Annotated in this window: 47 protein-coding genes, 1 tRNA gene and 1 pseudogene (1 of these 49 running past the window's edge); 21 read left to right on the top strand and 28 right to left on the bottom strand. The window is 66.7% G+C overall.

All coding sequences use genetic code 11. From position 1 onward, the window contains the following. From HOP52_RS08470 to HOP52_RS08445, 6 genes are all read right to left on the bottom strand, one after another. Positions 1–1047, bottom strand: partial view of a type I restriction endonuclease subunit R gene (locus HOP52_RS08470; protein WP_238976938.1) — the 5' end (the start) only. The gene continues 2169 nt to the left of window position 1, outside the view; 1047 of the gene's 3216 nt are visible here — the first part of the coding sequence; it begins with the start codon at positions 1045–1047; its stop codon lies beyond the left edge, outside the window. A gap of 309 nt (positions 1048–1356) precedes the next feature. Next, entirely contained in the window at positions 1357–2013 is a 657-nt protein-coding gene (locus tag HOP52_RS08465) for an SOS response-associated peptidase (RefSeq protein WP_238976937.1), read from the bottom strand. A 19-nt stretch (positions 2014–2032) separates the two neighbouring features. Further along, positions 2033–2386, bottom strand: a complete 354-nt coding sequence (locus HOP52_RS08460; RefSeq protein ID WP_238976936.1) for a hypothetical protein — start codon at positions 2384–2386, stop codon at positions 2033–2035. A gap of 251 nt (positions 2387–2637) precedes the next feature. Further along, complete coding sequence (locus HOP52_RS08455; RefSeq protein ID WP_238976935.1) at positions 2638–3987, bottom strand: restriction endonuclease subunit S; 1350 nt, start codon at positions 3985–3987, stop codon at positions 2638–2640. A 194-nt stretch (positions 3988–4181) separates the two neighbouring features. Next, positions 4182–5861 carry an ATP-binding protein gene (locus HOP52_RS08450; protein WP_238976934.1) on the bottom strand — a complete coding sequence of 560 codons (1680 nt, stop codon included), beginning with the start codon at positions 5859–5861 and terminating at the stop codon, positions 4182–4184. After that, positions 5858–7849: a type I restriction-modification system subunit M gene (locus HOP52_RS08445; protein ID WP_238976933.1), complete on the bottom strand. Its 1992-nt coding sequence runs from the start codon at positions 7847–7849 to the stop codon at positions 5858–5860. The genes HOP52_RS08450 and HOP52_RS08445 overlap by 4 nt, the downstream gene beginning before the upstream one ends. A gap of 380 nt (positions 7850–8229) precedes the next feature. Between HOP52_RS08445 and HOP52_RS08440 the strand changes: the two genes are divergently transcribed. Beyond that, positions 8230–9369 carry a lipocalin-like domain-containing protein gene (locus tag HOP52_RS08440; RefSeq protein ID WP_238976932.1) on the top strand — a complete coding sequence of 380 codons (1140 nt, stop codon included), beginning with the start codon at positions 8230–8232 and terminating at the stop codon, positions 9367–9369. 16 nt (positions 9370–9385) lie between these two features. Beyond that, positions 9386–10819: a c-type cytochrome gene (locus HOP52_RS08435; protein WP_238976931.1), complete on the top strand. Its 1434-nt coding sequence runs from the start codon at positions 9386–9388 to the stop codon at positions 10817–10819. A gap of 221 nt (positions 10820–11040) precedes the next feature. Here the strand turns inward: HOP52_RS08435 and HOP52_RS19790 are convergent. The 4 genes and pseudogenes from HOP52_RS19790 to HOP52_RS08415 form a co-directional block, all read right to left on the bottom strand. Then, a pseudogene (locus tag HOP52_RS19790) lies at positions 11041–11349 on the bottom strand (type I restriction-modification system subunit M N-terminal domain-containing protein); the annotation flags it as partial. Between the two features lie 115 nt (positions 11350–11464). Beyond that, positions 11465–11656 carry a hypothetical protein gene (locus HOP52_RS08425; protein WP_238976930.1) on the bottom strand — a complete coding sequence of 64 codons (192 nt, stop codon included), beginning with the start codon at positions 11654–11656 and terminating at the stop codon, positions 11465–11467. After that, complete coding sequence (locus tag HOP52_RS08420; protein WP_238976929.1) at positions 11653–12243, bottom strand: ATPase; 591 nt, start codon at positions 12241–12243, stop codon at positions 11653–11655. Before HOP52_RS08420 ends, HOP52_RS08425 begins: the two co-directional genes overlap by 4 nt. 111 nt (positions 12244–12354) lie before the next feature. Then, positions 12355–12431: transfer RNA gene (locus HOP52_RS08415), tRNA-Ile, on the bottom strand. Positions 12432–12479: 48 nt separating this feature from the next. Here HOP52_RS08415 and HOP52_RS08410 point away from each other — a divergent pair. From HOP52_RS08410 to fhuB, 12 genes are all read left to right on the top strand, one after another. Then, positions 12480–12974: an SH3 domain-containing protein gene (locus tag HOP52_RS08410; protein ID WP_238976928.1), complete on the top strand. Its 495-nt coding sequence runs from the start codon at positions 12480–12482 to the stop codon at positions 12972–12974. A gap of 308 nt (positions 12975–13282) precedes the next feature. Further along, complete coding sequence (locus HOP52_RS08405) at positions 13283–14836, top strand: pyridoxal phosphate-dependent decarboxylase family protein (protein ID WP_238976927.1); 1554 nt, start codon at positions 13283–13285, stop codon at positions 14834–14836. Between the two features lie 18 nt (positions 14837–14854). Continuing rightward, positions 14855–16183, top strand: coding sequence for a lysine N(6)-hydroxylase/L-ornithine N(5)-oxygenase family protein (locus HOP52_RS08400; protein ID WP_238976926.1), 1329 nt, complete (start codon positions 14855–14857; stop codon positions 16181–16183). Further along, on the top strand, positions 16180–17352 hold the full coding sequence (locus HOP52_RS08395) for an MFS transporter (protein WP_238976925.1): 1173 nt from the start codon (positions 16180–16182) through the stop codon (positions 17350–17352). Before HOP52_RS08400 ends, HOP52_RS08395 begins: the two co-directional genes overlap by 4 nt. Positions 17353–17355: 3 nt before the next feature. Then, entirely contained in the window at positions 17356–19818 is a 2463-nt protein-coding gene (locus HOP52_RS08385) for a GNAT family N-acetyltransferase (protein ID WP_275298111.1), read from the top strand. A 108-nt stretch (positions 19819–19926) separates the two neighbouring features. Continuing rightward, positions 19927–20445: an RNA polymerase sigma factor gene (locus HOP52_RS08380; RefSeq protein WP_238976924.1), complete on the top strand. Its 519-nt coding sequence runs from the start codon at positions 19927–19929 to the stop codon at positions 20443–20445. Positions 20446–20504: 59 nt separating this feature from the next. Beyond that, a complete protein-coding gene (gene fhuF / locus HOP52_RS08375) occupies positions 20505–21233 on the top strand; it encodes a siderophore-iron reductase FhuF (RefSeq protein ID WP_238976923.1) in 729 nt (242 codons plus the stop codon). A 155-nt stretch (positions 21234–21388) separates the two neighbouring features. Beyond that, complete coding sequence (locus HOP52_RS08370) at positions 21389–22192, top strand: helix-turn-helix transcriptional regulator (protein ID WP_238976922.1); 804 nt, start codon at positions 21389–21391, stop codon at positions 22190–22192. A gap of 105 nt (positions 22193–22297) precedes the next feature. Beyond that, complete coding sequence (locus HOP52_RS08365; protein WP_238976921.1) at positions 22298–24373, top strand: TonB-dependent siderophore receptor; 2076 nt, start codon at positions 22298–22300, stop codon at positions 24371–24373. Between the two features lie 21 nt (positions 24374–24394). Further along, positions 24395–25165 (top strand): ABC transporter ATP-binding protein, encoded by a 771-nt coding sequence (locus HOP52_RS08360; RefSeq protein WP_238976920.1) that lies wholly within the window; start codon positions 24395–24397, stop codon positions 25163–25165. A 53-nt stretch (positions 25166–25218) separates the two neighbouring features. Then, a complete protein-coding gene (locus HOP52_RS08355; protein ID WP_238976919.1) occupies positions 25219–26136 on the top strand; it encodes an ABC transporter substrate-binding protein in 918 nt (305 codons plus the stop codon). After that, positions 26126–28102, top strand: a complete 1977-nt coding sequence (fhuB, locus tag HOP52_RS08350) for a Fe(3+)-hydroxamate ABC transporter permease FhuB (RefSeq protein ID WP_238976918.1) — start codon at positions 26126–26128, stop codon at positions 28100–28102. The genes HOP52_RS08355 and fhuB overlap by 11 nt, the downstream gene beginning before the upstream one ends. Positions 28103–28168: 66 nt before the next feature. Here fhuB and HOP52_RS08345 read toward each other — a convergent pair whose 3' ends face one another. From HOP52_RS08345 to HOP52_RS08320, 6 genes are all read right to left on the bottom strand, one after another. Then, positions 28169–28393 carry a hypothetical protein gene (locus HOP52_RS08345; RefSeq protein WP_238976917.1) on the bottom strand — a complete coding sequence of 75 codons (225 nt, stop codon included), beginning with the start codon at positions 28391–28393 and terminating at the stop codon, positions 28169–28171. Then, positions 28386–30206 (bottom strand): ABC transporter ATP-binding protein, encoded by a 1821-nt coding sequence (locus HOP52_RS08340; RefSeq protein WP_238976916.1) that lies wholly within the window; start codon positions 30204–30206, stop codon positions 28386–28388. The genes HOP52_RS08345 and HOP52_RS08340 overlap by 8 nt, the downstream gene beginning before the upstream one ends. 88 nt (positions 30207–30294) lie before the next feature. Continuing rightward, positions 30295–31107: an ABC transporter ATP-binding protein gene (locus HOP52_RS08335; protein WP_238976915.1), complete on the bottom strand. Its 813-nt coding sequence runs from the start codon at positions 31105–31107 to the stop codon at positions 30295–30297. Further along, entirely contained in the window at positions 31104–32222 is a 1119-nt protein-coding gene (locus HOP52_RS08330) for a FecCD family ABC transporter permease (RefSeq protein ID WP_238976914.1), read from the bottom strand. The genes HOP52_RS08335 and HOP52_RS08330 overlap by 4 nt, the downstream gene beginning before the upstream one ends. Positions 32223–32234: 12 nt before the next feature. Then, entirely contained in the window at positions 32235–33263 is a 1029-nt protein-coding gene (locus tag HOP52_RS08325) for a FecCD family ABC transporter permease (RefSeq protein ID WP_238976913.1), read from the bottom strand. Beyond that, positions 33263–34228 carry an ABC transporter substrate-binding protein gene (locus HOP52_RS08320; protein ID WP_238976912.1) on the bottom strand — a complete coding sequence of 322 codons (966 nt, stop codon included), beginning with the start codon at positions 34226–34228 and terminating at the stop codon, positions 33263–33265. The genes HOP52_RS08325 and HOP52_RS08320 overlap by 1 nt, the downstream gene beginning before the upstream one ends. 180 nt (positions 34229–34408) lie before the next feature. Between HOP52_RS08320 and HOP52_RS08315 the strand changes: the two genes are divergently transcribed. Both HOP52_RS08315 and HOP52_RS08310 read left to right on the top strand, forming a co-directional pair. Then, the gene (locus HOP52_RS08315) at positions 34409–35284 is read left to right on the top strand and encodes an AEC family transporter (protein ID WP_238976911.1); all 876 of its coding nucleotides are present in this window, start codon (positions 34409–34411) and stop codon (positions 35282–35284) included. 223 nt (positions 35285–35507) lie between these two features. Then, a complete protein-coding gene (locus HOP52_RS08310; RefSeq protein ID WP_238976910.1) occupies positions 35508–36659 on the top strand; it encodes a PQQ-dependent sugar dehydrogenase in 1152 nt (383 codons plus the stop codon). Positions 36660–36825: 166 nt separating this feature from the next. Here HOP52_RS08310 and HOP52_RS08305 read toward each other — a convergent pair whose 3' ends face one another. Continuing rightward, positions 36826–37104 carry a hypothetical protein gene (locus HOP52_RS08305; RefSeq protein ID WP_238976909.1) on the bottom strand — a complete coding sequence of 93 codons (279 nt, stop codon included), beginning with the start codon at positions 37102–37104 and terminating at the stop codon, positions 36826–36828. Between the two features lie 528 nt (positions 37105–37632). Between HOP52_RS08305 and HOP52_RS08300 the strand changes: the two genes are divergently transcribed. Next, positions 37633–38058, top strand: a complete 426-nt coding sequence (locus tag HOP52_RS08300; RefSeq protein WP_238976908.1) for a universal stress protein — start codon at positions 37633–37635, stop codon at positions 38056–38058. A 53-nt stretch (positions 38059–38111) separates the two neighbouring features. Then, positions 38112–39767 carry a BCCT family transporter gene (locus HOP52_RS08295; RefSeq protein WP_238976907.1) on the top strand — a complete coding sequence of 552 codons (1656 nt, stop codon included), beginning with the start codon at positions 38112–38114 and terminating at the stop codon, positions 39765–39767. 95 nt (positions 39768–39862) lie between these two features. On the opposite strand, the gene HOP52_RS08290 is transcribed toward HOP52_RS08295, so the two are convergent. After that, positions 39863–41770 carry a putative bifunctional diguanylate cyclase/phosphodiesterase gene (locus HOP52_RS08290; RefSeq protein ID WP_238976906.1) on the bottom strand — a complete coding sequence of 636 codons (1908 nt, stop codon included), beginning with the start codon at positions 41768–41770 and terminating at the stop codon, positions 39863–39865. A 282-nt stretch (positions 41771–42052) separates the two neighbouring features. Here HOP52_RS08290 and HOP52_RS08285 point away from each other — a divergent pair, with 282 nt between their 5' ends. Then, positions 42053–43837 (top strand): putative bifunctional diguanylate cyclase/phosphodiesterase, encoded by a 1785-nt coding sequence (locus HOP52_RS08285; RefSeq protein WP_238976905.1) that lies wholly within the window; start codon positions 42053–42055, stop codon positions 43835–43837. Between the two features lie 35 nt (positions 43838–43872). Here HOP52_RS08285 and HOP52_RS08280 read toward each other — a convergent pair whose 3' ends face one another. The 4 genes from HOP52_RS08280 to HOP52_RS08265 form a co-directional block, all read right to left on the bottom strand. Beyond that, positions 43873–45966, bottom strand: a complete 2094-nt coding sequence (locus tag HOP52_RS08280; RefSeq protein WP_238976904.1) for a sensor domain-containing diguanylate cyclase — start codon at positions 45964–45966, stop codon at positions 43873–43875. 181 nt (positions 45967–46147) lie between these two features. Then, on the bottom strand, positions 46148–46873 hold the full coding sequence (locus HOP52_RS08275; protein ID WP_238976903.1) for a 3'-5' exonuclease: 726 nt from the start codon (positions 46871–46873) through the stop codon (positions 46148–46150). Between the two features lie 4 nt (positions 46874–46877). After that, positions 46878–48791 (bottom strand): DUF294 nucleotidyltransferase-like domain-containing protein, encoded by a 1914-nt coding sequence (locus tag HOP52_RS08270; RefSeq protein ID WP_238976902.1) that lies wholly within the window; start codon positions 48789–48791, stop codon positions 46878–46880. A gap of 140 nt (positions 48792–48931) precedes the next feature. After that, positions 48932–49318 (bottom strand): DUF4168 domain-containing protein, encoded by a 387-nt coding sequence (locus HOP52_RS08265; RefSeq protein ID WP_238976901.1) that lies wholly within the window; start codon positions 49316–49318, stop codon positions 48932–48934. A gap of 188 nt (positions 49319–49506) precedes the next feature. Between HOP52_RS08265 and HOP52_RS08260 the strand changes: the two genes are divergently transcribed. Continuing rightward, positions 49507–50442: a DMT family transporter gene (locus tag HOP52_RS08260; protein ID WP_238976900.1), complete on the top strand. Its 936-nt coding sequence runs from the start codon at positions 49507–49509 to the stop codon at positions 50440–50442. On the opposite strand, the gene mtgA is transcribed toward HOP52_RS08260, so the two are convergent. From mtgA to HOP52_RS08245, 3 genes are read right to left on the bottom strand one after another with little or no spacing between them, the layout of a single operon-like run. Beyond that, positions 50415–51128, bottom strand: coding sequence for a monofunctional biosynthetic peptidoglycan transglycosylase (gene mtgA, locus HOP52_RS08255; RefSeq protein WP_238976899.1), 714 nt, complete (start codon positions 51126–51128; stop codon positions 50415–50417). The genes HOP52_RS08260 and mtgA overlap by 28 nt on opposite strands. Before the next feature lie 24 nt (positions 51129–51152). Further along, on the bottom strand, positions 51153–52007 hold the full coding sequence (fghA, locus tag HOP52_RS08250) for an S-formylglutathione hydrolase (RefSeq protein ID WP_238976898.1): 855 nt from the start codon (positions 52005–52007) through the stop codon (positions 51153–51155). A 37-nt stretch (positions 52008–52044) separates the two neighbouring features. Next, on the bottom strand, positions 52045–53154 hold the full coding sequence (locus HOP52_RS08245) for an S-(hydroxymethyl)glutathione dehydrogenase/class III alcohol dehydrogenase (RefSeq protein ID WP_238976897.1): 1110 nt from the start codon (positions 53152–53154) through the stop codon (positions 52045–52047). Between the two features lie 129 nt (positions 53155–53283). On the opposite strand from HOP52_RS08245, the gene HOP52_RS08240 reads away from it, so the two are divergent. Further along, complete coding sequence (locus HOP52_RS08240) at positions 53284–54183, top strand: LysR family transcriptional regulator (RefSeq protein ID WP_238976896.1); 900 nt, start codon at positions 53284–53286, stop codon at positions 54181–54183. A 60-nt stretch (positions 54184–54243) separates the two neighbouring features. Here the strand turns inward: HOP52_RS08240 and HOP52_RS08235 are convergent, their stop codons facing one another. The 3 genes from HOP52_RS08235 to HOP52_RS08225 all read right to left on the bottom strand — a co-directional run bounded on the left by HOP52_RS08235 (position 54244) and on the right by HOP52_RS08225 (position 57401). Next, on the bottom strand, positions 54244–55227 hold the full coding sequence (locus HOP52_RS08235) for a branched-chain amino acid ABC transporter permease (protein WP_238976895.1): 984 nt from the start codon (positions 55225–55227) through the stop codon (positions 54244–54246). Between the two features lie 4 nt (positions 55228–55231). Continuing rightward, positions 55232–56119: a branched-chain amino acid ABC transporter permease gene (locus HOP52_RS08230; RefSeq protein ID WP_238976894.1), complete on the bottom strand. Its 888-nt coding sequence runs from the start codon at positions 56117–56119 to the stop codon at positions 55232–55234. Positions 56120–56180: 61 nt separating this feature from the next. Then, positions 56181–57401, bottom strand: a complete 1221-nt coding sequence (locus HOP52_RS08225; RefSeq protein ID WP_238976893.1) for an ABC transporter substrate-binding protein — start codon at positions 57399–57401, stop codon at positions 56181–56183. Positions 57402–57497 lie beyond the last annotated feature (96 nt).

Here is a 57497-nt window from a genome sequence, read left to right as displayed (position 1 = left end):
GGTGCCGTCTTGGGCGTAGAGATTGGCCAGCTGGTGGGCACACCAGGCGATGGAGTTGGACTTGCCGGAGCCGGCGCTGTGCTGCACTAGGTAGCGGTGCCCCGGCCCCTCGGCCAGGGTGGCCTGCACCAGGCGATTGACCACCTCCCACTGATGATAGCGCGGGAAGATCAGCGTCTCTTTCGTGGAGCGCCGGCCATGGAAGTCCTCCACGGTCTTTTTCTCCAGGTGCAGGAAGCGGCCGAGCACCTTCAGCCAGGCGTCCGGGGCGAACACCTGCTCCCACAGGTAGGCAGTGGCGTAGCTCTGCTCGTCCGGCGCGGGCGGGTTGCCGGCACCGCCCTCCTCCGTGCCGCGGTTGAAGGGCAGGAAGACAGTGTCCCTGCCGCCCAGCCGGGTGGTCATCGCCACCTCGGCCTGGCTCACCGCGAAGTGCACCAGGGCGCCACGCTTGAAGGTCAGCAGCGGCTCCGGCTTGCGGGTGACGGGATCCTTGATCGGGCGGTCCTGGCGATACTGGCGCTTGGCGTTCTCCACCGTCTGCTTGAACTGGCTCTTGAGCTCCAGGGTGGCAGTCGGTATGCCGTTGACGAACAGCACCAGGTCGAGGCGGGGATTGTAGTTCTGGCCAGCGCTCTGGCCCTTCTCCCGTGCGTGGGGCGAGTAGGAGACCTCCGGCACCACCCGCAGGCGGTTGGCGCGGTAGCGAGCCAGGGAATCGGGGTTCATGCCGTGGTCGGGCTGGAAGCTGCAGAGGTCGAACTTCACCCCCGGCACCTTGAAGCCGTGGCGCAGCACCTCCAGGGTGCCGGCCCGCTCCAGCTCTCGGACCACCTTCTGCACGAAGACGGACTCCGAGGCCTGGGGGTTGGCCTTGCAGAACTTCTCCCAGCGCTCGGGCCAGGCCTCCTTCACGTAGCCCAGCAGATCCTCGGTGTAGAGCGCCGAGGCGCGGTCATAGCCACTGGCCTGGCCGGCCTTCCAGCCCCCGACTACCATGGCGTCGATGATGTCCTGCTGGAACCGAGCTTCCCTGCTGTCCGCCATGATCTCCCCCTGCCGAATCCGTCTTTATTTTCCTTAGCCTACGACGTCCGCGCCTAGCACACAAAAAGTAACCCCCCAAGGTGCGCTTCCATGAGAGGCGTGGGGGGTGTTGTTGGCAGGATGTGAACTTGGCCGCTGCTGCCAACTTTACATAGGCTCGGTTGCTAATGCGAGGTGATAGCCCCTGCACCGATAGGCAGTCCCTCAGCTGGTTTACGTTTTGCTCTGAAAGCGGCCTTTACGGGCGATTCCAGGCACATTTCTAAACCGCAGCTCGCCATCAGGCACCAGAACAACACTGGTGATGTTTCAGCTCTCCGCCTCGATCAGCGCCGGATCGTCTTCCACCGGGCGATTGACCCGGGTGCTCACCGGCCAGTGGGTCAGCTGATCGTGTGGGAGGTGATGGACCAGATGGCGGATCGTCTCGCGTTCCATCAGCTCGGGATCGAGCCAGGGCTCCAGGCTCTGCTGATCCAGTATCAGCGGCATTCGCGGGTGGATCGCCTTGGCGACGCCGCGGGCGGGCTCGGTGAGGATCGCGCAGCCGGGCTTGCCGTCGGGGCGTTCGATCCAGATCCCGGCAAACCATAGCGGCTCGCCGTCGCGGCGCGTCAGGTAGTGGGGCTGCTTGCGGCCCTCCACGGCTAGCCACTCGTACCAGCCGTTTGCCGGCACCAGGCAGCGGTGACGGGCAAAGGCGCCGCGGAAATAGGGCGAGATGGCGACCTTCTCGACGGTTGCGTTGATGGGCTGCGGTGCCCTGTCATCGGCCCAGTGGGGCCGGTAGCCCCACCACAGCGCATCCAGACTCAGCTGGCCGCTGTCATCATGCCGGCGCACCGCCGAAATCCAGGTGCCCGGCGCGACGTTGTAGCGCGGCGTCAGCTCGCCCTCGGCCAGCGGCAGCTTGAGGGAGGCAGCCAGGCTGGGGAAGTCGCTGTAGAACGCGAAACGGCCGCACATGGACTATCCAACAAATCTATTATTTATAAACTCCAATCACGAGAACAACAGCCACTAGAACAGCAAAAACCACAAAACCAAAGAAAATTTTATCCCGATTCTTTTTTGCTTTGTAAAGCTTGCAATATTTATCCACCAAAGCTTTTCGCTCACCCACGCAGCATTTATCTAAAACAACTTTTTCATTAGCAAGCATCGACTTCATATCGTCCATAATCCTTCCATCGCTATCAATGCTTTTTGGCAAAAGATGAGAAATAATAACCTGCATACGACTCTCATATTGACTTACACTGGCGACAACAAGAGATAGAGAAAACGCAATTGCAGATAAGACAAACGCGCCGAATGAAATCATATACTCATGGCTCATATCAGAGAAATCTCCATGTCATCCTCAAAACATTAATCGTACCAAAAAGATAAACCTTATCTCTCAGAATGCAAATGACGAAGAACCAGATTGTCATATTCAGAGATAAACCCTATACCACATCAATAGCAATCTCTAGTCTTGACTAAAACTTTTCTTCCTGGCTCATGGTCGATGAGAAGGCCGTTGGGCGTGCCATCCACCAGAAAGAGCCGAATGCTACGTCCTTGGGTCATGGGTGCTCCTCACCTTCAGCTGTAGGAGGCCCGCTCTTCGGCGGCCATCAACACCTCGGATTGCTCAGGCTGTTGATCGGCCCGCCAGCCACGCACGTCGATCTTCCCGGTAACGGCGGCGGAAATCAGGGCGGAGCGGTGTTCCTGCATTAAAGTAATATTGATGGACGCCTCTTCAAGCAGCTGCGTGAGCTTGTCTAGCTCTCGACGTGCTTCTTGAACAATTTCAGATTGCTTATCAACCTTGGGCAGCGCAATCCGGAAGGAGGATATCTGCTCGGGGCTAATATGGGGAACACTAACCCCCGTCATGTCAGCCTCAATACTGTCCTTGAACTCTTGGCTTGAGAGAGCCAGCTCTAAGAAGTCTTGATCAAGGCCATTTCTCGCTCTAACCCTAGCGACGCGCTGTAACAGCAGTGCCGGAAGGTCACTATTTTTTATTCTTGCTACACGCGCACCGCTACTGATCCATGGTCGATCCATCCCGATGACTAAATCACCTTCCTTGAGCCAGTATTCATCAAGCCCTCGGATCTTTTCATCATAAGGCCAATAAACCACATCGTCCCAACGAGTAGAGCCGACACTGACATTGACTCCGCGTAGAAGCCGGACTCCAGTATCATGGTCGAAGCCACTGCTGGGAAACGCATACCCGGGGAGCAGGTCTATGTAGTACCCCAGCTTTCCTGCCGGACCATCACCAAAGCTTTTGACGGCATGGGAGATCACCGCCTGGCGCTTCTCATTGAGCAGTTCGATCAGGCGCTTCTGCTCCTCCACCAAGGCGTCGATGCGAGCGGTTTCATGGTCGAGAAAGGCGGCAATTATCTGCTGCTCTTGGGCTGGAGGGAAAGGAAACCGCAACTGGCGGAACTTCTCCGCCGGAAGATGAGCTATTGTGGCTTTTGACTCATCCTGGTCGTAGTAACCACTGATCTTCGCTGCAAATAAAACAGCCAATAAGTATTCTGATTTCTGAGAGCCCCTGGTCCAAGGGCGAAGCCGGTGCAATGCTTTCTGGAATCCAACCTTCCGATCAGAACCGGCCCATAACGCTGCTCGTCCTACGTCTCCGCCCTCGCAAACCAGTATGTCACCGTGCCTGACGGTATATCGTTCTAATTCGCCTTCAGAGATATCCATTACCGGCAGGCTGTCAGTGTTGATCCGGCCCCACTGGACATCTTGGTTGCGTAAATATGGTACTAACGCATCACCTGTGATTCTCTTTGCATCAAGCATCTTTCCCAGATCGACCTTATACTGGAATCCAAGCTTGCAAACTCTCCAATGCGCCGGCACTTCCCCCAGCCAATCAATGCCAGAGTCCTTGTACTCGGGATATTTCGGAAAGCTCATCGCGTCATCCCTTCCCTTGTATTCGCCACTGCCTCTCTCCAGGAGGGCCCGGCCAGCCAACCGCCAGGCACAAAAAACCCGCCAGAATAGGATCGCGCTTGGCGCAGTGTGCTTGGCTCACCTGGCGCATAGGAGACCCAACCAAACCAAGCACAACCATCTGATAAATAAAGAAAATTCTTCATTTTAGCTCATCACCTTGGCTCATCCTCATCGGATTGACCAGGATGCGAGCCAAGTGATGGAAGTCGATAACGTGTCCCACTGCGCACCCCCTCTGAAACCAGCCTGCCCTCATCGACCAGTTGCGTGATGCTGCGCTTGATGCGCGAGCGAGGAATCTCTGGCCCCACCCGCTCATGGATCTGCCCGATCCGTGATCCTGGATAGTGACCGACATCCTCTTCTATCAGTGCCAGCAAACGATATGGTTCGATACGTTTCAGAGAGGTGCCGCTGACAAAGTCGAGGGCTTGCAGCAGCTCGGGAGTAATAAAGTAACGTGTGGCCTGAGTGCGCCCTCTGGTCTGCACGACCCCCCAGTCGAGAGGTCGCCTTAGCCAAGGCTGCAGGGCTTCCGCAGAGGACAGCTCCAAGGCTCCGATCAACTCCCTCGCTGTCATGGCCTCATGCTGGGCCAGCAAGCCCAAGGCGATACGTTCGCGTTGAGTAAGCTGATAGGTCTGATCCGCCTTGGCGATGAAGTCGATAACCTCGGGTTTCAGGATGCGTCGGTAGATCGTCACCTGAACTCGATCATGACGCTCCATCAGCTCAGGGGCAGGCCGGCCCTGGGATAGCAAGACTTCATAGATCTTATCGAAGCCGCTGCCCTCCCTCTCCATCAGTTTGAGATCGTGAAACAATCGAGCAAGGTGCTCATTGCGACGCACCGTGGTGTGCAGCACGTTCTGCGGCGTCACCCCCAGCGGCAAAGGGCCGGGATTTACCACTTCCAATTTGTCAGGGTATAGATTCAGGAAGATATCGCCACGCTGAGTATAGGGGCGATGCACTAGGGCATTGACCAATAGCTCACGGATCACGATCTCATCGAAGGCCGGCACATGCTGGCGGTATAGCCCATCCGGCAGCTCATAGCGTTCGCGAAAATCCGGTACATCAAGCCAGACCGCTTCTACCAGCTCCATCGGGTTCAGCGTATGGTCGTCCCAGGCCAGCTTGTTCACCTTTTGACCATGTTCATCACGCTTGATGAACTGAATGACCGGCGCGGTGGGCAACTGAGCACGGTGATATTGCTTTCCCAAGCACAGAATACCCAAATGCGTCAGAAATTCGCCATGGGAAAGCTGATAGTGATCCAGCAGCTCCCTATCGGTCTTTTCCTTGACCGAGGGTTTCACACGATCAGAGTCACGCAGCGCCCTGACCAGTCTTCCACACTTGGTCGGATCCACCTCTGAGCGAGCTACCCGCAGAGTGGTCTGAACCTCCCAAGGCAGCGCGGAACGCTCAGTTGCAAGCCGCATCACATCGTCACCGGTGACGGGTTTGCTCTGGTCAGCAATACGAAGGAAATAGCGCCCGTCGGTAGTGGAAGCAACCGATTGTGAGCGCGGAATAGCCAGACTAATGTATTGCCCACCGCCGTCGGCGATGATGACAGTAGGAAGTAGCGTGACATTGACGGTGCGCTCCGAGATCTTGCGCCGAAGCGTATCGGGCAAGGTGGGAGGAACGACTTGGCCCACAGGCGGTTCACTCTCACTGTCTTCGATGCCAATAAGCAGCGTACCGCCTGTCGCATTGGCGAAAGCAACACAGTCCTTGGCCAGCTCATCCCAGTTGGCCGATTTGCCACTAACGGCTCGCAAAGACTTCTTGTCAAGCAACTGGCCTTCTTCACTCATGCCGACAGCTCCTCGATCATCCGCTTGATCCGGTCGGTGCAGGCCTTGAGGTCGGCGTCGATCTCCTCCAGCGGGCGCGGCGGGGTGAACTGGTAGAAGTGCCGGTTGAAGGGGATCTCGAAGCCGACGATACCGATGCGGCCGTCCAGCGGGTCGCGCTTCTCTTCATCGATCCAGGCGTCGGGGACGTGGGGCTTCACCTCGCGCTCGAAGTAGTCGTATACCGACTCATTCAGCGGCACGTTCTCGTTGTCGCGCAGGCCGGTGTCGGGCTCGGGGTTGCCCTTCTTGTCGAGGCAGATGTCGGCCGCCGGGTCGCGCTCGGAGAGGGCGCTCAAGATCGCCTTCTGCACCGGGGCGCCGATCTTCAACCGCTCTTGTTTCAGTTCTGCCTTGAGTGCGGCCTTCAGCGCCTTGGTGAAGGCGTCGCGGTTGTTGTAGAGCTGCTCCGGGTCCAGGATGGCGCAGGCGGCCTTGATCGCCTCGCGCTCGGCCTCATCGAGCTTCTGCAGGGGCTTCTCATCATCGAGCCGGGCCAGGCGCTCGGGGCTCGCCTGGAAGTTGAGGCGCAGCGGGCGCTCCACAGTGATGCGTCGATAGCCGAAGGCTTCCGCCGGGAACAGCTTGCTCTCCTCGCTCTCCTGGCAGGCGCCGTAGAAGCGCACGATCTCCTCGATGTCGCGGTCGGCGACGAACTGGCGCTTGCTGCCGAGCGACTTGCGCATCTTACTGGCCCGGCCGGTGGCGTTGATCAGCTGCACCTGGCCGCGGCGCTCGGCGGGCTTGAGGTTCGAGAGAATCCACACATAGGTGGCGATGCCGGTGTTGTAGAAGAGGTCCGTGGGCAGGCCGACGATGGCCTCCACCAGGTCGTGCTGCAGCAGGTAGCGGCGAATCTCCGATTCGCCGCTGCCGGCGCCGCCGGTGAAGAGCGGCGAGCCGTTGAGGATGATGCCGATGCGCGAGCCGCCCTCCTGGCGCGGGCGCATCTTGCTCACCAGATGCATCAAAAACAGCAGCGAGCCGTCGGAGACCCGCGGCAGGCCGGGGCCAAAGCGGCCCTCATAGCCCTTGTGCTTGTGCTCGTCGGTGATCGGCTTCTGCACCTTCTTCCACTCCACGCCGAACGGCGGATTGGAGAGCATGAAGTCGAAGCGCTCGCCGGGGAGCTGGTCGTCGGAGAGGGTGTTGCCGAGCTTGATCCGCTCCACCGCCTGCCCCTTGATCAGCATATCGGCCTTGCAGATGGCGTAGGACTCGGGGTTGAGCTCCTGGCCGTGCAGCGAGACGGTCACGTCCTGGCTGACCTGCTGGATGTACTCCTCACTCTCGGAGAGGAAACCGCCGGTGCCCGCCGTGGGGTCGTAGACGGTGACGATGCCATGGGGGCGCAGCTTCTCCTCCTGGCCGGTGAGCACTAGGGAGGTGGTCAGGTGGACGATGTCGCGGGGGGTGAAGTGCTCCCCCGCCGTCTCGTTGGAGCTCTCGGCGAACTTGCGAATCAGCTCCTCGAACACCAGGCCCATGCCGAAGTTGGTCAGACGCTGCGGACTCAGGTCCATGGCGGCGAAGCGCTGCACCACCTGGTAGAGCAGGTCATTGGCGCCGAGTTGCTGGACGAAGCTCTCGAACTCGAAGTGCTCGAAGATCTCCCGGGCGTCCTGGCTGAACGACTGCACGTAGCTCATCAGGTCGTCGCCGGTCTGGGTGTCGGAGAGGGTGCCGAGCGTCAGCGGCGAGGCATTGAAAAAGGGCTGAGCCGCGGCGCGCAGCAGCAGCTTCTCGCGCACCGCCTCGGGCTTGGCCTGGTGTTCCCCGGCGGCGCGCAGCACGTCGGCCTTGGTGGGCTCCAGCACGCACTCCAGACGCCGCAGCAGGGTGAAGGGCAGGATAATGCGGCCGTACTGGGACTGTTTGAAATCGCCGCGCAGCAGGTCCGCCACGGACCAGATGAAGGCCGCCAGCTGAGAGTGACTCTCCGTGTTCACGATGCTTCCCCGCATTCTTGGTGCTGATGGTGTGGATGAGGGCCATCATACACAGCGAGGGAGTAGCCACGAAGACGCTTACGCTCGAGAGTCTCGGCCACGGTGGCACGCAGGCTATCCAGCATTTCCTGGGTATCGGGGGTGAGCTGGGTCATGGTCGTGGCTTCGCCGTGGTATTCATTGGTGGGCCCAACTGGACTCGAACCATCGACCAAGGGATTATGAGTTTGCACGCAACGCGGTAAACCCAATACATTCAAGGATAGGCAAGCGCCAGGTGCGAAAGGCAAAAATATCTACGTGACAGCACCTTAGCGAAATGCAGGGGAAGGCCGACACCGGATCTGGCGAGGTCTCGGAAGACGAAGGAGTGAACGAAGATGGTGACACGTCGCAGCTGGGGCGTTGTCGCAGTGGTGACAGCGATTTTCGCAGCTGCCGTATCCTACTTTCTCGCTGCACCGAGGAGCTCCGAGCCGCCCCCCTCTGCGCCATCGCAGGGATCCGACTGGATCTCGGCTGCAGCGGACATCGCGGTGGATGGATTCGACCGGCTGGCGGATGCGTGGGAACTGGCGCTTCCGGCGGATCATGGGGTGCATTCCGAAGCCCGCACGGAGCTATGGCAAGTGTCGGCGCACCTTGCAGATGACGATGGCCAACCCGTCGGCGTCCAGTTCATGCTGTTTCGCATCGGTCTCGCCGGTCCCGATGCGCCGCCGCCGACCTCGTCCTGGGAGGCGCGTGAGCTCTATCGCGGCCACGTCGTGCTGGTCGAGGCGGCTGACGCGGCCATCGTCGCCCAGGAGCGATTCGGTCGCGGCATGGCGGGCCTTGCAGGATATGACGCGAACCGCGGGGAGCTTCGCCTCGACAGCTGGTCGCTCGACTTTCCGGCTCAGGAAAATTCGGGCCAGTGGACCCTGAACACGGGTCCGGGCGATATCCGGGTCGAGCTGGAGCTGACGCCCGAAAAGGCCCCCCTTCGGGTCGACAGCGACGCGCTACCCTTCCGCGGCTACGCTTTCAGCCGACTGCGCGCCGAAGGCACCGTCGGGACGCAGGAGGACCAGCGGTCGGTTTCCGGTACCGTATGGTTCGAGCATCTGTGGGGCGAGCTGCCGATCCCCGGCGGCACGCCCGTGGCATCGGACCGGCTGCAAGTGCAGCTCGACGACGGGTCGGAGCTTTCGGTCGTCCGGTCGCGCCGCCTCGACGGGGCGGGCACACCGACGGTGGAGGCGCTCCTGATCGATGCGGATGGCAGCGTCGCCGCCTTCGACGACGACGCAGCGCAACTGGAACTGACGCGCCGCTGGCAGGGAGCCGAGGCCGCCTGGCCTGTGGACTGGGAGCTGCGGCTGGGAGACCTGCAACTCGCCATCACGCCGGTCATGGATGCGCAGGAGCATGCCTTCATGGTCAGGGTCTGGTCGGGTCTGGTACAGGCGGAAGGACAACATGGCGATCGGCCGGTCTCCGGGCTGGGGACCTTGCAGCTGACGGGATACGGGAATTGATGACGGGGAGAGCGCCATGAAGCAGCGGATCCTGATAGGTGGCACCGTCGTCACCCTGGCTGTCGTGGGGTTGGCGATTGCCTGGCTGGGCGGATTTCTGCCTTCCTCACCCGGTGCCGATCCGGAGCGGCACCGCTCGCCCACCGGGGAGGTTCCGGCGACCGAGCAGCGTCCGGGCGATCCGGCGGCGGGTTACCATGCGCTGGTCAACGAAGCCTATGTCAGCTGCGGCATGCCGCACGAGGCCTGGCGCCGTCTGGCGCCCGAAACCGATCCGGCCGACCTGCTGCCCGGTCGTGAAGGCCGTAATGCCGAGCTGCCCTATTTCCTCACCGCCCACGTCAATGCCGACGGCGTCGAGATCGTCTCGAACAACTGCCTGGTCTGCCATGCGGCACGGATCGAGGATGAGGTGGTGGTCGGGCTGGGCGATGCACTCGCCGATTTCACCGGGGACCCGCGCAACCTGGTCAACCAGGTGGGTCGCTACGTGCGTGGCCCGGCACAAACCGCCGCCTGGCAGCACTGGGCCGACCGGATCGAGGGCATCGCGCCCTATATCCGGACCGACACCATCGGCATGAATCCGGCCACCAACCTCAGCTGGGCGCTGATGGCGCATCGCGACCCGCGCACGATGGCCTGGTCCGACACCCCGCTGCTGGAACCGCCGCCCGAGACGCCGGTGCCGCTTCGCACCCCGCCCTGGTGGTGGATGGGCAAGAAGAACGCCATGTTCTACACCACCATCGGCCGGGGCGACCATTCGCGCTACATGCTGTTCGCATCACTCCTCTGCGCCGACAGGGTGGAGGAGTTGCGCGAGATCGACGCCTATGCCCCGGACATACGCGCCTATCTCGAAAGCCTCGCGCCTCCCGCCTTTCCGGGCGAAATTGACGAGGCGCTCGCCGCCGAGGGGCGGCCCCTATTCGAGGCGAATTGCGCGAGCTGCCACGGCACCTATGGCGAAGCCCCCCGCTATCCCAATCGGGTCATCCCGCTCGACCAGATCGGGACCGATCCGCTCTATGCCGCGACCATGACCGACGGCAGCCTCGACCGTTTCTACGAATGGGTGGAGCGCTCGCCGCATGGCGGCACCGTGCGGGCGGCGCCGGCGGCGGGATACATCGCCCCGCCCCTGGACGGGATCTGGGCGGTGGCGCCCTATCTGCACAACGGCTCGGTGCCGAGCCTCGCGGCGCTGCTCGACAGCCGGCTGCGCCCCCGCTACTGGCGCCATGCCGAGACGCGGGAGTATGACGCGGAGGCGATGGGCTGGCGCCACGAGGTGCTGGAGGCCGGCAAGGATGCCGCCGCCCCGGCCGAGCGGGTCCATATCTACGACACAACGCTGCCTGGCTACGACAACGGCGGCCATTACTTCGGTGACGCCCTGAGCGAGCAGGAGCGTCGCGCAGTGCTCGAATATCTCAAATCGTTGTGACGGCGCGCGATGATTCCGGCGCGTCATGTCTCGAAGGAGCCTACCCCTACGCTGGCCTGCGGATTTCACGACGGAACCAGCCCGTATGTCTCAGCAACAGCAGTCCGGTAGGCAGCCTGCCGCAACGGCAGGTTAGGAAATGCTGGTGGGCCCAGCTGGACTCGAACCAGCGACCAAGGGATTATGAGGCCAGCCAGACTCACCAATACAACGTGTATTCAATAGCTGACGGGACGCCCCTCGATCCGTACGGCGGACAAGGCTTCCAGGTTATCCAGGGACAACAAGCCACGGTCCGCTACCAGCACGACACGCCGCACATTGAAGCGCTTTGTTACGGTCTCGATAGTCAGCAGCAGCGTCTCGCGCACCGCCTCGGCCTTGGTCGGTTCCAACACGCACTCCAGGCGCCTCAGCAAGGTAAAGGGCAGGATAATGCGGCCATACTGGGACTGTTTGAAATCGCCGCGCAGCAGGTCCGCCACGGACCAGATGAAGGCCGCCAGCTGAGTGTGACTCTCCGTGTTCACGATGCTTCCCCGCGTTCTTGGTGCTGATGGTGTGGATGAGGGCCATCAAACACAACGGAGAGTAGGTCACGAAGTCGCCGAGGGCGCCTGCAAGGTCATCCGGCGCCACAAGGCCTCAATTCGGTTTCTGATCGTCCGACGGCTGTTGATAAGGCTGCTCGGGGGCGTCCTCGCCAACCAGTACCGGCTTGCCGTCCTGCCAGATGACTGCATAGTGGCCAAGTCGACGCTTGCGCTCGAGGGTCTCGGCCACAGCGGCACGCAGGCTATCCAGCATTTCCTGGGTATCGGGGGAGAGCTGGGTCATGGTCGTGACTCCTTGGAAAGCGTCTCAAACAACGAGTCATTGAGAATCTGTCGTTCTGGTCCGTGCTGCTCGAATACGGGTTCCGGCGTGCCACCGTCATTCATGAAGCAGCGAGCATGGCTGACCAATGGCGCATAAAGCGTCAGCAGATTATGAAGGCTACGAGGAAATCGGCGCTGTATGTCTTTGAGCGGAATATTGTGACCGCCATGAGAGACCCGTTCAGCAACGCGTAATCGCGACATTTCCACTGTTGGCAAGGCCAGATAAACAAGCTCGACTTTCCAGCTTGCAGACAGGAGGCGCTTGACCAGCGTGGAGTAGCCCCGCCCGGCCAGAGTCGTTTCAAAGGCAAAGTCTTCCTGGTCGGAAATCGCTTCTTCAATTTCTCGCAGGAAGATACGGCTAGCCGCCAAGAGCTCTCTCTCTGGAGCAAGTGGCGAGAGGCCTGCAGCAATCAGGTCAGCATTGATGAAACGAGAGCAGCTAGCTACTTGGGGCAGATAGTTCAGCGCAAAGGTGGTCTTGCCAGCTCCGTTCGGACCGGCAACGATCCAGCAAGTTGCTACATGTTCTTTACGGGTCATCACCAAGTCCTTCCGACACATGCACATGGAAGGTGTCTTACCCGATGTGCACCACACACAAATCTAGGCCATGGTGGGCAGAAATGCAGCTGCCTGTCGGTTGCTGCGCTTTGGTGGGCCCAGCTGGACTCGAACCAGCGACCAAGGGATTATGAGTCCCCTGCTCTAACCAACTGAGCTATAGGCCCTTTCAGAGGAAGGTACGCCAAGGCGCCGGGGTATGATAGCGAATGGTGATGAAGGAGGCCATAGCCGAGGGCCCTTCCCTGCTGCACCTTTGCGACGGGGCACTTCCTCCCGTGGCCGTGGTCTTCCTTGGGCCCGCCCCTTCTGGAGATCCGCCACTGCACCTGAATCAGAGCGACGTGATCGAGGGCCTGGGGCCGCTGCCGCCCTGGTGGCTCTCGGGCTTCACCGAGCGCCCCATGGCCACCCTGACCACCCGCTTCCCGCCGGAGCGCCTGGAGGCGATGGCCGTGGGCGAGTCGCTGGTGGAGGTGCTGATGCTCTCGGTGCAGACCGGCAACGCCACCCGCAGCGAGCCCCTGGCGGTGCGCTTCACTCGAGAGTCACCGGAGCGGGTGCGGGTCACCAACGCCGAGCGCGTGGCGCTGGACGGCCGCGAGCTGATGGCCGACCCCACCCTGCGCTCGGTGATGCTGCTGCTCGGCTACGAGCGGATCGGCGACGAGGTGCCAGTCAGCCTGGATGCCTTGCTGGCGAGGCGCTGAGTCGGGGCATGATCAGGTCGCAGTGATGCCGAGGATCGTGAAGGGCGTCTCGCAGGCGTGACGCTCGTGGCGTTCGTCGAGGCTCCCTCCTTTATTTAATCACCTGCTGAAAAAAACTCGCCTCTCGGGTTCAGAACCGCCGCCCGCCTTCGTTATCCCTTGTGCCACACTCATTAAACAATAAAGATTCGCATTATCATTAACTCCTGCCATGTGCCACCCGGGTCGTACGCCCGGCGGCGCACGGTCTCCCCCGAGATGCCGCGGCCATCCCCGCGACGGCAGCGGCGAACACACAAGGTGACACCATGAGATCACGGCTCGAGGAAAAGGAAAGAGGCACCGCCCTGGGCACCCGGCCCGCCCCCCTGGCAACCGACCAGCTGTTCAATGCCCGTCATGCCGAGGCCTACTGGCAGCAAGCGACCCGCTGCGTCGATCTTGTACGATGCAAGGTGGCCGAGGTAGACCGCCCCTTCACCGGCGCATGCCCTGAGGAGCTCAAGGGACTCTTCGCAACCATTGACCTGAACAGGCCCCTCGGCGAGCTGCGTCTCGCCTTGGAGGAGCTGGAGCGGGTCTACCTGGACGACGCCGTTTACTTCCACCATCCGCGCTACGTGGCCCACCTCAACTGCCCCATCGTGTTGCCCGGCATCCTCGCCGAGGCGATCCTCTCGCCGATCAACTCCTCGCTCGACACCTTCGACCAAAGCGCCGGTGGCACCTTCATCGAACAGTCGCTGATCGACTGGACCGCCGATCGCATCGGCCTGGGCCAGGACGCCGACGGTGTCTTCACGAGCGGCGGCACCCAGTCGAACCTGATGGCGCTGATGATCGCCCGGGACCACCACGGCGCCTCCCTCTCGGACCACGGCGGCAACAAGCATGCAGGCCTGCCCGCGGACTACCGCCGGCTGCGCATCCTCGGCTCGGCGGTGAGCCACTTCAGCCTGCAGAAGTCGGCGGCGATCCTGGGCCTGGGCTACCAGGCGGTGATGCCGGTGGCCTGCGATGCTCACTACCGCATGGATCCCGCTGCCCTCAAGGCGCGCCTGGAAGAGTGCCTGGCAATGGACCTGATCCCCATCGCCGTGGTGGCCACCGCGGGCACCACCGACTTCGGCAGCATCGACCCTCTTGAGGAGATCGCCGCGCTGTGCCGCGAGCACGGGATCTGGCTGCACGTGGACGCCGCCTACGGTGGGGGCCTGCTCTGCTCGCGACGCTACCGTCACCGCCTGGCCGGCATCGAGCACGCCGACTCGGTGACCATCGACTACCACAAGACCTTCTTCCAGCCGGTGAGCTGCAGCGCCTTCTTGGTGCGCCGGCGCAGCGACCTGCGCCACGTCACCCATCACGCCGACTACCTCAACCCACTGTGCCAGGCCGAGGCCGGCACTCCGGACCAGGTCAACAAGAGCCTGCAGACCACCAAGCGCTTCGATGCCCTCAAACTGTGGCTGACCCTGCGCATCATGGGCGCCGAGGCGCTGGGCGAGATGTTCGAGCGAGTCATCGACCTGGCCGGCGAGGCCCACGCCGAACTGGCTCGCCACCCGGAAATCGAGCTGCTGCTCGCCCCGCCCATGAGCACCCTGGTGTTCCGCTACCGCCCGGCGGGCCTGGGCGATACCGAACTCGACGCGCTCAACGCCTACGTGCGCGCGGCGCTGTCCCGCCACGGCGAGGCGGTGATCGCCGCTACCCGGGTCGGCGGACGTCGCTACCTCAAGTTCACCCTGCTCAATCCGGACACCCGACTCGAGGACCTCACCGCCATCGTGGAGCGCATCGTCCAACACGGCCGCGACTGGTGTGCGGCCCAGGCCCCGGCAAGTGCCGCTGCTTCCTGACCCCAGCGAGAGCTCACTATGCAACAGACAGTGCACGATTTTATCGCCATCGGCCTCGGCCCCTTCAACCTGGGCCTGGCCTGCCTGACCGATCCCATCGCGGAGCTCGACGGCCTCTTCCTCGAGCGCCGCGACGGCTTCGACTGGCACCCCGGCATGCTGCTGGAGGACGCCACCCTGCAGACCCCCTTCCTGTCGGACCTGGTCACCATGGCCGACCCGACCAGCCGCTTCAGCGTGCTCAACTACCTGAAGCAGCAGGGCCGGCTATACAACTTCTACATCCGCGAGAACGTCTTCCTGCTGCGCAGGGAATACAACCGCTACTGCCAATGGGCGGCGGCGCAGCTCGACAGTATCCACTTCGGCACCGAAGTGACCCGGGTCGACTTTGATGAGGCCACCGGCGTCTACCGGGTGAGCTGCCGAGACATCCATGGCGGCGAGGCAAGGGTCCACCTGGCCCGGCACCTGGTGCTCGGCACCGGTACCACGCCCTATCTGCCGGAGGGCTGCCGCAACGTAAACCCGCGCCCGCTGCACTCCAGCGAGTACCTTGAGCACAAGGCCGAGCTGCAGCGCCAGGAGGCCATCACCCTGATCGGCAGCGGCCAGAGTGCCGCCGAGATCTACCATGATCTGCTCGCCGATATCGACCGCTTCGGCTACCGGCTCGACTGGATTACCCGATCGCCGCGCTTTTTCCCGCTGGAGTACGGCAAGCTGACCCTGGAGATGACCTCGCCGGACTACATCGACTATTTCCACGCCCTGCCCGAGGCCACCCGCAACGCACTGATGCAGCGCCAGAAGAGCCTCTACAAGGGCATCAACCTGGAGCTGATCGACGCCATCTACGACCTGCGTTACGCCAAGGAACTTGGCGGTGAGGTCCGCTCGGAGCTGCTCACCAACACTCGTCTTGAGACCTGCCGCCATGACGCCGAGTGCGGCGAGTACGAGCTGACCCTGTGGCACGCCGAGCAGCAGCGCCACTTCCGCCATCGTACCCCGGCGCTGATCATGGCCACCGGCTACCGCTATCACATGCCGGACTTCCTGGCGCCCATCACCTCGCGTATCGCCTTCGACGACGCCGGCCGCTACGCCGTGGGCCGCTTCTACGACATCGACGGCGGTCGCGGCGAGATCTTCGTCCAGAATGCCGAGCTGCACACCCACAGCCTGGTGGCGCCGGATCTGGGCATGGGGCCCTACCGCAACGCCTGCATCATCCGTGCCTTGACCGGAAGGGAGATCTACCCCATCGAGGAGCGCATCGCCTACCAGCGCTTCGGCGCCCCCAGCGAGGCTGTCTTCGAACCGCTGGACGCGGAGCCTGCATGAACCCGACCCCCTGGCTGGTGGCCGTGACCGCCGTGGCGGTGATCAGCGATGCCATGCTGCTGCCCTTCTACCCGCAGTTCTTCGCCGCGCGCTTCGGCGTGGAGGCCCCGTCGCACACCGGCGCCTACCTGGCCATGAGCTGCCTGGTGGTGCTGCTGGCGCTGCCCGCCTGGGCACGCCTGGCGCGCCGGGTCGGTACCCTGCGCCTGCTGATCGGCACCCAACTGGTGGCCGGCGCCCTGAGCCTGTCCTGCGCGGTAATCACCTCGCTTCCCTGGTTCTGGGGCCTGTCGCTGGCCATGCTGGTGGCCAAGGCCAGCTACCTGCTGGTCTATCCCTACCTGATGAACTTCGCCCCCCGGGATCGCCATGCCACGCTCATCGGTGTGCTCTCGGTAGTGGTGCATGCCGGCGGCATCCTCGGCGCCATGGTCGGCGGGCTGGTGCTGGAGCATTGGCAAGCGGCCCAGGTGTTCCGGGTGATGGCGATCAGCGACGCCCTCCAGGTGGCGGTCTGCCTGCTGCTGCTCAAACGCGGCCGGGCACCCCACGCCGTCCCGGCCATCCCACCCACCCCGGGCACCAGCGGCGCCATCCTGCGCCTGGGCCTGGTGATGCTGCTGTTCTACTTCAGCGCCTTCCTGGCCCGGCCCTTCTTCACCCAGTACTGGGAGCTGGCCTCGGACTTGCCCGGTGAGGCGCTCGCCGGCACGGTCTTCGCCATCCCCGGCGGCGTGGCAGTGGCCCTGCTGGCCCTCGATCTGCTGGGCCGGCGCCCGGGCGGCGAGGCCATCGTGGTGCCGCTGGCCATCGGCCTCATCGGCCTGCTGCTGCAGGCCAGCGGCGAGGTTGTGGCCATCCTGGCCGGCCGGCTGCTGTTCGGCTGGGCGCTGTTCCGCGTCACCGTGCGCCTGGAGGTACGCATCTTCCAGCTCAGCACCCCGGCGCGCTACGCCAGCGATTTCAGCAAGATCCATGTCTTCCAGGGGCTCGGCGTGCTCGTCGCCTCCTGGGGCGCCGGCCGACTGGTCGACGCCCAGGGCCTGGCCAGCCCCTTCCTCGTCGCCGCACTGGGCTTCGTGCTCTGCGCCCTGGCCCATCGCCTGCTGCTGGCCCGGGTCGAGGCGACCCCGGCGCGGTCCACCGGCCCCGTTTCTGCAAGGAGCTGACCCATGAACCTCTTCCGACCGATCCCGACCACCCACATCACCTATGCCCGCCACGCCCAGGGCCTGGGTACCTTCGGCCTGCGACCGCTGCACCTGCCCAACGACCTGGCGCTGATCCATACCTGGGTCACAGCACCCCGGGCCCACTTCTGGGGCATGCAGGGCCACTCCCCCGAGCGCGTCCAGGCCTTCTACCGCGACCTCCAGGAGAGCGAGCACGCCCAGGGTTACCTGGGGCTGTTCGACGGCAAGCCGGCCTTCCTGGTGGAGTGCTACGACCCCCGCCACGACCCCATCGGCGAGCACTACGCAGTGGCCGAGGGCGACTGCGGCATGCACTTCCTGGTCGCCCCGGCCGAGACACCGCTGCCCGGCTTCAGCACCCAGGTGATCACCACCATCCTGGCGTTCATATTCGAGGATGCTGGGACGCGGCGAGTGGTCGTGGAACCCGACGTCCACAACCGCCAGATCCACCCGCTCAACCGCCGGGTCGGCTTCGTCTACGAGCATGAGGTCGAGCTACCCGAGAAGACCGCCCACCTCGCCTTCTGCGACCGCAAGGCCTTCGCCTCGGCGGTGAGCAGCGAGAACCCGCGCCTGGACCCGAGCCTGGCCGCCGACCCGGCCCGCGCCTCCGGCCACCTGAGGCCAGAGCTCTGGAGCCGGGCCAACCGCTGGCTGATCCGCAAGGCTATCGCCGAGTTCAGCCATGAGCGGCTGCTGGCCCCCGAGGGCCTGAATGTCGAAACAACCGCCATCGACGCCGAGGGCCACGGCGCCTACCGGCTGGCCGCCCCGAGCACGGCCGCCGAGTACCGCTTTCGCGCCCGTCGCCTGGCGCTGGATCACTGGGTAATCGACCTCGACTCCCTGGAGAAGCGCGTCGACGGCGCCCCGGCTGAACTCGACGCCCAGGAGTTCATCCTCGAGTTTCGCCGACCCCTGGGCATCGGCGACGAGATGCTGCCGGTCTACCTGGAGGAGGTGGCCAGCACCCTGTTCGGCGGCGCCTACAAGCTCGCCGGCACTCGCCCGAACGCCGACAGCCTGGTCGAGGCCGACTTCCAGACCCTGGAGGCCGCCATGACCGAGGGTCACCCGGTGTTCGTGGCCAACAATGGCCGCCTGGGCTTCGACGCCGTGGACTACCACGCCTATGCGCCGGAGGCCGGCGCGCCGATCACCCTGGTGTGGCTCGCCGTGCACCGCGAGGATGCCCACTTCAGTGCCATCGAGGGGCTGGACTATGCGGCCCTGCTGCGCGACGAACTGGGCGAGGCCACACTCGCCGACTTCCATCGCCGGCTCGGGGACCGCGGCCTGGACCCCGCGGACTATCTGCTGATGCCCGCTCATCCCTGGCAGTGGTTCCACAAGCTGGCCATCACCTTCGCCGGCGAGGTGGCCCGAAGCCGCATCGTCTGCCTGGGCTACGGCCACGACCGGTATCGCGCCCAGCAGTCGATCCGCACCTGGTTCAACGTCAGCCAGCCCAGCCGGCGCTACGTGAAGACGGCGCTGTCGATCCTCAACATGGGCTTCATGCGCGGCCTCTCGCCCAATTACATGCGCGCCACCCCGGCCATCAACGACTGGATCAAGGCCCTGGTCGACACTGACCCGGAGCTTACCGCCCAAGGCTTCACGATACTGCGCGAAGAGGCGGCCATCGGCTTTCGCCGCGACGCCATCGAGCCTGCCTTCGACCGCTACAGCGCCTACAAGAAGATGCTGGCCTGCCTGTGGCGGGAGAGTCCGGTGCGATACCAGCAGGACGGCCGGCGGCTGATGACCATGGCCGCCCTGCTCCACGTGGACGCCGAGGAGCGCGCCCTACTGCCCCGGCTCATCCAGGCCTCGGGGCTTGCCACCGGCGACTGGCTGGACCGCTACCTGCGGGTCTACTTCCGCCCCCTGCTGCACTGCTTCTACGCCTACGATCTGGTGTTCATGCCCCACGGCGAGAACCTGATCCTGCAACTGGAAGACGGCGTGCCGGTACGCGCCATCATGAAGGACATCGCCGAGGAGATCGGCATCATGAACACAGAGGTCGCGCTCCCCGAGGAGATCGCCCGTATCAGCGTGGCGGTGCCCGAGCCGCTCAAGGTCCTGTCGATCTTCACCGACGTTTTCGACTGCTTCCTGCGCTTCATGGCCGCCATCCTCGTCGAACAGGGCGATATCGACCAGCAAGCGTTCTGGGAGCGGGTGGCCTGCTGCGTCGTCGACTACCAGCAGGATCACCCCGAGTTCGCCGAGAAGTTTGCCCGGCACGACCTCTTCGCTCCGGAGTTCACGCTCTCCTGCCTGAACCGGCTGCAGCTCAATGATCATCAGCAGATGATCGACCTGGCCGATCCGGCGAAGAACCTGCAGTTCGCCGGCACCCTGGCCAACCCCATCGCCGCCTATCGACCGAACCCCGCCTGGGCCAAGGCGGGCGAGGATGCCCTGGCCTGACAAAGGATTGCTGGCCAGGCATCGTTGGGGCGATACCTGGCCGCCTTTATTGATAATGTTTATCATTAGCATATAATGCGTCTCTCCGGTTCCCAGGACGGAGCTCGCATGACGGCCCATACCGATCTTGATGCCCTCTTCCAGCGTCACGCCACGGACCTCACAGGCTACCTTCGCCGCCAGCTGCACTGTCCCCACCTGGCCGAGGATCTCTGCCAGGAGGCCTTCCTTCGCCTCGGCCAGCACCCCGAGCTGGGACGGCTGGTGGAATCACGGGCCTACCTGTTTCGTATCGCCCGCAACCTGATCATCGACCATCACCGCCGTCTCCGCTCGCGCCCGGTCTGCCAGCCCCTGGACGAGCCCGCCCTCTGCCTGGATTGCCCTCGCGCCTGCCCCGAGCGCAATGCCGACAGTGCGCTGTGCCGAAGAGCACTCTATGCCGCCCTGGCGACCCTGCCTCCACGCCTTCGCCAGGCCCTGGTATGGCACCGGATCGAGGGCCTCACCCAGGCCGAGATCGGCCACCGACTGGATGTCTCGGAGCGCATGGCCGGACGCTATGTCGCCCAGGCCATCGCCCGTTGCCGAGAGCAGCTTAGCGTGTCGCCGACCCGACAGCGCTAAACTTGATAATGATTATCATTTTAAATAGTATCGCATGACAACACTCCGGTGGAGACCCCATGAATCAAGTGCTGCCGCCGCTCTATACCGGGCCCCTGGAAGGCCTGTCCCCCCCGAAGGTGGCGACAGCACCAGCTGCCGACGCCGCCCCCGCCAGAGACCTGCTCGACCCGGACCACCTGGACGCGCTGCTGGAGCGCTTCGGCGCCCGGTACGACCATGGCGATCGCCGGGCCGTCGCCTCTCTGTGGTCCAAGTGGCACTTCAGCGCCCTGATCGCCCATGGCCTGGCGGCCAACCTGCTGCTCGAGCGCGACCTGCCGCTGGGCCTGGACGAGCTTCATCTCGTGCAGTCTCCCGAGGGGCAGACCACCGGCCTGGTCTTGCGCCATGTTGGCCGTCCCCTGGCCGGGCTCGATCCCCACGCCCGCTTTGCCACCCTGCTCGACGACCACCTGACACCGCTGGTCGAGGCCCTGGCCGCGACCACCGGCGCCTCGGCCAAGGTGTTCTGGAGCAATGCCGGCAACTACTTCGAGCACTTCGCCGGTGCCCTGGCCAATCACCCCATGGCCGCGCCGGACGTCGCCGAACCCGCCAGGGCGCTGATGGAGAGCCGCACGCTGCCCGACGGACGTCGCAACCCGCTCTATCACCCGGTGCGCTACGTCGAGGGAGAAGGCGACGGCACCCGCCGTGTGCGCCGCCTGTGCTGCATCCGCTATCTGATCGATGAGCTCGGCGTCTGCGGCAACTGCCCGCTACGCCGCGACGACCGCCAGCGCTGATATCGGAGGATGAGGCCATAACGACCACCGCCACCCGCCGCCATACCGTCGCCGACTTCCTCGGCTACGGTCGCCGTTATCAGATCGACTACCGCTTCCCGGCGGCGCCCAGCCAGCCGGAGCACGCCGCCCGGCTGCCCATCGCCCAGGGTCGGGTGGAGGAGGTCGCGCTGCCCCCGGGGGCCGAGCTGGTGCTCTCCGACCTGGAAGTGGTCCAGCCCTATGCCTCCCGCTCCCGGGGCCAGGCGGCGCTGCTGATCGTGGCGGTGATGGAGGGGCGGGTGCGCCTGGGCATTCCGGGCCGGGAGCGCTGGTTGACCGCTGGCGAAGCCTACACCCTGCGTCTCGACGACCGCCAGGTGCTCGGTGCCCACCAGCCCGACGGCCAGCGCCTGCGCACCCTGAGCCTGGCCCTGAGTGAGGCGGCCCTGGGCCAGTGGTGCGACTCGCCCCCATCGGCGGCCCCGCACGCCTGGTCGCTGCCCAGTGCCCTGGCCCTGACCCTGGAGCAGGGCTATCGCAGCGGTCTCTCCGGTCAGTCGCGCCGCCTCTTCCTGCAGGGGCTGGCGCTACAGCTGCTGGCCCAGGGGCTCGCCCCCTCGCCCCGGGAACGCCTCCCGGCCACGACCGCCACGACGGCACCGGCCAGGCGCCTGGAGGCCGTTCGCCGCCTGCTCGAGGAGGCCCCCGAGCGGGACCATGACCTGGAGACCCTGGCGACCCACGCCGCCATGAGTGCCAGCACCCTGGTGCGCCGCTTCAAGGCCGCCTACGGCTGCTCGCCTATCGACTACCTGCGCCGCCAGCGCCTGTCCCGGGCCCGGGAGCTGCTGCTGGGCGGGCATAGCGTCCAGCAGGTCGCGCATCTGAGCGGCTATCGCCATGCCAGCAACTTCATCACCGCCTTCCGCCGCGCCTATGGCGTTTCCCCGGGGAGCCTGGCGAGTTCCCGACACTGAAGCAGGCTGGGGCCAGCCCATAACTCCTTGCGCAGGGCGCATAACCCACAGAGGCGAATAAGTGGAACAATTCTCACTTTCAAAACAACCGTTCGAGAGTGACCTATGCCCCGCTTGCATCGCCTGACCCTCGCCGTCGCCCTGGCCTCCGCCCCGCTGTCCGCTCCAACCCTGGCCGACGAGCTCCTGGAGACCCTGACGGTCACCGCCAGCGCCGCCACCAAGACCGAGACTCCCTTTCTCGAGACGCCCCAGGCGATCTCGATGGTGGAGCGGGAAGAGTGGGAGGTCCGCGGCGCCGAGAGCGTCCAGCGCGCCGCCGACTACACCCCCGGCGTCTTCACCAATCAGATCGGCGCCTCCAACCGCTACGACTACCTGGTGCTGCGCGGCTTTGCCGACGGCAGCATCAATAACACCTTCCTCGACGGCCTCAAGGTGATGAGCGACGGGGGCTCATTCAGTTCGCTGGTGATCGACCCCTGGTTCCTGGAGCGTATCGAAGTGGTCAAGGGGCCGGCCTCGGTGCTCTATGGCCGCGCCTCCCCCGGCGGCCTGGTGGCCCAGACCAGCCGCCGCCCGGAGTTCGAGTCCGGCGGCGAGCTGCGCCTGCGCCTGGGCAACAATGCCCAGCGCAGTGCCGCCTTCGACGTGACCGGGCCGCTGGACGCCGAGCGCCGCCTGGCCTTCCGCCTCACCGGCCTGGCCCGGGCCGCCGATACCCAGTTCGGCCCAGCGGAGGAGGAGCGCTACGCCATCGCCCCCCAGCTCAGTTGGGACATCAATGACGCCACCAGCCTGACCCTGCACGCCTACCTGCAGCGCGACCCGAAGGGCGGCTACCACGCCGGCCTGCCCTTCGAGGGCACGGTGGTGGACCGCAACGGCCGGCGCATCGCCAATAATTTCTTCGAGGGTGAGGAGGCCTACGACAAGTTCGAGCGCGACCAGGTGATAGTCGGCTACGAACTCGAGCACCGCTTCAATGACGCCCTAAGCGCCCGTCAGCGGCTGCGCTACACCGAGACCGAGGTGGAGCTGGCCCAGGTCTACGCCTTCGGCTGGGCGTCGGCCACCGAGCTCAATCGCTTCTTCTCCGGCGGCGACGAGTCCCTGGAAGCGCTGACCGTGGATAACCAGCTCGAAGCGCGCCTAGCCACCGGCGACGTGGAGCACACCCTGCTGCTGGGTCTGGATCATCAGCGGCGCAACAACGACGTCACCTGGACCTCGGGGGCCTTCCCGGCCATCGACGCCTTCAACCCCCAGTACGGCGCCGGACCCAGCATGATGTTCCCGGAGGTGCTCCAGCGCCGCGAGCTGGAGCAGACCGGCCTCTACCTCCAGGATCAGCTGGCCTTCGGCAACTGGCACGCCAACCTGGGCCTGCGCCACGACTGGGTGGAGATCACCAATCGAGACCCGGAGAGCGGTGCCGAAAGCGCCCTGGACGACACCCAGATCAGCGGCCGCGCCGGCCTGCTCTACCGCTTCGATAACGGCCTGGCGCCCTATGCCAGCTACTCCACCTCCTTCAGCCCCAACAGCACCACCGACCAGAACGGCGACCTGCTGGCCCCCACCGAGGGCGAGCAGGTCGAGCTGGGCCTGAAGTACCAGCCGCCGGGCAGCCGCGACCGCTACAGCCTCGCGCTGTTCGATATCACCCAGGAGAACGTCTCCGCCAAGCGGCCCAACGAGACCTTTTATCGCGCCACCGGCGAGATCCGCTCCCGGGGCCTCGAGCTGGAAGCCCATCACCAGCTGAGCGAGGCCCTCTCGTTACAGGCGGCCTACGGCTACACCGACGTGACCCTGGAGAGAACCGGCGACGCCAACGAAGGCAATCGCAGCAACCAGGTCCCGCGCCACCAGCTCGCGGTGTGGGGCAACTACGCCGTCCAGAATGGCGCCCTGGCCGGACTGGACGCCGGGCTCGGGGTGCGCTACCACGCCGATATTTACGCCGATGACGCCAATACCGAGATGCTGCCCGACACTACCCTGGTCGAAGCCACCCTGGGCTATGACCTGGCGCGCCTGGGCCTCGACAGCATGAGCGCGCGCCTCAACGTCAGCAACCTGCTCGACGAGGCGTACGTGGCCTCCTGCTACGACCTGAACTTCTGCTACTTCGGCGCCGAGCGCAGCGCTACCGCCTCCCTCCACTTCGCATTCTGATCAACACATAGGAAACACCGCATGTTCGAGATCCGTGCTGCCACCTTCGAGGTTCATGGACGGCAACTGCTCGCCGCCACCGACCTGACCCTCGAGGGCGGCCGGGTGCATGGCCTGATCGGCCACAACGGCTCGGGCAAGTCGACCCTGCTCAAGCTGCTGGCGCGCCAGCAGCCGGCGAGCCAGGGCGCGCTGCACTTCGCCGGCCGCCCCCTCTCCCATTGGGGGCATCGCGAGTTCGCCCGCCGGGTGGCCTACCTGCCCCAGCAGCTGCCCGCTACCGAGAACCTGCTTGGCCGCGAGCTGGTGGCCATGGGCCGCTATCCCTGGCGCGGCCTGCTGGGCCGGCACACCCGAGAGGACGAGGCGGCCATCGACCGCGCCATCGCTGCCACCCACACCGAGGCCTTCGCCGACCGCCTGGTCGATACCCTCTCCGGTGGCGAACGCCAGCGGGTCTGGCTGGCCATGCTGCTGGCTCAGGGCAGCGACTTCCTGCTGCTCGACGAACCCCTCGCCGCGCTGGACATCGCCCACCAGGTGGAGGTGCTGGCGCTGGTGCGCGAACTCAGCCAGACCCTGGGGCTCGGCGTGGTCATCGTGCTCCACGACGTCAACATGGCAGCGCGCTACTGCGACCACCTGGTCGCGCTGCATGGCGGGCACGTACTGACCCGAGGCACCCCGGCCGAGCTGATGGACGAGGCCACCCTGGAGGCCATCTACGGCATCCCCATGCGGGTGCTACCGCACCCCGCCGGCCACCATCCCGTCGCCCTGGTCCATACCTGAGGCCCCATGACCCCCAGCCCCACAGTGCCCCAGCCCCGGAATCCCGCACCCCGATGATATTCTCACCCCCCTGCCCTGCCGTGGCCGCTGCGGCCTCGCCTTCCTGGTGGCACCGCCGCGTTCTCCTCGCGCTGCTGCTGGCCCTGGCCCTGGTGCCGGCGCCACGCGCCCTGGCCCAGCCGGCCATCGCCACCCTGGACTGGACCCTGGCCGAGACCCTGGTAGCGCTGGGCGTCACGCCGGTCGGGGTCGCCCAGATCGATGCCTACCATGCCTGGGTCGGTGCGCCGCGCCTGCCCGAAACCACTGTCGATCTCGGCCTGCGCAGCCAGCCCAACCTGGAGCTGCTGGCAAGCCTCGCTCCCGACCGCCTACTGATCTCGCCGATGTTCGCCAACCTGGCGCCGCGGCTGTCGCGCATCGCCCCGGTGGCGAACCTGCCGCTCTACTCCCCGGGCCGGGAGACCTGGCGCCAGCTGCACGAGCTGACCCGCGAGGTCGGTCGCCTGGCCGAACGGGAAGCGGACGCCGAGCGGCTGGTCATCGAGACGGAGGCGTGGCTGGCGGCCCTGCGGCAACGGCTTCCCCCACGGGTACCGCCGCTGCTGGTGGTGCAGTTCATGGACGAGCGTCATGTCCGGGTGTTCGGCGAGGGCGGGCTCTACCAGGCCGTGATGGCTCGTCTGGGGCTGGAGAACGCCTGGCATGGAGAGACCAACGCCTGGGGCTTCTCGCTGGTGGGCCTAGAACAGCTGGTCGGCCTGGAGGCGCAACTGGTGGTGGTGGAACCCTACCCGGTGGGCGTCGAGGCGGCGCTGGCCGGCAGCGGTCTCTGGCAGCGGCAGCCCAGCGTTCGCCAGGACGCCCTGATCACCCTGCCCCCGGTGTGGAGCTTCGGCGCCCTGCCCTCGGCGCGGCGCTTCGCCGATCATCTGGTCACCGCCCTGGAGGAGGCGTCCCATGAGGACTGAGTCGGCACGCCGCCGGGCGCAGGCGCTGGTCTGCCTGCTGCCGGGGCTGGCGCTGATGGCCCTGGTCGTCGGCTCGCTCGCCGAGGAGGGGCTCATCGAGGGCCTGCGCGCGCTGACGACGGTGACGCCTGACAATGCGGCGTCGCTGGTGCGCCACTACAGCTGGTGGCCGCGGCTGGCCATGGCGCTGATGGCCGGCGGCGGCCTGGCCCTGGCCGGGGTGCTGATGCAGCAGGTGCTGCGCAACCCCCTGGCCGCCCCCACCACCCTGGGGGTGGCCAGCGGCGCCAACCTGGCGCTGATGGCCGCCACCCTGCTCGCCCCCGGCCTTCTGCTGGCGGGGCGCGAATGGGTGGCCCTGGCCGGGGGAGCCGGCGCCATGGCGCTGGTCTTCGCCCTGACCTGGCACCGCGGTCTCTCCCCGGCGGTGGTAGTCCTCGCCGGTCTGGTGGTGAACCTCTATGCCGGGGCCCTGGGCATGGTGCTGCTGCTGTTTCATCAGGAGACCCTCAAGGGGCTGCTGATCTGGGGCGCCGGCTCGCTGGCCCAGAACGGCTGGCATGACGCCGCCTTCCTGGCCCCGCGGCTGCTGCTGGGCGGTCTCGCGGCCTGGCTGTTGCTGCGTCCGCTGGTGGTGCTCGAGCTCGACGATGCCAGCGCCAGGAGCCTCGGCGTGTCGCTGAAGCACCTGCGCCTGGCGGGGCTGGGGCTGGCGGTCTTCCTCACAGCCTGCGTGGTCAGCGTGGTGGGCGTCGTCGGCTTCATCGGCCTGGCGGCGCCCAATATCGTGCGCCTGGCCGGTGTCCGCCGTCTGGGGCCGCGGCTCGTCTGGTCGACGCTGCTCGGCGCTCTGCTGCTGGCCACCACCGACCTGCTGCTGCAGCACCTCTCCGGCACCCTGCCGACCCTGATCCCCACCGGGGCCGCCACCGCCGCCCTGGGGGCGCCACTGCTGCTGTGGCTGATTCCCCGGCTGCGCCTGGAGACCGGCCGCCCGCCCGGCGGCGCCACGGCCCTGGCGCCGCGCCATCCGGCTCCCGGTCGCCTGGCAGCAGGCCTGGCCCTGGGCCTCACCGCCACTGTCCTGCTCGCCCTGCTGGTGGGCCAGGCGGCCGGCGGCTGGTTCATGACCCTCGACGAGGCAGTGCTGGCGTGGCGCTGGCCGCGGCTGCTGGCCGCCGCAGGCAGCGGTGTGATGCTGGCCATCGCCGGCACCCTGATTCAGCGCGTCACCGCCAACCCCATGGCCAGCCCTGAGGTGCTCGGCATCAGTGGCGGCAGCGCCATCGCCCTGATCGCCACCATCTTCCTGCTGCCCGCCCCCGGCAACCTGACCCTGGTCGTCGCCGGCACCCTGGGGGCACTAGGCAGCCTGGCGGTGCTGGTTCTGCTCAACCTACGCAGCGGCTTCGTGCCCGAGCGGCTGCTGCTCAGCGGGGTGGCGATCACCGCGCTGTTCGATGCGGTACGTGCCATCGTGCTGGCCGGCGGCGATCCCCGCGGCCAGCAGGTCATCGCCTGGCTCTCAGGCTCCACCTACTACGTCGATCCCGTCAGCGCAGCGGTCGTCGCGGGGCTCGCCGTGACGCTGGCCCTGGCGGCAAGCCCCTTCGCCCGCTGGCTGGACATCCTGCCGCTGGGGGCCGCCACAGCCGCGGCGCTGGGGGTGCGTGTGGAGCGGGCGCGCCTGGGGTTGCTGCTGCTGGTCGCCCTGCTGACCGCCTGCGCCACCCTGGTGGTGGGCCCGCTCTCCTTCGTCGGCCTGCTGGCGCCGCACATGGCGAGGCTGGCGGGCTTCTCCCGGGCCCGGGTGCACCTGCTGGGGGCCGCGCTGATCGGCGCCCTGCTGATGGTGCTGGCGGACTGGCTGGGCCGCCAGCTGCTGTTCCCCGCGGAGATTCCCGCCGGCCTGGTGGCCTCGCTGCTGGGGGGCGCCTACTTCATGTGGGGCCTGCGACGCCGGTAAGCGCGGCGCTTGCCTCTCGAGGCCGGGCATGGCCGTGCGGCGTTCTCCCTCGCAGGCACCTCCGATCTAACGGTCGGGGATCAGCCGGCTGGGCACCCAGCGCAGGAAGGCCAGGGAGTGCCGATTCAGCGGCACCTGGGTGAACGTGGCGAAGAGCAAGACCGCGAGCAGCGGCCACAGCGCACCCTCCAGGGCCTCGGCACCTGCGGGCCGGGAGAGGCCCAGCCCCAGGCCGCCCACAATCGCCACCCGGTAGATCCAGACTTGGTGGCGCTCCAGCGACTCACGCACTCGGCAGCGCGCCCAGTCCGGCGTCGGCGGCGAGCGCCCCGGTCTGCACCCGCCACTGGGCGGCGTAGCGGCCGTTAGCCACGAGCAGGCTGTCGTGGGTGCCCCGCTCCGTGACCCGGCCGCCCTCGATGACCACGATCTCGTCGGCGTGGACGATGGTAGAGAGGCGGTGGGCGATCATGATCACGGTGCGGCCGTGGCCGATGCGGCGCAGCGAGCGTTGGATGGCGGCCTCGGTCTCGTTGTCCACGGCGCTGGTGGCTTCATCCAGCACCAGGATGGGCGGGTCCTTGAGCAGCGCCCGCGCCAGGGACAACCGCTGGCGCTGGCCGCCGGAGAGGCGCACGCCGCGCTCGCCCACCGGGGTGTCGAGCCCCTGGGGCAGCACCTGGATGAACTCCCAGGCTTCCGCGGTCTTCGCCGCCTCGACCACCTCGGCCTCACTGGCCTCGGGGCGGCCGTAGGCGATATTGTCGCGCACGCTGCCCTCGAACAGGTAGACGTCCTGGCTGACCAGGCCGATGGCGCCACGCAGGGAGGCGAGGCTCACGGCGTCGATGGGCTGGCCGTCAATGCGAATCCCCCCGGCGCTGGGGTCGTAGAAGCGCAGCAGCAGCTTGATCAGGGTCGACTTGCCGGAGCCGGTGGCGCCCACCAGGGCCAGGGTATGGCCGGCGGGCACGTGCAGGCTGACGTTCTCCACCCCCACGTCGCTTGCCGCATAGCGAAAGCTCACCCCCTCGAAGTCCACCTCGCCTCGCAGCGGCTCTGTCAGCGGTGTGTCATGGTTGTCGCGCACGGTGATCGGCACCGCCAGCAGGTCGAGGATGCGCCGGGTGCTGGCCATGGCGCGCTCGAAGAGGTCGATCACCTCGGCGAGACCCGTCAGCGGCCAGAGCAGCCGCTGAGTGAGAAACACCAGCACGCCGTAGGCGCCCACGTTGAGGTCGCCGCGCAGCGCTAGCATGCCGCCCACGGTGAAGGTGGCCAAAAAACCGGCCAGGATCGCCATGCGAATCACCGGGATAAAGGCGGAGCTGACCCGAATCGCCCGGCGGTTGGCCGCCACGTAGGCCTCGCTCACCTCCCGCAGCCGCTCGGCCTCCCGGGCCTCGCTGGTGAAGCTCTTGATGGTGGCGATGCCGGCCAGGTTGTTGGAGAGCCGGCTGGCCAGGTCACCCACCTTCTCGCGCACGTCGGCGTAAAGCGGCCCCGCCTTGCGCTGGAAGAAGAAGGCGCCCCAGATGATCAGCGGAATCGGCGTGAAGGCGAGCAGCGCGATCAGCGGCGAGATCACGAAGAACACCGCCCCCACCGCCACCACCGTGACGCCGACCTGGATCAGCGAGTTGGCGCCGCCGTCCAGGAAGCGCTCCAGCTGGTTGACGTCGTCGTTCATGGTGGCCACCAGCTGCCCCGAGCTCTTCGACTCGAAGTAGGCCATGTCCAGGCGCTGGGCGTGCTCGTAGGTGTCCAGGCGCATGTCGGCCTGGAGGCGCTGGGCCAGGTTGCGCCACAGGATCTTGTAGAGGTACTCGAAGATCGACTCGCCGGCCCAGATAAAGAAGGTCAGGATCGCCAGGACGAAGATCTGCTCCTGGGGGGTGGTGAAGCCCAGCCGCGCGACGAAGCTGCGCTCCTGGTTGACCACCACGTCGATGGCCACGCCGATCAGGATCTCCGGGGCGATATCGAAGATCTTGTTGACGATCGAGCAGCTGGTGGCGGCGACGATGCGCCGCCGGTAGCCGCGGGCATAGCGCAGCAGGCGCACCAGCGCCTGGAAGCTGTTGGGTGAGGCGGTCGTGGTCATCGGCGGTTCCTTGTCATTAGCCCGCGAAGCATAGCCGAGGGCACAGGCCCACGGCCAATGCCGACGACCCATGCTGCTAAAACCGACGCTAGCGGGAGGCGGGGAGCCGGCGCAGGTCGGTCAGAATCGGCGTACCGCTGGCGGGGTCGTGGATCAGGGTGCAGGCCACGCCGTAGAGCTCGCGCACCAGCGCCTCGGTGACCACCTCGGCCGGTGCCCCCTGGGCGACGATGCGCCCATCGCGCATGGCCACCAGGTGGTCGGCGTAGCGGCAGGCGCTGGCCAGGTCGTGGAGCACCAGCGCCAGGGTGCGCCCGGCGCCGGCCAGGCGGCGCACCAGCTCGAACACCTCGAGCTGGTGGCCGAGGTCCAGCGCCGAGGTGGGCTCGTCGAGCAGCACCAGCGGGGTCTGCTGGGCGATGGTCATGGCGATCCAGGCGCGCTGGCGCTGGCCGCCGGAGAGCGCCTCCAGGGGGCGCTCGGCCAGGGCCTCGAGCCCCGCCGCGGCCAGCGCCTCCTCCACTACCCGCTGGTCCTCGGCGGACCACTGCCGCAGCCAGCCCTGGTGGGGCTGGCGGCCAAAGCGGATCAGGTCGTGAACGGTCAGGCCCTCCGGCGCCGTGGCCTCCTGGGGCAGCAGCGCCAGGCGCCGAGCCAGCTGGCGGGCCGGCAGGCGCTGGATATCCTCGCCGTCGAGCAGCACCGCGCCGCCCCCGGGGGCGTGCAGCCGTGCGAGCCCGGCCAGCAGGGTCGACTTGCCGCAGCCGTTGGGGCCGACGATGGCGGTGACCTGGCCCGGCGGCAGGGCGAGATCCAGGCCCTCGATCACCGGGGTGCGGCCGTGAGCCAGGCGCAGCGCCTCGGCCTCCAGGCGATGGATGGGCAGGGTCGGTGCATTCATCTCGAGCTCCTCGAATCGGGTCGCAGCAGGATCCACAGCAGCCAGGGCCCGCCGACCACGGCGGTGACGATGCCCACCGGCAGCTCGATGGGGGCCAGCAGCAGCCGTCCCACCAGGTCGGCCAGCACCATCACCAGGGCCCCGGCCAGGGCCGAGGCCACCAGCGGCACGCCCCGGGAGGAGCCGAGCCAGCGGGCGATCTCGGGGCCGATCAGCCCCACCATGCCCACCGGCCCGGCCACCGCCACGGCCAGCGCCGTCAACAACACCGACAGCGCCAGCACCTGGGCGCGACGGCGGCGCAGCATCACCCCGAGCCCGCTGGCCACGGCGTCGGAGAAACGCATCAGCGTGAGCGGGCGCGACAGCGCCAACGCCAGCGGCAGCCCCAGGGCGAGACCCGCCGCCAGCGCCATCACCGCCCCGCCCGGACGCGCATTGAGGGTGCCCACCGTCCAGGGATAGGCGGCGTTGGCGGTGTCGATGCCCACCCGGGCCAGCAGCAGCTGCGTAATGGCGCCGAACACCGCGCCGATGCCGATGCCGGCGACGATGAAGCGATAGCCGCGGGTATCGCCGCCGCTGGCCAGGCCAAAGGTGATGGCCGCCGCGGTGGCCGCCCCGGCCAGGGCCATGGCCGGCGGCGCCAGCGACACCCCCAGGCCCACCACGGAGGCCACGGCGAAGGCGGTGGCGCCGTTGTCGATGCCGATGATGCCCGGCGTGGCCAGGCGGTTGCGGGCCAGGGTCTGCATCAGGCAGCCCGCCACGGCGAAGGCCGCGCCGGTGAGCCAGGCGGCGACCAGCCGCGGCAGACGCAGCTCCAGCACCACGAAGGCGCTGACCACCTCGCCGTTGCCGGCCAGCGCCCGCGCCAGCTCCCCGGCGCCGACCGGGATGCTGCCGAGCATCAGGTAGGCAGCCGAGGCGGCCAGCAGCAGCACGAGCAGCAGCAGGTTGGCGGCCAGGGCGCGGCGCTCCACCAGCAGGCTGACCTCGCCATGGGCGAGCCGCCAGTAGCCGGACGGCGCGCCGGGCTGGCGTGTTGCATCCGCCGCGAAACGCTGAGGTTGGCGACCGATCGCGTCGCGGCTGGTCAGGGGTCGTTCGAGCATGGGGCCTCCCGGCTAGAGCGTCGGCAGCCGCCGGGCGCGCACCACGGCCACCAGCACCGGCGCGCCCAGCAGGGCGGTGAGCACGCCCAGCGGCAGCTCGGAGGGTGCCACCAGCAGCCGGGACGTCACGTCGGCCCCCAGCACCATCAGCGGGCCCAGCGGCATGCAGAGCCACAGGGTGCGGCGGATGTCCGGCCCGGCCAGGGCGCGGGCGGCGAAGGGCACCACCAGGCCGACGAAGGCGATGGGACCGGCGATGGCGGTGGCGGCACCGACCAGCAGCGCCACCACCAGCACGACGACGAGCCGCACCCGGCCCGGGCGATGGCCGAGGCCCGCAGCCACCCGCTCGCCCAGCGCCAGGGCCGCCAGCGGCCGCGCCATCCACAGGGTCAGGCCCAGCGCCACGGCGAGGCTCGGCAGCACCGCCAGCAGGTCCTCCAGGCGCCGGCCGGCAAGGCTGCCGATCACCCAGAAGCGGATTTCGTCGGCGCTGCGCTGATCGAACAGCAGCAGCAGCGAGGTGAGCGAGCCGAGTAGCGCCGTGAAGGTCGCCCCGGCCAGGATCAGGCGCACCGGGTCGCCGCCCAGGCCGCGCAGGCGCACCACGCTGAGCACGCAGGCGCAGCCGACCAGGGCGCCGAGCTGGCCCACGGCAATGCGCAGGGTGGCGGCACTGGCGCCCAGCCACAGCGCCAGGGCCACGGCAAAGGCCGCTCCGGCGCTGACGCCGAGTAGCCCCGGCTCGGCCAGGGGATTGCGCGATACCGCCTGCAGCAGCGCCCCGGCCACGCCCAGCGCCACCCCCACCACGATGCCGATCAGGGTGCGCGGGCCGCGCAGCGCGCCCACCACGAAGCGCGCCTCCTCGTCGCCGCCACCCAGCAGCACCGCCAGCGCCCGGGCGGGGCCGACCTCGCCGGCGCCCAGCAGCAGGCTGGCCAGCGCGGCGAGCAGCAGCAGGCCACCTAGCGCCAGCGCGATCCGCGCAAGGCCGGGCCGGCCGCGGGGTCCGGCGCGGCCGATGGCGAGGCCCGCCATCAGGGCAGCAGGGCCGCTTCGAGGTGGTCGAGGATCGCCTGGGCGGCCAATGGCCCGTTGGCGCTGGTCCACAGCTGGCCGTCCACCGGCACCACTCGCTCGGCTTGCACCGCGGGTAGCCGCGCGAAGGCCGGGGAGGTGCGCGCCGCATCCAGCGCCTCCTGCCCCTCCGCGTTGAGGGTGGCCAGAAACAGCCAGTCGCCGTCGAGCCGCGAGAGGTTCTCCAGGCTCAGGGGGTCGCTGTGCGAGCCGCCCTCGCGGACCAGGCCGGCATCGCCGATCTCGAGCCCCGCCGCCTCGATCAGTCCCGACGCGAACAGCTGCGCGGACATCACCATGGGCCCCTGGGGCATCCAGCGAATCAGGTTGGCGGAGCCGTTCACCCCGGCCGCCGCCAGCGCCTCGGCCAGGGCGGCGCTGCGGGTCGCCAGCTCGGCGATGGCCGCCTCGACCTCAGCGGCCCGGCCCAATGCCTCGCCGTAGAGGCGCGCCTCGGCCTGCCAGTTATCGGCGGCAAGCGGGCGGGTCGCCGGCACCACCGTGGGGGCGATGCGCGACAGCAGGGCGTACTGCTCGGCGCTGAGCTGCGGCGCGGCCAGGATCAGGTCGGGGCGCTGGGCCAGCACCGCCTCGAGGTTGAGCTCGCGCACCACGCCAACGATGGCCGGGCGCGCGTCTGGCGACAGGGCGTCGAGATGCGCCTCGATATAGCCGGCCACGCCGTCGCCGCCGCGGGTGGTCACCGCCCCCACCGGCACGATCCCGGCCGCCAGCGCCGCATCCAGGGCGCCCTCGTAGAGGGTGACGATTCGCTCGGGAGACTCGGGCACCTCGACCTCGCCGTGGGCGGTGTCGAGGGTGCGCGCCTCGGCGGTGCTCGACAGGACGAGGCACAGCGCCGCGGCGAACAGGGTCAGCGCTCGCCGGCGGGTCCATCGGCGAACGATATGAGAGGCGCTGAACATGGGGCTGGCTCCTGCATCGGCAAGTGAATCGCGATCGCTAATAGTAATTATTATCGGAACGTCGTGCAGCTCACCCCGCCGGAACACGGCGTTCGACCATTTGCAACGCCTGCCGAACTTGCATGGCGACGCCTGCCTTCGTGACAATGCGGCGCTTGTCCATCCCGCCAAGGAGCGCCGATGCTCGCCGAACTCTTTGCCGTGATGGCGCCGGTACTGGCCGGCGCCGGTCTCGGCTTTACCTGGATTCGTCTGGGCTACCCCTATCCGGTGGAGTTCGTTACCCGGCTGGTCTTCAATATTGGCACCCCGGCGCTGGTCCTGGCCTCGCTCTCCGGCGCCGAGATCGACGCCGGCAGCTTCGGGCGCACCATGCTGGCCACCGCCCTGGTGATGATCGCCATGGCCGCGGCCACGGCGGCGGTGGCGCGGCTGCTGGGACGCGACTGGCGCGTGCTGCTGGCCCCCATGATGTATCCCAATACCGGCAACATGGGCCTGCCGGTGGTGCTCTACGCCTTCGGCAGCGCCGGCTTCGTCTTTGGCATCACGGTGATGGTCACGGTGTCGCTGTTCCAGTTCACGGTGGGCACGGTGATGGCCAGCCGGGGCAACCCGCTGCGGGAGTTGGCCCGGACCCCGGTCGTCTACGCCATCCTGATCGCCCTGGCGCTGCTGCTCACCGACACCGAGCTGCCGCTGTGGCTCGACAACAGCGTCGATCTGATCTCCGGCTTTACGGTGCCGCTGATGCTGATCACCCTGGGCGTCTCGCTGGCCAGCATCCAGGTCAAGAGCCTCAAGTCGGGCATCGGCTTCAGCCTGCTGCGCATTCCCATCGCCGCGCTGGCGGCCTGGGGCATCGGCACCCTGCTGGGGCTGCCCCCGCTGGCCCTGAGTATCCTGGTGCTGCAGATGAGCATGCCGGTGGCGGTGTTCAACTACCTGTTCGCCCAGCGCGCCGGACGCGAGCCGGAATACGTAGCCAGCCTGGTGTTCTGCTCCACGCTGCTGTCGCTGCTCTATCTGCCCATCCTGCTGGCGATCCTGATGTAGGGAAACACTGCACAAATGCCTACACGAGCGAATCGCTGCGTTGCGCGGTGCGCGGAATCCTCACATATACCCCATATGCTCCGGTTCCTGTGCTCCGTGCGCCTTGCGCTTCATCTCGCTCGGCGATTTGTTCAGCGATTCCCAAGTCGACCGGCCCCGGAACACCCGTGGGCACCGGGAGTCACTATGCTGTTGTAGGGAGAGCCACCAACGGGAGAACGGGATGCACACCACACGCAAACTGCTACCCACCACCCTGCTGCTGGGTACGGCGCTGGTCGTCGGCAGCGCCCAGGCGGCCGAGGTGGTGTATGAGCGTATCGCCACCGAGCACCTGGACCTGCGCCTGGAGCGCCTGGCCACCGGCCTGGCCCACCCCTGGGCGGTGGCCCAGTTGCCCGACGGCCGCTTCCTGGTCAGCGAGCGCCCCGGACGCCTGACGCTGATCGACGAGGCGGGCGATGTCCGCCACCTCGAGGGCGTGCCCGAGGTCAACGCCCGCGGCCAGGGCGGGCTGCTCGACGTGGTGCTCCACCCCGACTACGGCACCGGCGACGGCGAGCACGACTGGATCTACTTCACCTGGAGCAAGGCCGACGGCGGCGGCACCGCGACGGCGCTGTCACGCGGCCGCCTGGGAGACGGCGCCCTGGAAGAGGTGGAAGAGCTCTTCGTTCAGGACCGCTTCTCCGGCCCCGGGCGCCACTACGGTTCGCGCCTGGCCTGGCTGCCCGACGGTACCCTGCTGATGAGCATCGGCGACCGCGGCAGCGAGCCGCCGCGCGCCCAGGACAAGGGCGACCATGCCGGCAGCGTGCTGCGCCTCACCGAGACCGGCGGCGTGCCCGATGACAACCCCTTCCTCGACGAGCCCGAGGTCCTCGATGAGCTCTTCACCGCCGGCAACCGCAATATCCAGGGCATGATCGTCAATCGCCACGGCGAGGCCTGGGCCACCGAGCACGGCCCCCGGGGCGGCGACGAGCTCAACCACCTCCAGGCCGGCGAGAACTACGGCTGGCCGGAGGTCAGCCTTGGCCGCGACTACGCCACCGGCGAGCCCATCGGCGCCGACTCCTTGCCCGGCATGCGCGACCCCGTCCACGTCTTCGACGGCACCCTGGCCCCCTCCGGGCTGACCGAGGTCACCGCCGACGCCTTCCCCGACTGGCAGGGCGACCTGCTGGCCGGCGGCCTGCGCAGCGAGCGGCTCATGCGCCTGACCCTGGCGGAGGGCGAGCTGGCCGACCACGAAGTGATCCTCGACGGCCATATCGGGCGCGTGCGCGACGTTCGTCAGGGCCACGACGGCGCCCTCTACCTGCTCAACGACGATGCGCCGGGCAGCCTCTACCGCCTGGTCCCCGCCGACTGACCTCATCGGCGCCGCCGGGCATCCGCCAGCACGGCGACGAGCAGCGTCAGGCCGGCAGCGGCAGGAATGTACCTCCTTACTTCAACTTGCTTCTGCGTCGAATTTCGCGACGAAATGCGCAGGGCGGCTTGCCCTGAGCCGCTGCCCGGCCGGGCAGCGGTTGGCGTCAATACTCCTCATCCTCCATCATGGGCTCCTGCTCACCCATGCCGGGGTCCCGTTCCATCCCGGGATCCTGCCCCATGCCGGGGTCATCGGCGGGGTCCTGCCCCATGCCCGGATCCTGAGCCGGCTCTTCCATCGGTGCCGGCGCCTCCATCGGCGGCAGTTCGTCATCGTTGCCACAGCCGGCGAGCGCCAGCGTACCCAGTGCCAGGGCCGCGATGGAGGCCAGTGCCGCGAGGCGCCCGCTGCGGGAAAATCGAGAGTGTTTGTCACGAGTCATCTGGCGGTCTCCCTGAGTCAGTCATGTTCACTCAGGACGTTGCAGCCGGCATGCCAATCATGCCAAATAATCATAAAATACACTTAACATCAGCCAGTTGAAAAAACTCCGCCTTGCCCGAGCATCCCCTACCCCGCCACCGGGCGTTGGTGAAAACTGACACATGGGACAGGGGTGTCACACTGACTCCTGCCTGCCCCCTTGCACCGCCTGCCGGGTGTTGCCCCTAGTCGACGGGCGCCGGCGACGGGCATCGGCACGCCAGCAGCGGCCAGCGTCAGTGGCACCGACAGGCTATGAACAGGCGTTTAAACCCATTCGGAATCAAAGTGTTTCATCATGTACAATCGGCGTCGGTGATCGGCGACAGCTGCCGGGCCATGCTCAAGGGCATCCGTTGACAGCGGGCCGAGGCCTCCACTGGAAGAGTTCGACAAAATCGCCACACTCAAGGATGAAGGCGTACAGGTTACTGCGCGCCCCTAGAGCAAGACGCTGGTCGCTGCACAGCGAAAAGAGGAGTCGAGTATGTTCAGCAAAATCATGGTGCCGATCGACCTGGCGCATATCGAGGTCATCGAGCCCTCCCTGGCGGCGGTCGCCGACCTGGCCCGCCACTATGATGCCGAGGTCTGCTATGTCGGCGTGACCTCCAGCACCCCCAGCAGCGTGGCCCGTACCCCGGAGGAGTTTCAGAAGAAGTTGGAGGCCTTTGCCCAGCAGCGAGCCCAGGTGCATGGTCAACCGGTCAGCGCGCAGACCGTGCACAGCGCGGACCCGGTGGCCAATCTGGACGACCTGCTGATCCAGGCCATCAAGGACGTGGGCGCCGATCTGGTGGTGATGCCGACCCATCCGCCGAAGCACCTGGACGTCATCATGTCTTCCCACGGTGGCAAGATCGCCACCCATACCGATGTCTCGGTGTTCCTGGTCAGACCCAAGCCAGACTGAGCCCTATCGCCACACGCCAATAATTCAGACGTCAAGCAAAGGGAGAACGTCAAGTGGACAAGCATCCTCACGACGACAATAACCCTGAGGCCAACAAATCCTCGGAAGGGATACCGGCCCCGGAAGGGGCCGCCGACCTGATCGATACCGACTACGTGATCGGCCAGGACAACATCACCGCTAGCCCCATGGGGATCAACCTCGACCTGCACGGCAAGGTCTTCACGATCTCGTCGATAGTGATCCTGTTCTTCGTGGTCATCGCCCTGGCGCTGCAGGATCAGATCGAACCGATCTTCAACGTCGGCTTCAGCTTCCTGACGGTCAACATGGCCTGGTTCTTCCTGCTGGCGGCCAATATCTTCGTGATTCTCTCCATCGTGCTGATCTTCACGCCCCTGGGGAAGGTGCGCATCGGGGGGGCCGAGGCCAAGCCGGACTTCAGCTATCTGGGCTGGTTCTCGATGCTTTTTGCCGCGGGGATGGGCATCGGCCTGATGTACTTTGGCGTCTCCGAGCCCATGGACCACTTCCAGTCGGCCCTGGGCGGCATCGCCACCGAGAACGGCGCACGGACGGACTGGTCGCCGCTGGGCGCTGCCGAGGGTAACGAACAAGCGGCAATTGCGCTGGGCATGGCCGCCACCATCTTCCACTGGGGCCTGCATCCCTGGGCAATCTACGCCGTGGTGGCGCTGGCGCTGGCGCTGTTCTCCTTCAACAAGGGCCTGCCGCTCACCATGCGCTCGATCTTCTACCCCGTCCTGGGGGAGCGCGTCTGGGGCTGGCCGGGCCATGTGATCGATATCCTGGCGGTATTCGCTACCCTGTTCGGCCTGGCCACTTCGCTGGGGCTCGGCGCCCAGCAGGCCACCAGCGGCCTCAATGACCTGTTCGGCATTCCCGACACCAACACCACCATGGTGCTGCTGATCATGGGTATCACCGTGGTCGCCATGGGCTCGATCTTTCTGGGCGTCGACAAGGGCGTGCAGCAGCTCTCCAAGCTCAACATGGGGCTGGCCTTCCTGCTGCTGCTGTTCGTGATCATCGTCGGCCCGACGCTGATGATCGCCACCGGCTTCTTCCAGAACCTGATGTCCTACCTCGTCAATCTGCCCGGCCTCTCCAATCCCTTCGGCCGTGAGGATGCCAACTTCAGCCAGGGCTGGACCGCCTTCTACTGGGCGTGGTGGATCTCCTGGTCACCGTTCGTCGGTATGTTCATTGCCCGGGTCTCGCGCGGGCGCACCGTGCGCGAGTTCCTAATCGCCGTGCTGCTGGTTCCGTCGCTGGTGTCGGTGCTTTGGATGACCTCTTTCGGTACCGCCGGCATCCAGCAGTTCCTGGCCGGCACTTTCGAAGGGGATGCCGATGCCCTGTTCATCATGCTGGGGGGCCTGCCGCTGACCGAGATCACCTCCTTCATCGCCATCGTGCTGGTGATGGTGTTCTTCATCACCTCCTCGGACTCCGGTTCGCTGGTGATCGACTCCATCACCGCCGGCGGCAAGGTCGATGCGCCCAAGCCACAGCGCCTCTTCTGGGCGATCATCGAAGGGGCCATCGCCATCGCCCTGCTGCTGGGCGGCGGCCTGGCGGCCCTGCAGACGGCGGTGATCACCACCGGCCTACCCTTCACCCTGGTGCTGCTGGTGGCCTGCTACGCCATCGTCAAGGGGCTGATGAGCGAGCCCAGGGCGGTATAGCCACAACGCCCCCACAAGACCTAAACGCAAGACTGACGAGGCGGCCCGCGGGCCGCCTTTTGCGTTCATCTCAAAGCCCCTGATGCCCCTTAAGGCTAGCGTAAGGCGGTGCCCGGCAGCCGATCCAGGGCCAGGGTCGACACAGGCGCCGGCCGGCCATACAGAAATCCTTGATAGAACCGGCAGTCGTGGGCCTCCAGCCACTGGCGCTCGGCCTCGGTCTCGACGCCTTCGGCCAGGATAGCCAGCGACAGGGTGTTGCTCAGGGTGATGATCGCCTCGACGATGGCGGCATTGGTGGGGTCCTGGTGCACATCGCGGATGAACGACTTGTCGATCTTGAGCCGATCGAGGGGCAGTCGGCGCAGGTAGGCCAGCGACGAGTAGCCGGTGCCGAAGTCATCCAGGGCGAAGCCGATGCCGCGCTGGCGCAAACGCAATATCTTGTCGCGGGTCTCCTCCGGGTCATGCATCAGCAGCGACTCGGTGACCTCGAGCTCCAGCTGCTCGGCCGGTGCACCGGTTTCGGCCAGGATGCGCTCCACTTGATCGACGAAGTCCACCGCCGAGAACTGCTGCACGCTGACGTTTACCGCCACCCGGAGCCGACGCTTGTGCGGGTCGCCCTGCCAGGCGACCAGCTGCCGACAGGCCTCATGGAGCACCCAACGGCCGATGGGCAGTATCATGCGCGTCTCCTCGGCCAGGGGAATGAAGACCCCGGGGGAGACCTGGCCGCGGGAGGGGTGCTCCCAGCGCAGCAGCGCCTCCACGCCGACGATTCCCCCTTCGCTGTCCACCTGAGGCTGGTAGTGCAGGCTCAATTCCTCGCGCTCGATGACCTGGCGCAGATCGGCCTCCAGGGTGGCCCGCTCGATCACGACGGCCTGCATCTCGGGGTCGTAGAAGCGCAACGTATTGCGCCCGGCGGCCTTGGCCTGGTACATGGCCAGGTCGGCCTGCTGCATGATCTCATCGGCGCGACTGCCGTGATCGGTGAACAGGGTGATGCCCAGGCTGCCGCTCACCGTAAAACGCTGCTCCCCCACCTTGTGGGACTCCTCGAGGGCGGCCAGCAGCTTCTCTGCGACCCGTTCCGCGACCTGGGCCGCCTTCAGCGACGCCTCGCCCAGGTCGGTGAGCATCACCACGAACTCGTCGCCTCCCAGCCGCGCCACGGTATCGGTCTCGCGCAGCACCGAGGTCAGCCGGCGGGCAACCTGGCACAGCAGCTCATCGCCCTGCTGATGGCCCTGGGTGTCGTTGATCACCTTGAAGTTGTCCAGATCGATGAACATCAGCGCGCCGAACTGGGCGCTGCGATGGCTCGCCTTGAGCGCGGACTTGAGGCGGTCGAGCAGCAGGCGGCGATTGGGCAGACCGGTGAGGGGGTCGTAGAAGGCCAGCTGATACACCTGCTCTTCGGTGTGTCGGCGCTGGGTGATATCGGTCAGGGTCGCGACGAAGTGGGTCACCTCGCCGCGCTCGCTTTTGACCGCGCTGATGGTCAACCATTGAAGGTACAACTCGCCATCCTTGCGCCGGTTCCAGATCTCGCCCTGCCAGCTGCCGGTGTCGTGGACGGTCTGCCACATGCGCTGATAGAAGCGCGCATCATGCTTGCCGGAACTCCACATTCGCGGATTCCTGCCGACCACCTCCTCCTGGGTATAGCCGGTGATGGCGGTGAAGGTGCGATTCACCTTGAGGATGGCACCCTGGGCATCGGTGATGATCATGCCCAGGTGGGTCTCGAAGGCCATGGCGGCAATCCCCTGGTTGGCCTCCTCGAGGGCGGATCGGGGCACGTCGTGCCGCTGCCCGGCGCGCCACAGCGCCCACTGATGAACCACCAGCGCCAGGACCAGCAGCCCCAGCAGGGTAGCAGCGGCCACAAGCGGCCAGACCTGCTGCTGCCAGCTCGCCAGCGCCAGCAGCAGAGCCACCACCAGCGGGCCCAGGTGGCGCCCGGCAGACCTCAGCGCCGCCCAGCGTCGCGCCATGGCATCTCCCTATGTCGTGATCTTTATCGTTATCTTTTTCGTTGTCGTAGTATAGCTGCCATTCGCATGGCAGATGCTGACGCAGTCAACGCCCTGATACAGGTGCATTACTATGCCGTTTCACGCCAACTTCTGCATTGTCCGGGGTCAAACCGCCGCGATACTGGGTGGCGATGGGCGAACGCCGGCCACGCGACACTGGCAACCCGATGCCGCTTCGGGCATATTTTGCTGATACGCTTACCGTTCTAACCGGCCTGCAACAGGAGCCGCCCGTCGCCAATGATGGCCCCCGAAGACGCCTTTCGCCTGCTGGCCGACAGCTTGGGCAGCACCGGCACCCCCCGGGTGTTCGATCTGCTGGTCGAGCGCCTTGCCGCCATCTTCGAGGCGGAGCATGCGCTGATCGCCGAGCTGCTGCCCGACGGTGAGACGCTGCGCACCGTGGCCGGCTGGTCGCAGGGACAACTGCAGCCCGCGGTGACCTACCCGCTGGCGGGCACCCCCTGCGCCCATGTGTTGGATGACCAAGCCTGCCACTACCCGGATAACGTCTGCGCGCGCTTTCCCGACGACCCGCTGCTGCGGGAGATGGGGGTGACCAGCTACATGGGGGTGCCGATCAAGGCGCCGGACGGCCAGCTGTTGGGGCTGATGGCGATCCTCGACAGCCAACCGCTGGCGCTGGCCGACTATGCCCCGGAGGTGTTGCGCATCGCCGCCGCCCAGGCCGGGGCCGAGCTGGCCCGCCAGGCGGCGGAGCGGGAAAGGCGCAGCAGCCATCACCGCATCGAACAGCTGGCCTTCTGGGACAGCGTGACCGGGCTGCCCAACCGCCGCCACTTCATGGAGCGGCTCAACGACAGCTTCGACCGCGCCAGCCGGCAGGGCAGCGCCCTGGGCCTGGTCTATCTCGATCTGCAGCGCTTCCGGCAGATCAACGATACCCAGGGCCATGCGCTGGGCGACCGCCTGCTGGCCGCGATCGCCGCGCGCTTCGGCGCCGTCACGGCCCCCGGCGAGTTCGTCGCCCGCCTCGGGGGAGACGAGTTCATGGTGCTGCTGATGGACACCGACCCAGCCGCCATGGCCGGCGCCATCGAGCGCTATCGACGCAGCCTTTCACCGCCGATCCCGATCGCCGAGCGTCGCTTTGCGATTGCCGCCAGCGCCGGTGCGGCGCTGTTTCCCAGCGATGCCGAGGATGCCCAGTCGCTGTTCCAGCATGCCAGCATCGCGCTCAATCATGCCAAACGCAGCGGTGATCGCACGCGCTTCTTCAGCCCCAGCATGGCCGATGAGCTGTACCAACGCGAAGTCCTCCAGGTGCGCTTCATCGACGCCCTCGCCCGCAATGGGCTGTCGCTGCACTTCCAGCCCCAGTTCTGCCTGGTAAGCGGCAAGTTGATCGGCGCCGAGGCCCTGTGCCGCTGGCAGGACGACACCCTGGGCTGGGTGAGCCCCGGCGATTTCATTCCCCTGGCCGAGGAGCAGGGGCTGATTGGCCGGCTCGGCGACTGGGTGCTGGACGCCGCCTGCCGCCAGCTGGAGCGCTGGGAGGCCCAGGGCAAGGCGTTCCCGGGGCGGCTATGCGTCAACGTCTCGGCTCAGCAGATGGACGATCCCCAGCTGGCCGAGCATGTCCAGCGCCTGACCGCGCGGGTGGCTCCCGGGCGCATCGGCCTGGAGCTGACCGAGAGCGGGCTGATGCGCAACCCGGATCAAACCGTCAGCATTACCCGCGCCCTCCGCGCCGCCGGCTTCGGCATGGCGATCGATGACTTCGGCACCGGCTACTCGTCGCTGACCTACCTCAAGCGCTTCGCCGCCGACACCCTGAAGATCGACATGTCCTTCGTGCAGGACATGCTCGAGAGCAGCCACGACCGCGCCATCGTCGCCACCATCATCGCCATGGCCCAGACCCTGGGCATGCGGACCGTCGCCGAGGGCGTCGAGACCCACGACCAGGCCGAGGCGCTCAAGGCGCTGGGCTGCAGCGGCGTGCAGGGTTTCTACTTCGGCCGGCCGGTGGACGCCGACAGCTTCGCCGCCCACTGGCTGTAAGCCGGCACGGTGGGCCAAGTCGGCCGGGGCTGGACTCACGTCACCGGTGACGCATCCGCGCCGCCATCCTCCAGGCAGACCCGATCGCGCCCCAGGGTCTTGGCCCGGTACATGGCCTGATCGGCGCGCTTCACCAGCGTCTTGCGGCTATCCCCCGGCTGCCACAAGGCCACCCCGATGCTGGCGGTGATCGACAGCGGCAGCCCCTCGACCGCCACCTCGGCGATCAGCCGCCGCAGCCGCTCGCCGAGGCCGACAGCGGCCTCGCGGTCGGTTTCGGTGGCCAACACCACGAACTCCTCGCCGCCCCAGCGCCCCAGGTGGTCGCAGCCGCGCAGCGACTGCCCGACCCGCCGCGCCAGCTCGCGCAGCACCCGATCCCCCATCTCATGGCCGAAGCGGTCGTTGATGCGCTTGAAGTGGTCGGCATCGAACAGCAGCAGGGCGAAGGATCGCCCGTAGCGCTCGGCAGCGGCCAGCTCGACGTCGATGGCCTGCTCGATCCGGTAGCGATTCCACACTCCGGTCAGCGAATCGAAGTGGGCCAGCTGTTCGAGCCGGCGGTTGGCATCGGCCAGCGCCTGCTGCTCCTGATGCAGGCGCGCATTGAGCCGCTCGATCTCGTGGACGGAGGCGGCCAGCGCCAGATCCTCGCCGAGGTCCATGGCCGCCAGGCGCTCGATCCGCTCCCAGGCGATACTGCGGCCGCTGACCTCCTCGCGCCAGGCGGAGTGTCGACCCGGCAGGGGCTGCGCGGGGGCGGACCCGGATCGATCCCCCGCCGCGGCGCCGGGAACCGCCCAGTAGAGGGTCTCGACCTGCTCGGGACGAAACAGCAACAGCCAGTCGCGGCGCTGGGTGTTGAGTCGCAGCGGAATCGCCAGCACCCCGCAGATCCCGTCCAGCGCCAGCCCCTGTGTCATCGCCTGCATTTCGGCATTGGCGGTATACCAGGGCCCCTCATGGGTATGCTGCGCTTCCAGGCGTGACACCAGCGTGTCCAGCGCCTCCAGAGACGGCACCTGGCCGAAGCTGACCAGCTGCCCGTGATGTACCAGGGTAACGCCCTGGGCGCGAAACAGCGCCAGCCACTCGGCGCCGTGGCGCTGTACCAGCGACTCGGGACTCGGCAGCCGCCGACGGGCCCGGGTGAGCAAGTCGCGGCTGTCCTGCACCCGCTGTAGGTAGCGGGCCTCCTGGCGGGCGCGCAGCAGAAACAGCCGCTGGGCGGCCATCTGCACCAGGGCGCGGGCGGCTTCCCGGATCGCCGGGGCCAGCGGCACCGGGGCCATGGCGTGGCCGATCAGCAGCCCCCACAGCTCCTGCTGGCTCTGGATGGGAATCGACAGCATCGCCCCGACCCCGAGATGCTCCTGATAGCTCACCTGCTCCGGCGAAGGCGCCCGCAGCACGCATGCCGCCAGGTCGTCCCTCATGGCGCCGCTGTTCTCCTGGTAGGCCAAGACCTCCACCGGGCGTGCCTGGACATCGGGCACGCTGCGCACCGGGTTCTGCTCGATCAGGCTGCGCGCCTGGGCCGGAAAGTCACTGGCGGGGAAATGCTGCCCGAGCAGCGAGGCGACTGGCCCATGGCGATGCTCGGCCACCACCTTGCCGTGCCAGTCGGCATCGAACCGGCATACCAGCACCCGGTCATGGCCGGTCAGCTGGGCCACTCCCTCCACCAGGGTATCCAACAGCCGGTCGCGGCTCTCGGCCTCTCCGATGCGTCTCAGCCATTCGTTGACCAGCGCCATCAGCCGCCGCTGCCCCATGGGGCCCAGCGGCTCGATCTCGACGATGACCCGGTCGCCTCGACGGTGGGCATTGACCTGGACCTTCATCGACCCCTCGCCGACTCGCCGCGTGATCGCCAGCGGCGCCGGCAGGCGCGAGCGCCCCTTGATCTCCTGTTTCAGGCGAATCGCCAGGCGCCGACCCAGCAGCTCCGCCGGCCGGGCCCTTAGCACCTGGCTCATCGGCAGTCCGGTGAGCTCGGGCAGATTGGCGCTGGCCTGCAGCACGCTCGACGCCTCGGCATCGAGCACCAGCAGCCAACCGCAGGGCTGAATGCGGCCGATCGTCCGAATGGCCGGACGGCCTGCGGAATCGGGAGAGGAGGATGTCATGTGCGTCAGCGGGACCTCGCGTGCCGACGGGCGAGCAGAAGGGGCGAATCGCGCCTATCGTGCCTTAGGCCGGGCGTCGAAAAAAAGCCAGTACGGCACAATCTTACCTCCTAAAGAGCGGTCATGGGAGCCTCGCCGCCGGGCCGCTTCGCGCTGACGGCGTCGCGGCACGACACGCCGGTCAGCTCCACAGCTCTCCCAGCGGCGTCTGGGGGGCGTAGTGGGTGGCGATCTGCGCCTGCAGCAGCTCGGCCGTTGCCAGGGCATCGACCAGGGCATGGTGCCCCTGATAGGCCGGCAGGCCGTAGCGCACCCGGCTGTCATGCAGGCGGATCGACACCGGCGGCCGCCCCATCCAGCGCCGGAAGCGCGACCACAGCGAGAGCCGGTGGCGACGCGCCTCCAACGACATGGTATCGATCACCGGGAAGCGCACGCCCTCGCCCAGCCGCACCTTGACCGCCGCCTCCAGGAAGGGACGCTCGATATGCCGGAAATGGACCACCACCAGCCGTCCGGCCAGGGCCCCGAGCAGCTCGGGCAGGATCGTCTCCAGATCCGGGGCCTCGGCCACCTCCGAGTGGGTGATATGGTGCAGGGTCACCGATTTATTGGACAGCGGCCGGGACGGTCGCACCACCCAGTAGCGGCGTTCGGCGAGGCGAATGCGACTCAGCGTGAAGGGCACCAGGCCGACGCTGACGATGGCATGGCGGCGCTCGTCCATACCGGTGGTTTCCAGGTCCAGCGCCACCAGCGGGGCCTCGCCGATGGGGGTATCCGCCGCCGGGCAGCCGGCGGCGAAGTAGCGCACCAGCAGGGGGTGGGAGACGCTGGCGGCGCGCTGGGCCAGGTAGCCCGGCCAATCGGGAACTGAGCGCTTGGAAGAGAGTCGCAGGGCAGGCATCGGCTCAGCGCGTCCTTGCGGGGCGCGACGGCATCGGGTAGCGATACTTGAGAAACTTCTGGGCGTTGCTCAGCACCTGGAAAGCATCCTTCAGGTTGTGGCGCTCGCTGTCGGCGACGTTCTCCGGTTCGATGTTGTTGTCCGGCTCCCGCTCCTCCTGGATATCGATCACCTGGTGATGAATGCGCGACATGGCGAGAAATTCCAGGGCATAGCGCAGCTTTTCGCCGACGCCCTGCGCCAGCAGCTGGGTGCGGCCGATATCATCGAGGCGATCGAAGCTGTTCTGGGCACGGGAGCCGCAGGCCAGGGCATGGACCCGGATCAGGTCGACCATGGGAGCCGTGCCGCGGCGCTTGAGGTTGATCGAGTTGTTGTGCTTGCCGTCCTTCTCCATCACGAAGGTACGAAAGAAGCCCAGCGGCGGCGTGCGGTTCAGGGCGTTGCGGGCCATGGCCGCCAGGAACAGCGGGCTTTGAGGCGCCTTCTTGGCCACCAGATCCTGAAGCTGCTCGACGAAGGGCACCTCGCCGTAGGCGCTGTCCAGGTCGAAGAAGATCGAGCTGTGCAGCAGCCGCTCCGGCGTGGGGTTGTCGATCCAGTCATTGAAGTAGCCCTTCCACACCGACAGCGGCTGGCGCCATGTGCGGTTGGTGGCCATCACATCGCCCTTGCAGTAGGTGTAGCCGCAGGCAGCCAACCCGTCGCTGACCCGCTGCGCCAGGGCCAGGAAGTAGGCATCGTGCTCACCGGGATCGAAGTCGTCGGAGAGCACCAGGGCATTGTCCTGGTCGGTGACGATGGACTGTTCGTTGCGTGCCATGGAGCCGTTGACCATGAAGCAGTAGGGCACCGGCGGCGGCCCCAGTTCGGCCTCGGCCAGCTCCAGCAGGCGCCGGGTAAAGCTACGCCCGATGGTCGACAGGGCGCTGCCGATCATCTGGGAGTTGTTGCCCTCCTCCACCATGCGCACGAAGGCGGCCCGCACGTCGGGCGCGAGCCTGGCCAGCCCCTCGGCGCTGGACTGGTTGAAGATATTGCTCACCAGGTAGAGGCTCGAGTGGGTCTCGTAGCGGATGATGTCCGACAGGTGCACGATCCCCACCGGCCGACGGCGATAGAGCACCGGCAGGTGATGGATGTTGTTGCGCAGCATGGTGAGCATCGCCTCGTGCACCGACTCATCGGACTGAATGGTAATCGGTGGCCTGCCGACCAGCTCCCCCACCGGGGCATCGGGCGCCAACCCCTCGGCCACCACCTTGGTGCGAAAGTCGCTGTCGGTGAGGATGCCACACATCTGCCAGGGGCGATCCTCGCTGTCGGTAAAGGTGTAGCGGGGGTTATCGCCGGGGGCATCGAGCACCAGCGCCGCCGACGCCTGGGCCTTGGTGATCTGGCGCGCCGCTTCCTGAACCGTGGTGCTGGCCTCGACCATCACCGGGTAGCGGGTCAGCAACTTGCGAACCCGCGTGATCATCATGTCGTTGGCTTTCTTCTGCTGCTCCACCGCCGATTTCAGGCGGGGGCGGTCCAGCTCGACGAAGTCGGCGAAGTGTTCATCGCTCTCGCACAGACGGCGAAACACCGCCTCGGGAATGAAGTAGATCAGGGTATCTTCCAGCGCCCGGGCCGGAAAGCGCACGCGGTGATTTCGCAGCAGGCTGAAGTGGCCGAAGATATCGCCCTCCCCCAGGCGATTGTAGAGGTCGCCGTTGCGGCGATAGACCTCCACGGCCCCGCTGCGGATATAGCAGAGCTCATGCACCTCCTGGTCGAGCACCAGGATATCCGCGCCGGCCTTGAAGTAGCCCACCTCGACCTGGCCGGCCAGCTCGTCGAGCAGCTCATCGGAGAGGCTGTCGAAGGGCGGAAAGCGCCCCATATGCTGGCGAATCTCCAGCAGCTCTACTTCCATGCGTCCCTCCGATTCCGTGGCGGCGTGGCACTACCGGCAGTGTGAAAGGGCGCCCGGCGGCTGTAAAGCCCGGCCACGCCGCCCCGCAACGCGAAAGGCCACCCGTAGGTGGCCTTCGGTCAGCGTGGCAAGTCGTGCCTTTACGACTGCTCGGCCATTGCCTGGACGCGCTGCATCAGCTCCGGGTCCTGCTGGATGGCATGGCCGATGGCGTTGAAGGTATCCACATCGAGACCGCTGTCCTCGACGACTTCGACCATCTTGTCGTTGGCCTCCATGCGAACTTCATTCTGGGCCTGCTCGTCTTCGGCAGCGTGAAGGCGCTCGGTGTACTCCTGGGAGATCACGGCGATCTCCTGAGACGCATCAGCAAACTGCTGAAGCTGGTCATCGGAGAAGTCCTGCGCCGGGGCGGCTGCCTGCGGCTGTTCCGGTGCGGCTGCCGGGTCCTGCTGGGCATGCGCGTGGGCGGCCATCAGACCGGCAGTGAGCAGAGCAGCCGAGAACAGGGCAGTGATCCGTTGCATGAATACCTCCAAGGGGTGTTGCGGTGTATGTGATCACTGTGACGAGCCCTGCACCGGAGGGTTCACAACTTTAATGTAACGCTATGTAACATATCAATAGTGCGCTAATCGCTATCCCGGCACTCTTCCACCGCCCTGCGCGACGCAGTATGGTCGAGCCTTTCCGTTGGCCAAGGATGTCGCGCCTCATGCCCCTCCCTCACACTGCCGCTCTCAGAAGCCTGGGCCTGGCGGCCATGCCGCTACTGTTCGTGGCCCTGTGGAGCACCGGTTTCATCGGCGCCAAGTTCGGCCTGCCCCACGCCGAGCCCTTCACCTTCCTGTTCGTCCGCTTCGTGCTGACCCTGATGCTGCTGATCCCGCTGGTGCAGCTGTTCAACGGCGGCTGGCCACAGGGCGCACGGCTCTGGGCGCACATCGGGGTGTCCGGGCTGCTGGTGCACGGCGCCTACCTGGGCGGGGTCTTCTACGGCATCTACCTGGGCATGCCGGCCGGGCTGGCCGCGCTGCTGGTGGGGCTGCAGCCGCTGCTGACCGCGACCCTGGCGAGCCCGCTGCTCGGCGAGCGCATCACGGCCACACAGTGGCTGGGCCTGGCGCTCGGCCTGGTGGGCATCGGGCTGGTGCTGGGCAGCAAGCTCGATCCCGGCGCGGCGCTGTTCCAGGGCTTCGGTTTCGGCGCCCTGGCCAGCATCCTGGCCGCCCTGGGCGGCATCACCCTGGGCACCCTCTACCAGAAGCGCTACTGCACCGGCATGCCGCTGCTCTCCGGCACCGTGGTGCAGTACCTGGCGGCGGGCAGCCTGCTGGGACTCGGGGCGCTGCTGTTCGAGGAGCGCAGCATCGACTGGAGCCCGACCTTCCTGCTGACCCTCGCCTGGCTGGTGCTGGTGCTGTCGATCAGCGCCATCCTGCTGCTGATGGCGCTGATCCGCCGCGGCGAGGCCTCGCGGGTGGCGAGCCTGTTCTACCTGGTGCCGCCGGTGACCGCGCTGCAGGCGTGGTGGCTGTTCGACGAGCGGCTGCCCCTGGCCGGTCTGATCGGCATGGCGGTGACCATCGTGGGCGTGGTGCTGGCGGTGCGCGGCAAGCCGGCTCAGTCGCCGCCCAGCCGCTCCAGGTAGCGCGCGCCGCCCAGGTTGCGCATCTGCTGGCGTATCCACTGGCTGCGCCGCTCGACATGGGGACTGGGCCGGGCCGCGTCCCAGCCTCGCGGGTTGGGCAGGATGGCGGCCAGGCGGCTGGCCTGGACCTCGCTGACCCGATCGGCGGACACCCCGAAGTAGTGCTGACCGGCCGCTTCCAGGCCGAACACCCCGTGGTCCCACTCGGCGATATTGAGATAGACCTCGAGGATGCGCTGCTTGGGCCACAGCGTCTCGATGAGCAGGGTGAACCAGGCCTCCAGCCCCTTGCGGCCCCAGCTGCGTCCGGTCCACAGAAAGAGGTTCTTGGCGGTCTGCTGGCTGATGGTGCTGGCGCCGCGCAGTCGCGCGCCGTTGCGGCTGGCCTCCCAGGCCCGGCGCATCTCGACCGTGTCGAAGCCGCGATGGTCGGGGAAGCGCTGATCCTCGGCGGCGATCACCGCCAGCTTGGCGTGGTCGGAGAGTTCGCTCCAGGGCCGCCACTGGTGCTGGATGGCCACCGGCTCACCGGCCAGCCAGCCCTGCACCTTGCGCTCGAGCATCACCATCGAGCCGTAGGCGGGCACCTCGCGCAGCGCCAGCACCAGCAGCACCGAGAGCCCAATAAAGGCGGCCACCGCGAGGGCCGCCCAGCGCAGCAGTCGGCGCAGCAGGGCCCGGATCATGCCGTGCCCTGGGTCGGGGATCGGTCAACGCTTGAAAAGATGCTCTGCATGGTAGCGCAGGTGGTCCTCGATGAAGCTGGCGATGAAGTAGTAGCTGTGATCATACCCCGGCTGGCGCCGCAGCGTCAGGGGGTGATCATGCTCGGCACACACCGCCTCCAGCCGTTCGGGCTTGAGCTGCTCGTCGAGGAAATCGTCGCTCTCGCCCTGGTCGATGAACAGGCGCTGGCTCGAGGCCCCCTTGGCCACCAGTTCGCAGGCGTCGTACTGGGTCCAGGCGCCGGGGTCGTCGCCCAGGTATTCAGCGAAAGCCTTGCGGCCCCAGGGACACTGGCTGGGGTTGACGATGGGCGAAAAGGCCGACACCGAGCGGTAGTGGCCGGGCCGGCGCAGGGCCATGATCAGCGCGCCGTGGCCGCCCATGGAGTGGCCACTGATCGCCTCGCGGCCGTTGGCCGGGAAGTGCTGGCGCACCACCGAGGGCAACTCCTCGGCCACATAGTCGTACATGCGATAGTGCCCCTTCCAGGGCTGGCGCGTGGCGTTGACGTAGAAACCGGCGCCGGCGCCCAGGTCGTAGCTGTCGTGCTCACCGGGCAGGTCGGTGCCCCGCGGACTGGTATCGGGGCAGACGATGGCGATGCCCAGCTCCGCGGCCAGGCGCTGGGCACCGGCCTTCTGCATGAAGTTCTCGTCGGTACAGGTGAGCCCCGAGAGCCACCACAGCAGCGGCACCCGCTGGGTTTCCGCCTGGGGAGGCAGGTAGATGGCAAACACCATCTCGCAGTCCAGCGCCCGAGAGCGGTGGCGATAGCGCTTGTGCCAGCCGCCAAAGCTCTTGTTACTCGATACCAGCTCCAGGTGTTCGGTCATGGTCATGAAAAAAAGGCCTCGTTCGCGCGGTGTCGGTCTCGTATCAATAGTGCAGCACGGTGCGGATACTTTCACCCCGGTGCAGCAGCTCGAAGGCCTCGTTGATCTGCTCGAAGGGCATATCGTGGGTAATGAAGTCGTCGATATTGATCTCGCCGTTCATGTAGCGTTCCACGTAGCCCGGCAGCTCGGTACGTCCCTTCACGCCGCCGAAGGCGGAGCCCTTCCAGACCCGACCGGTGACCAGCTGGAAAGGCCGCGTCGAGATCTCCTCGCCGGCGCCGGCCACGCCGATGATGACCGACTCGCCCCAGCCCTTGTGGCAGCACTCCAGCGCCGAGCGCATGACGTTGACGTTGCCGATGCACTCGAAGGAGTAGTCCACCCCGCCGTCGGTCATCTCCACGATCACCTGTTGGATGGGGTCGCCGTGGTCCTTGGGGTTGACGAAGTCGGTGGCGCCGAACTGCTCGGCGAGCTTGAACTTCTCCGGGTTGACGTCGATGGCGATGATGCGGCTGGCCTTGGCCATCAGCGCGCCCTGGATCACGGCGAGGCCGATGGCGCCCAGGCCGAACACCGCCACCGTCGACCCCGGCTCCACCTTGGCCGTGTTGAGCACCGCCCCGATGCCGGTGGTCACCCCGCAGCCCAGCAGGCAGATCTTGTCCAGCGGGGCCTCCTTCGATACCACCGCCAGCGACACCTCGGGCAGCACCGTGTATTCGCTGAAGGTGGAGCAGCCCATGTAGTGGTGCAGCGGCTTGCCCTCCAGCGAGAAGCGCGAAGTGCCGTCGGGCATCAGCCCCTGCCCCTGGGTGGCACGCACGGCCCCGCACAGGTTGGTCTTGCCGGAGAGACAGAACTTGCACTGTCCGCACTCGGCGGTATAGAGCGGAATCACATGGTCGCCCGGCATGACGCTGGCGACACCCGCTCCCACCTCCTCGACGATGCCGGCCCCCTCGTGGCCCAGCACCGCCGGAAAGTTGCCCTCGGGGTCTGCCCCGGAGAGGGTGTAGGCGTCGGTGTGACAGACGCTGGTGGCGGCCATGCGCACCAGCACCTCCCCGGCCTTGGGGCCCTCGACGTCGATCTCGCCCAGCGTGAGCGGCTTGCCGGCCTCCAGGGCAATAGCGGCGCGTGATTTCATGGCGATCTCCTGATGGCGTGGTCCATGCCTTTCAGTCTAGGCGCGCTTGCCGGCACGATGAAATTGAAACAGACTCACAACATTATTGCTGTTGAGCAACAATCCAACTATCACGCAACGGGAGGGGGCATGCCCCGCTGGGACGGCATCGAAGCCTTCGTGGAAGTCGTGAGGCTCGGCACCTTCGCCGCGGCGGCGCGTCAGCTGCAGGTCTCCAACTCCCACATCAGCCGCCAGGTAGCGCGGCTCGAACAGCAGCTCGGCCTGCCACTGCTCTACCGCACCACCCGCAAGATTCGCCTGACCGAGGCCGGCGAGCGCTATTACACCCACTGCCGACAACTGCTCGACGGCTTCCGCAACGCGGAAACGGCGCTGCAGGCGCTACACGACCACCCCCAGGGCACGCTGCGGCTGAGCTCGGCGACCACCTTCGGCGAGCGCTTCATCGCCCCGCTGGCCAACGACTTCCTGTGCCGGCACCCCCAGCTCGACCTGCGCCTGCACCTCACCAACCGCCAGGTGGACATCATCGACGAGGGCTATGACGTCGTCATCCGCATGGGCACCCTGCAGGACTCCTCGCTGATCGCCCGCCGGCTGTGCGCACGGCGCGAATACGTGGTCGGCTCTCCGGCCTATTTCACCGGCATCTCCCAACCCCACTCGCTGGCCGAGCTGGCCCATCACCGCTGCCTGATCGGCTCCCGCGACCAGTGGCGTTTCGACGTGGAGGGCGTACACCGCGAGGTTCGCGTCCAGGGGCCCTGGCAGGCCAATTCCGGACCGGCGCTGCTGGATGCCGCGCTCAAGGGACTGGGGCTCGCCCAGTTGCCCGACTATTACGTGGCCCCCTACCTGGCGAGCGGCGAACTGCTGGCGGTGCTCGCTCCCTTCCAGTGCCGCGACGCCGGGGTCTGGGCGGTGATGCCATCGCACCGTCAGCACTCGCCCAAGGTTCGCCAGTTCGTCGACTTTCTGGTCGACCACCTGCCCGGCCGGCTGGCCCAGGCGACATCGCCAGCATGACATCACCATCACAAAAAAAGCGCCCCGAAGGGCGCGAGGAAGAGGCCTTGCCGATGGCCTTCACTTGAAGTTCTTGCGATAGGACTTGAGGATCTCGCCGACGATACCGCTGCGGAAGCTGAGCACGCAGACCACGAAGATCACCCCGAGGATCGGGCCCACCCAGGCGCCCAGGGCGCCCTGGGCCAGCAGATGCTGCAGGCTGACCACCAGGCCGGCACCGACCACCGGGCCGAACAGCGTGCCCACCCCGCCCAGCAGGGTCATCAGGATCACCTCGCCGGACATGTGCCAGTGGGCATCGGTCAGCGAGGCCAGCTGGAACACCACCGTCTTGGTGGAGCCGGCCAGGCCGGCCAGGCCCGCGGAGAGGATGAACGCCAGCAGCTTGTAGGCGTCGGTGTTGTAGCCCAGCGACACCGCCCGCGGCTCGTTCTCGCGGATCGCCTTGAGCACCTGACCGTAGGGCGAATGCACGGTGCGCTGCACGATGGCGAAGCCGATCAGGAAGATGACGAACACGAAGTAGTACATCGCCAGGTTGCTGCGCAGGCTGATAACACCGAACAGCTCGCCGCGCGGCACCCCGTGCAGGCCATCCTCGCCGCCGGTGAACGGCGCCTGGACATAGAAGAAGAACACCAGCTGTGCCAGGGCCAGGGTCACCATGGCGAAGTAGATCCCCTGGCGGCGGATCGCCAGGGCACCGAACACGGTGCCCAGCGCCAGGGCCGCCAGGGTACCGACGATGATACCCATCTCCGGGGTCAGCGCCGGGTAGCTGGCCAGCAGGTAGCCGGTCACGTAGCCACCGGTGGCCAGGAAGGCGGCGTGCCCGAAGGAGAGCAGCCCCGCGTAGCCCAGCAGCAGGTTGAAGGCGCAGGCAAATAGCGCGAAGCACAGCACCTTCATCAGGAACACCGGGTAGGCGAAGAAGGGTGCCACCAGGCCGATCGCGATCAGCACGATATACAGGAGGTTGCGGCGCATGTTGGCGCGCCGCTGGCGCTCCATGGTCGGGGTCAGGGTTTGGGTCGTGGCCATGACGTCATGCCTCCTTGCCGAAGAGACCGGCGGGTCGGATCAACAGCACCAGGATCATCACCAGGAAGATCACGGTGTTGGCCGCCTCGGGATAGTAGACCTTGGTGAGGCCCTCGATCAGGCCCATGCCCAAGCCGGTGAGCACGGCGCCGAGGATCGAGCCCATGCCGCCGATCACCACCACGGCGAAGACCACGATCAAGAGGTTGGAGCCCATGGTTGGCGACACCGGATAGAGTGGCGCGGCCAGCACCCCGGCGAAGGCGGCCAGGGCCACGCCGAAGCCGTAGGTGAGGGTGATCAGCAGCGGCACGTTGACACCGAAGGACTGCATCAGCGCCGGGTTCTCGGTGCCGGCACGCAGGTAGGCGCCAAGCCGCGTGCGCTCGATAATGAACCAGGTCCCCAGACAGACCACCAGGGCTGCCAGCAGCACCCAGGCGCGATAGACGGGCAGGAACATGAAGCCCAGCTGGAAGCCGCCCTGCAGCGCCTCCGGGGTCGGATAGCGGGCACCCGAGACACCGAAGAAGTTGACCAGGGTGCCTTCGAAGATCAGCGCCAGGCCAAAGGTCAGCAGCAGGCCATAGAGGTGGTCCAGGTGGCCGATGCGGCGCAGTAGCAGCCGCTCGATGACCATCCCGAACAGGCCCACGACCAGGGGAGCCAGCAGCAGCGCCGCCCAGTAGTTGATGCCCAGGTAGCGCATGCCCAGCAGGGTGGCGAAAGCCCCGAGCATGTACATGGCCCCGTGGGCGAAGTTGACGATCTTCAGCAGGCCGAAGATCACCGCGAGCCCAAGGCTCAGCAGGGCGTAGAAGGCGCCGTTGATCAGGCCCAGCATCAGCTGGCCCATGAACACCGCAAACGGCACCCCGAATATCATCGTCATGTTAGGTTCTCCTCGCCGTCAGAGGGGCGGCGGCCAGGGCCGCCGCCGGGTCTTGCCGAGCTTAGTTCTGCACCAGCTTGCACTGGCTTTCGGAAAGCGGACGGTAGGCTTCTTCGGCAGGAATGGTGGCCAGGATCTCGTAGAGGTCCCACTCGTGGGTGGAGTCGGCCGGCGACTTCACTTCGGCCAGGTACATGTCGTGCACCATGCGGCCGTCCTCGCGCAGGCGGCCGTTGCGGGCGAAGAAGTCGTCGATCGGCTGCTCCATCATGTACGCGCGCACGGTAGCCGGATCATCGCTGTTGGTCGCTTCCACCGCCTGCAGGTAGTGCATGGTGCTGGAGTAGATGCCCGCCTGGACCATGGTCGGCATGCGGCCCATGCGCTCGTAGTAGCGCTCGGACCACTCACGCGCCTCATCGTCCATGTTCCAGTACCAGCCGGTGGTCAGCAGCAGCCCCTGGGTGGTATCGAGGCCCATGGCGTAGACGTCGTTGAGGAACACCAGCAGGCCGGCAAGCTGCTGTCCCGCCTCGACGACGCCGAACTGGGCGGCGGTGCTGATAGCGTTGACGGTGTCGGCGCCGGCGTTGGCCAGGCCGATGATCTTGGCCCCGGAACCCTGAGCCTGGAGGATATAGGAGGAGAAGTCGTCGGTGGGGAACGGATGACGCACGCCACCGACCACTTCGCCGCCAGCCTCCTCCACCACGCGGGTCACATCGCCTTCCAGGGCATGACCGAAGGCGTAGTCGGCGGTGAGCATGAACCAGGTGTCGCCACCCTGATCGACGATGGCCTTGGCGGTACCGTTGGCCAGCGGGTAGGTGTCATAGACCCAGTGGATATGGTTGGGGGTGCAGTGCTCGTTGGTGATGCTCGACGCCGCCGAGGCGGAGACGATGGCGAAGCCGTTGTTTTCTTCCAGCACCCGGGTCACGGCGATGGTCACCGAGGAGGCGACCAGGCCGGCGACCATGTCGACGTTGCGGGTGTCGATCCACTCCCGCACGGTGCTGGCCCCCACGTCGGCGCTGTTGCGGTCGTCGGCGCTGAACACCTCGATTGCGGCGCCATTGACGTTGCCGCCGAAGTCCTCCACGGCCATGCGCAGGGCCTCGAGGCCACCCGGGCCGGCCAGGTCGCGGTAGGTGCCGGACATGTCGGCCAGGTAGCCGATGCGCACTTCGCCGTCGCTGATCTCGGCCTGGGCGGTGGCGGCCATGGCGGCGGTGGCGGCAATGGCGATGCTGCTGGCGAGGGTCTTCTTGATGAAGGTCATTTTCGTCTCCATAGCCCCGCAGGGCTGCTTGTTGTTGTGGCGGACGCTGTGTTCAGTCGCCGCTGAGGTGGTGGTTACGAAAGCTACTGTTGTGGT

The organism is Billgrantia campisalis, from assembly GCF_022341425.1.
GTDB lineage: Bacteria > Pseudomonadota > Gammaproteobacteria > Pseudomonadales > Halomonadaceae > Halomonas > Halomonas campisalis.
The sequence above is the reverse complement of the archived record's forward strand: the minus strand, read 5'-3'. Positions and strand labels throughout refer to the sequence as shown.

Coding starts and splice junctions, on each gene's coding strand:
- HOP52_RS08465 (WP_238976937.1), bottom strand. CDS start 2,013: ATGTGCGGCCGTTTCGCGTTCTACAGCGACTTCCCCAGCCTGGCTGCC.
- HOP52_RS08460 (WP_238976936.1), bottom strand. CDS start 2,386: ATGAGCCATGAGTATATGATTTCATTCGGCGCGTTTGTCTTATCTGCA.
- HOP52_RS08455 (WP_238976935.1), bottom strand. CDS start 3,987: ATGAGCTTTCCGAAATATCCCGAGTACAAGGACTCTGGCATTGATTGG.
- HOP52_RS08450 (WP_238976934.1), bottom strand. CDS start 5,861: ATGAGTGAAGAAGGCCAGTTGCTTGACAAGAAGTCTTTGCGAGCCGTT.
- HOP52_RS08440 (WP_238976932.1), top strand. CDS start 8,230: ATGGTGACACGTCGCAGCTGGGGCGTTGTCGCAGTGGTGACAGCGATT.
- HOP52_RS08435 (WP_238976931.1), top strand. CDS start 9,386: ATGAAGCAGCGGATCCTGATAGGTGGCACCGTCGTCACCCTGGCTGTC.
- HOP52_RS08425 (WP_238976930.1), bottom strand. CDS start 11,656: ATGACCCAGCTCTCCCCCGATACCCAGGAAATGCTGGATAGCCTGCGT.
- HOP52_RS08420 (WP_238976929.1), bottom strand. CDS start 12,243: ATGACCCGTAAAGAACATGTAGCAACTTGCTGGATCGTTGCCGGTCCG.
- HOP52_RS08410 (WP_238976928.1), top strand. CDS start 12,480: ATGAAGGAGGCCATAGCCGAGGGCCCTTCCCTGCTGCACCTTTGCGAC.
- HOP52_RS08405 (WP_238976927.1), top strand. CDS start 13,283: ATGAGATCACGGCTCGAGGAAAAGGAAAGAGGCACCGCCCTGGGCACC.
- HOP52_RS08400 (WP_238976926.1), top strand. CDS start 14,855: ATGCAACAGACAGTGCACGATTTTATCGCCATCGGCCTCGGCCCCTTC.
- HOP52_RS08395 (WP_238976925.1), top strand. CDS start 16,180: ATGAACCCGACCCCCTGGCTGGTGGCCGTGACCGCCGTGGCGGTGATC.
- HOP52_RS08385 (WP_275298111.1), top strand. CDS start 17,356: ATGAACCTCTTCCGACCGATCCCGACCACCCACATCACCTATGCCCGC.
- HOP52_RS08380 (WP_238976924.1), top strand. CDS start 19,927: ATGACGGCCCATACCGATCTTGATGCCCTCTTCCAGCGTCACGCCACG.
- fhuF (WP_238976923.1), top strand. CDS start 20,505: ATGAATCAAGTGCTGCCGCCGCTCTATACCGGGCCCCTGGAAGGCCTG.
- HOP52_RS08365 (WP_238976921.1), top strand. CDS start 22,298: ATGCCCCGCTTGCATCGCCTGACCCTCGCCGTCGCCCTGGCCTCCGCC.
- HOP52_RS08360 (WP_238976920.1), top strand. CDS start 24,395: ATGTTCGAGATCCGTGCTGCCACCTTCGAGGTTCATGGACGGCAACTG.
- HOP52_RS08355 (WP_238976919.1), top strand. CDS start 25,219: ATGATATTCTCACCCCCCTGCCCTGCCGTGGCCGCTGCGGCCTCGCCT.
- fhuB (WP_238976918.1), top strand. CDS start 26,126: ATGAGGACTGAGTCGGCACGCCGCCGGGCGCAGGCGCTGGTCTGCCTG.
- HOP52_RS08340 (WP_238976916.1), bottom strand. CDS start 30,206: ATGACCACGACCGCCTCACCCAACAGCTTCCAGGCGCTGGTGCGCCTG.
- HOP52_RS08335 (WP_238976915.1), bottom strand. CDS start 31,107: ATGAATGCACCGACCCTGCCCATCCATCGCCTGGAGGCCGAGGCGCTG.
- HOP52_RS08330 (WP_238976914.1), bottom strand. CDS start 32,222: ATGCTCGAACGACCCCTGACCAGCCGCGACGCGATCGGTCGCCAACCT.
- HOP52_RS08325 (WP_238976913.1), bottom strand. CDS start 33,263: ATGGCGGGCCTCGCCATCGGCCGCGCCGGACCCCGCGGCCGGCCCGGC.
- HOP52_RS08320 (WP_238976912.1), bottom strand. CDS start 34,228: ATGTTCAGCGCCTCTCATATCGTTCGCCGATGGACCCGCCGGCGAGCG.
- HOP52_RS08315 (WP_238976911.1), top strand. CDS start 34,409: ATGCTCGCCGAACTCTTTGCCGTGATGGCGCCGGTACTGGCCGGCGCC.
- HOP52_RS08310 (WP_238976910.1), top strand. CDS start 35,508: ATGCACACCACACGCAAACTGCTACCCACCACCCTGCTGCTGGGTACG.
- HOP52_RS08305 (WP_238976909.1), bottom strand. CDS start 37,104: ATGACTCGTGACAAACACTCTCGATTTTCCCGCAGCGGGCGCCTCGCG.
- HOP52_RS08300 (WP_238976908.1), top strand. CDS start 37,633: ATGTTCAGCAAAATCATGGTGCCGATCGACCTGGCGCATATCGAGGTC.
- HOP52_RS08290 (WP_238976906.1), bottom strand. CDS start 41,770: ATGGCGCGACGCTGGGCGGCGCTGAGGTCTGCCGGGCGCCACCTGGGC.
- HOP52_RS08285 (WP_238976905.1), top strand. CDS start 42,053: ATGATGGCCCCCGAAGACGCCTTTCGCCTGCTGGCCGACAGCTTGGGC.
- HOP52_RS08280 (WP_238976904.1), bottom strand. CDS start 45,966: ATGACATCCTCCTCTCCCGATTCCGCAGGCCGTCCGGCCATTCGGACG.
- HOP52_RS08275 (WP_238976903.1), bottom strand. CDS start 46,873: ATGCCTGCCCTGCGACTCTCTTCCAAGCGCTCAGTTCCCGATTGGCCG.
- HOP52_RS08270 (WP_238976902.1), bottom strand. CDS start 48,791: ATGGAAGTAGAGCTGCTGGAGATTCGCCAGCATATGGGGCGCTTTCCG.
- HOP52_RS08265 (WP_238976901.1), bottom strand. CDS start 49,318: ATGCAACGGATCACTGCCCTGTTCTCGGCTGCTCTGCTCACTGCCGGT.
- HOP52_RS08260 (WP_238976900.1), top strand. CDS start 49,507: ATGCCCCTCCCTCACACTGCCGCTCTCAGAAGCCTGGGCCTGGCGGCC.
- mtgA (WP_238976899.1), bottom strand. CDS start 51,128: ATGATCCGGGCCCTGCTGCGCCGACTGCTGCGCTGGGCGGCCCTCGCG.
- fghA (WP_238976898.1), bottom strand. CDS start 52,007: ATGACCATGACCGAACACCTGGAGCTGGTATCGAGTAACAAGAGCTTT.
- HOP52_RS08245 (WP_238976897.1), bottom strand. CDS start 53,154: ATGAAATCACGCGCCGCTATTGCCCTGGAGGCCGGCAAGCCGCTCACG.
- HOP52_RS08240 (WP_238976896.1), top strand. CDS start 53,284: ATGCCCCGCTGGGACGGCATCGAAGCCTTCGTGGAAGTCGTGAGGCTC.
- HOP52_RS08235 (WP_238976895.1), bottom strand. CDS start 55,227: ATGGCCACGACCCAAACCCTGACCCCGACCATGGAGCGCCAGCGGCGC.
- HOP52_RS08230 (WP_238976894.1), bottom strand. CDS start 56,119: ATGACGATGATATTCGGGGTGCCGTTTGCGGTGTTCATGGGCCAGCTG.
- HOP52_RS08225 (WP_238976893.1), bottom strand. CDS start 57,401: ATGACCTTCATCAAGAAGACCCTCGCCAGCAGCATCGCCATTGCCGCC.